This is a genomic window from Microcoleus sp. N9_A2 (assembly GCF_036701775.1).
GTDB lineage: Bacteria > Cyanobacteriota > Cyanobacteriia > Cyanobacteriales > Microcoleaceae > Microcoleus.
Genome location: NZ_JAUBRH010000046.1, coordinates 1 through 55,678 on the forward strand (window position 1 = coordinate 1; position 55,678 = coordinate 55,678).

48 protein-coding genes and 1 other RNA gene are annotated in these 55,678 nt (G+C 44.9%); 34 read left to right on the top strand and 15 right to left on the bottom strand.

All coding sequences use genetic code 11. The features are described 5' to 3' along the window. Positions 1–140 precede the first annotated feature (140 nt). Together QUA44_RS22005 and QUA44_RS22010 are read right to left on the bottom strand one after the other, a co-directional pair. Entirely contained in the window at positions 141–2,228 is a 2,088-nt protein-coding gene (locus QUA44_RS22005) for a hypothetical protein (protein ID WP_333254345.1), read from the bottom strand. A gap of 126 nt (positions 2,229–2,354) precedes the next feature. Then, on the bottom strand, positions 2,355–3,962 hold the full coding sequence (locus QUA44_RS22010) for a CHAT domain-containing protein (RefSeq protein ID WP_333254347.1): 1,608 nt from the start codon (positions 3,960–3,962) through the stop codon (positions 2,355–2,357). An 804-nt stretch (positions 3,963–4,766) separates the two neighbouring features. Here QUA44_RS22010 and QUA44_RS22015 point away from each other — a divergent pair. From QUA44_RS22015 to QUA44_RS22030, 4 genes are all read left to right on the top strand, one after another. Further along, complete coding sequence (locus tag QUA44_RS22015; protein ID WP_445243735.1) at positions 4,767–6,767, top strand: FAD-dependent oxidoreductase; 2,001 nt, start codon at positions 4,767–4,769, stop codon at positions 6,765–6,767. Between the two features lie 434 nt (positions 6,768–7,201). Further along, positions 7,202–7,888: a class I SAM-dependent methyltransferase gene (locus tag QUA44_RS22020; RefSeq protein ID WP_333254351.1), complete on the top strand. Its 687-nt coding sequence runs from the start codon at positions 7,202–7,204 to the stop codon at positions 7,886–7,888. After that, the gene (locus QUA44_RS22025) at positions 7,888–8,958 is read left to right on the top strand and encodes an aromatic ring-hydroxylating dioxygenase subunit alpha (protein WP_333254353.1); all 1,071 of its coding nucleotides are present in this window, start codon (positions 7,888–7,890) and stop codon (positions 8,956–8,958) included. The genes QUA44_RS22020 and QUA44_RS22025 overlap by 1 nt, the downstream gene beginning before the upstream one ends. Before the next feature lie 159 nt (positions 8,959–9,117). Further along, entirely contained in the window at positions 9,118–10,800 is a 1,683-nt protein-coding gene (locus QUA44_RS22030; RefSeq protein WP_333254355.1) for a DUF262 domain-containing HNH endonuclease family protein, read from the top strand. Positions 10,801–10,902: 102 nt separating this feature from the next. Here QUA44_RS22030 and QUA44_RS22035 read toward each other — a convergent pair whose 3' ends face one another. Next, the gene (locus QUA44_RS22035; RefSeq protein WP_333254357.1) at positions 10,903–11,376 is read right to left on the bottom strand and encodes a hypothetical protein; all 474 of its coding nucleotides are present in this window, start codon (positions 11,374–11,376) and stop codon (positions 10,903–10,905) included. A 150-nt stretch (positions 11,377–11,526) separates the two neighbouring features. Between QUA44_RS22035 and QUA44_RS22040 the strand changes: the two genes are divergently transcribed. From QUA44_RS22040 to QUA44_RS22055, 4 genes are read left to right on the top strand one after another with little or no spacing between them, the layout of a single operon-like run. After that, positions 11,527–11,871 carry a type II toxin-antitoxin system RelE/ParE family toxin gene (locus tag QUA44_RS22040; protein ID WP_333254360.1) on the top strand — a complete coding sequence of 115 codons (345 nt, stop codon included), beginning with the start codon at positions 11,527–11,529 and terminating at the stop codon, positions 11,869–11,871. Next, on the top strand, positions 11,843–12,220 hold the full coding sequence (locus QUA44_RS22045; RefSeq protein WP_333254362.1) for a transcriptional regulator: 378 nt from the start codon (positions 11,843–11,845) through the stop codon (positions 12,218–12,220). The genes QUA44_RS22040 and QUA44_RS22045 overlap by 29 nt, the downstream gene beginning before the upstream one ends. Positions 12,221–12,224: 4 nt before the next feature. Further along, positions 12,225–12,572, top strand: coding sequence for a type II toxin-antitoxin system RelE/ParE family toxin (locus tag QUA44_RS22050; RefSeq protein ID WP_333254364.1), 348 nt, complete (start codon positions 12,225–12,227; stop codon positions 12,570–12,572). Then, a complete protein-coding gene (locus QUA44_RS22055; RefSeq protein ID WP_333309928.1) occupies positions 12,556–12,927 on the top strand; it encodes a transcriptional regulator in 372 nt (123 codons plus the stop codon). The genes QUA44_RS22050 and QUA44_RS22055 overlap by 17 nt, the downstream gene beginning before the upstream one ends. Positions 12,928–13,164: 237 nt before the next feature. Here QUA44_RS22055 and coaBC read toward each other — a convergent pair whose 3' ends face one another. The 4 genes from coaBC to QUA44_RS22075 all read right to left on the bottom strand — a co-directional run bounded on the left by coaBC (position 13,165) and on the right by QUA44_RS22075 (position 17,861). After that, on the bottom strand, positions 13,165–14,364 hold the full coding sequence (gene coaBC, locus QUA44_RS22060; RefSeq protein WP_333254368.1) for a bifunctional phosphopantothenoylcysteine decarboxylase/phosphopantothenate--cysteine ligase CoaBC: 1,200 nt from the start codon (positions 14,362–14,364) through the stop codon (positions 13,165–13,167). 408 nt (positions 14,365–14,772) lie between these two features. Then, entirely contained in the window at positions 14,773–14,985 is a 213-nt protein-coding gene (gene isiD, locus QUA44_RS22065; RefSeq protein ID WP_106150386.1) for a protein IsiD, read from the bottom strand. A gap of 47 nt (positions 14,986–15,032) precedes the next feature. Further along, a complete protein-coding gene (locus QUA44_RS22070) occupies positions 15,033–15,659 on the bottom strand; it encodes an alpha/beta hydrolase (RefSeq protein WP_333254371.1) in 627 nt (208 codons plus the stop codon). A gap of 291 nt (positions 15,660–15,950) precedes the next feature. After that, positions 15,951–17,861 (bottom strand): ATP-binding protein, encoded by a 1,911-nt coding sequence (locus tag QUA44_RS22075; RefSeq protein WP_333254373.1) that lies wholly within the window; start codon positions 17,859–17,861, stop codon positions 15,951–15,953. Positions 17,862–18,242: 381 nt separating this feature from the next. Between QUA44_RS22075 and QUA44_RS22080 the strand changes: the two genes are divergently transcribed. After that, a complete protein-coding gene (locus QUA44_RS22080; protein WP_006632734.1) occupies positions 18,243–18,440 on the top strand; it encodes a hypothetical protein in 198 nt (65 codons plus the stop codon). 492 nt (positions 18,441–18,932) lie between these two features. Further along, positions 18,933–19,778 (top strand): cyanophycinase, encoded by an 846-nt coding sequence (locus QUA44_RS22085; protein WP_333254375.1) that lies wholly within the window; start codon positions 18,933–18,935, stop codon positions 19,776–19,778. A 161-nt stretch (positions 19,779–19,939) separates the two neighbouring features. Here the strand turns inward: QUA44_RS22085 and QUA44_RS22090 are convergent, their stop codons facing one another. Further along, positions 19,940–20,188 carry a hypothetical protein gene (locus tag QUA44_RS22090; protein WP_333254377.1) on the bottom strand — a complete coding sequence of 83 codons (249 nt, stop codon included), beginning with the start codon at positions 20,186–20,188 and terminating at the stop codon, positions 19,940–19,942. A gap of 769 nt (positions 20,189–20,957) precedes the next feature. On the opposite strand from QUA44_RS22090, the gene QUA44_RS22095 reads away from it, so the two are divergent. From QUA44_RS22095 to QUA44_RS22115, 5 genes are all read left to right on the top strand, one after another. Further along, on the top strand, positions 20,958–21,128 hold the full coding sequence (locus QUA44_RS22095; protein ID WP_333254432.1) for a glycogen-binding domain-containing protein: 171 nt from the start codon (positions 20,958–20,960) through the stop codon (positions 21,126–21,128). 104 nt (positions 21,129–21,232) lie between these two features. Beyond that, positions 21,233–21,556, top strand: coding sequence for a hypothetical protein (locus tag QUA44_RS22100; protein ID WP_333254379.1), 324 nt, complete (start codon positions 21,233–21,235; stop codon positions 21,554–21,556). 39 nt (positions 21,557–21,595) lie between these two features. Then, positions 21,596–22,024, top strand: a complete 429-nt coding sequence (locus QUA44_RS22105; RefSeq protein ID WP_333254434.1) for an alpha amylase C-terminal domain-containing protein — start codon at positions 21,596–21,598, stop codon at positions 22,022–22,024. Between the two features lie 274 nt (positions 22,025–22,298). Then, positions 22,299–22,676, top strand: coding sequence for a BON domain-containing protein (locus QUA44_RS22110; RefSeq protein WP_333254381.1), 378 nt, complete (start codon positions 22,299–22,301; stop codon positions 22,674–22,676). 108 nt (positions 22,677–22,784) lie between these two features. Then, on the top strand, positions 22,785–23,201 hold the full coding sequence (locus tag QUA44_RS22115; RefSeq protein ID WP_333309931.1) for a DUF2294 domain-containing protein: 417 nt from the start codon (positions 22,785–22,787) through the stop codon (positions 23,199–23,201). Here the strand turns inward: QUA44_RS22115 and QUA44_RS22120 are convergent. Beyond that, on the bottom strand, positions 23,170–23,628 hold the full coding sequence (locus QUA44_RS22120) for a response regulator (protein WP_333254386.1): 459 nt from the start codon (positions 23,626–23,628) through the stop codon (positions 23,170–23,172). The two genes, QUA44_RS22115 and QUA44_RS22120, sit on opposite strands and share 32 nt — an antisense overlap. A gap of 544 nt (positions 23,629–24,172) precedes the next feature. Between QUA44_RS22120 and QUA44_RS22125 the strand changes: the two genes are divergently transcribed. Next, positions 24,173–24,973, top strand: a complete 801-nt coding sequence (locus tag QUA44_RS22125; protein WP_333254388.1) for a DUF2267 domain-containing protein — start codon at positions 24,173–24,175, stop codon at positions 24,971–24,973. 541 nt (positions 24,974–25,514) lie between these two features. Further along, complete coding sequence (locus tag QUA44_RS22130; RefSeq protein WP_445243690.1) at positions 25,515–28,148, top strand: bifunctional diguanylate cyclase/phosphodiesterase; 2,634 nt, start codon at positions 25,515–25,517, stop codon at positions 28,146–28,148. Between the two features lie 103 nt (positions 28,149–28,251). On the opposite strand, the gene QUA44_RS22135 is transcribed toward QUA44_RS22130, so the two are convergent. After that, a complete protein-coding gene (locus QUA44_RS22135; protein ID WP_333254392.1) occupies positions 28,252–29,904 on the bottom strand; it encodes an alpha-amylase family glycosyl hydrolase in 1,653 nt (550 codons plus the stop codon). A 638-nt stretch (positions 29,905–30,542) separates the two neighbouring features. Further along, positions 30,543–31,262, bottom strand: a complete 720-nt coding sequence (locus QUA44_RS22140; RefSeq protein WP_333254395.1) for a response regulator transcription factor — start codon at positions 31,260–31,262, stop codon at positions 30,543–30,545. A gap of 397 nt (positions 31,263–31,659) precedes the next feature. On the opposite strand from QUA44_RS22140, the gene QUA44_RS22145 reads away from it, so the two are divergent. After that, complete coding sequence (locus tag QUA44_RS22145; RefSeq protein ID WP_333254396.1) at positions 31,660–33,528, top strand: PAS domain-containing sensor histidine kinase; 1,869 nt, start codon at positions 31,660–31,662, stop codon at positions 33,526–33,528. Between the two features lie 481 nt (positions 33,529–34,009). Here QUA44_RS22145 and QUA44_RS22150 read toward each other — a convergent pair whose 3' ends face one another. Continuing rightward, on the bottom strand, positions 34,010–34,537 hold the full coding sequence (locus tag QUA44_RS22150; protein WP_333254398.1) for an orange carotenoid protein N-terminal domain-containing protein: 528 nt from the start codon (positions 34,535–34,537) through the stop codon (positions 34,010–34,012). Between the two features lie 297 nt (positions 34,538–34,834). On the opposite strand from QUA44_RS22150, the gene QUA44_RS22155 reads away from it, so the two are divergent. Then, positions 34,835–35,230, top strand: a complete 396-nt coding sequence (locus QUA44_RS22155; RefSeq protein WP_333309934.1) for a hypothetical protein — start codon at positions 34,835–34,837, stop codon at positions 35,228–35,230. A gap of 231 nt (positions 35,231–35,461) precedes the next feature. Here QUA44_RS22155 and QUA44_RS22160 read toward each other — a convergent pair whose 3' ends face one another. Both QUA44_RS22160 and QUA44_RS22165 read right to left on the bottom strand, forming a co-directional pair. Beyond that, entirely contained in the window at positions 35,462–36,601 is a 1,140-nt protein-coding gene (locus QUA44_RS22160; protein ID WP_333254402.1) for a glycerate kinase, read from the bottom strand. A 57-nt stretch (positions 36,602–36,658) separates the two neighbouring features. Further along, positions 36,659–36,991, bottom strand: a complete 333-nt coding sequence (locus tag QUA44_RS22165; RefSeq protein ID WP_333254403.1) for a DUF565 domain-containing protein — start codon at positions 36,989–36,991, stop codon at positions 36,659–36,661. A gap of 362 nt (positions 36,992–37,353) precedes the next feature. Between QUA44_RS22165 and QUA44_RS22170 the strand changes: the two genes are divergently transcribed. The 15 genes from QUA44_RS22170 to nuoK all read left to right on the top strand — a co-directional run bounded on the left by QUA44_RS22170 (position 37,354) and on the right by nuoK (position 55,003). Then, a complete protein-coding gene (locus QUA44_RS22170) occupies positions 37,354–37,932 on the top strand; it encodes a hypothetical protein (RefSeq protein ID WP_333254405.1) in 579 nt (192 codons plus the stop codon). A gap of 224 nt (positions 37,933–38,156) precedes the next feature. After that, complete coding sequence (locus QUA44_RS22175; protein ID WP_333254408.1) at positions 38,157–40,199, top strand: glycosyltransferase family 39 protein; 2,043 nt, start codon at positions 38,157–38,159, stop codon at positions 40,197–40,199. A 42-nt stretch (positions 40,200–40,241) separates the two neighbouring features. Further along, a complete protein-coding gene (locus QUA44_RS22180; protein ID WP_333254410.1) occupies positions 40,242–40,769 on the top strand; it encodes a GNAT family N-acetyltransferase in 528 nt (175 codons plus the stop codon). A 137-nt stretch (positions 40,770–40,906) separates the two neighbouring features. After that, entirely contained in the window at positions 40,907–41,176 is a 270-nt protein-coding gene (locus QUA44_RS22185) for a hypothetical protein (RefSeq protein ID WP_333254412.1), read from the top strand. Between the two features lie 388 nt (positions 41,177–41,564). Continuing rightward, positions 41,565–41,783: a hypothetical protein gene (locus tag QUA44_RS22190; protein ID WP_333254414.1), complete on the top strand. Its 219-nt coding sequence runs from the start codon at positions 41,565–41,567 to the stop codon at positions 41,781–41,783. Then, positions 41,780–42,049 (top strand): ParE family toxin-like protein, encoded by a 270-nt coding sequence (locus QUA44_RS22195; protein WP_333254415.1) that lies wholly within the window; start codon positions 41,780–41,782, stop codon positions 42,047–42,049. Before QUA44_RS22190 ends, QUA44_RS22195 begins: the two co-directional genes overlap by 4 nt. Before the next feature lie 58 nt (positions 42,050–42,107). Continuing rightward, positions 42,108–42,344 carry a type II toxin-antitoxin system Phd/YefM family antitoxin gene (locus QUA44_RS22200; protein ID WP_333254417.1) on the top strand — a complete coding sequence of 79 codons (237 nt, stop codon included), beginning with the start codon at positions 42,108–42,110 and terminating at the stop codon, positions 42,342–42,344. 164 nt (positions 42,345–42,508) lie between these two features. Then, positions 42,509–46,462, top strand: coding sequence for a hypothetical protein (locus QUA44_RS22205; protein WP_333254419.1), 3,954 nt, complete (start codon positions 42,509–42,511; stop codon positions 46,460–46,462). A 1-nt stretch (position 46,463) separates the two neighbouring features. Continuing rightward, positions 46,464–48,797: a hypothetical protein gene (locus QUA44_RS22210; protein WP_333254421.1), complete on the top strand. Its 2,334-nt coding sequence runs from the start codon at positions 46,464–46,466 to the stop codon at positions 48,795–48,797. A gap of 258 nt (positions 48,798–49,055) precedes the next feature. Beyond that, positions 49,056–50,813: a serine/threonine-protein kinase gene (locus QUA44_RS22215; RefSeq protein ID WP_333254423.1), complete on the top strand. Its 1,758-nt coding sequence runs from the start codon at positions 49,056–49,058 to the stop codon at positions 50,811–50,813. Positions 50,814–51,011: 198 nt separating this feature from the next. Further along, positions 51,012–51,402, top strand: a transfer-messenger RNA (tmRNA) gene (gene ssrA, locus QUA44_RS22220). A gap of 489 nt (positions 51,403–51,891) precedes the next feature. Beyond that, complete coding sequence (gene nuoH, locus QUA44_RS22225; RefSeq protein ID WP_333254425.1) at positions 51,892–53,010, top strand: NADH-quinone oxidoreductase subunit NuoH; 1,119 nt, start codon at positions 51,892–51,894, stop codon at positions 53,008–53,010. A 103-nt stretch (positions 53,011–53,113) separates the two neighbouring features. Continuing rightward, positions 53,114–53,689, top strand: a complete 576-nt coding sequence (gene ndhI, locus QUA44_RS22230; protein WP_333254427.1) for an NAD(P)H-quinone oxidoreductase subunit I — start codon at positions 53,114–53,116, stop codon at positions 53,687–53,689. 113 nt (positions 53,690–53,802) lie between these two features. Next, positions 53,803–54,426, top strand: coding sequence for an NADH-quinone oxidoreductase subunit J (locus QUA44_RS22235; protein WP_333254429.1), 624 nt, complete (start codon positions 53,803–53,805; stop codon positions 54,424–54,426). A gap of 271 nt (positions 54,427–54,697) precedes the next feature. Then, entirely contained in the window at positions 54,698–55,003 is a 306-nt protein-coding gene (gene nuoK, locus QUA44_RS22240; protein ID WP_228050326.1) for an NADH-quinone oxidoreductase subunit NuoK, read from the top strand. 91 nt (positions 55,004–55,094) lie between these two features. Here nuoK and folB read toward each other — a convergent pair whose 3' ends face one another. Continuing rightward, positions 55,095–55,451: a dihydroneopterin aldolase gene (gene folB / locus QUA44_RS22245; protein WP_333254431.1), complete on the bottom strand. Its 357-nt coding sequence runs from the start codon at positions 55,449–55,451 to the stop codon at positions 55,095–55,097. Positions 55,452–55,678 lie beyond the last annotated feature (227 nt).

Sequence of the window (55,678 nt, forward strand, 5' to 3'; positions counted from 1 at the left end):
GAGAGTAAAACTTTGGGTGTTACCTAAAGCTGCTTTGTCCGCAGAATCTCAGTGGCTTCAGCCCTGAGAGTGTCAATCCTAAGTACAAATTTTTAACCGCAGATGTCAGCGGATTAACGCGGATGCACGCGGATTTTGGCTTACCCATCTAGGGGTAAAGTTGGCCCGGCTGGGGGTAAAACTTGGCGGTGAACACTTACTTTGTGACTTTCCCGCTGAGTTTGCATTTCGACGGCGATCGCCTCAAATTCGACTTCCATGCAGCCGTAGGGAATCTCTAACTCGATACTTGCTCGGACGTTTCCTAGCCCGTTAGGTTTAAATTCGGTAATCCAGCGCGGCCCGTCGAGAATCAGGTAGGTTTGTCGATCGTACACCCAAACTTTCACATAAATCCGGGGCATTAATTCCGGCAGTTGCACTTGCACTTTTACAGCCTGGCCCGCGATGATTTCGGCGCGCGGCAATTCCAAAATTGGCATCGGTACTAACTCGTCTTCTGGCAAAACGTAGGGAGTCGGGGGAGTGTCTTCTGCGGCGACAGTTGTGGTTTTTTGACCAACTTGTTTCGGTTGCGGGGGTTCGTCAAAAACCACAAATTCTCTGGCTTCCGGGCTAGTGGATTTGGGGTCGGAATTTGTTTCCGTGGTTTCGGGTTGCTGTTGGGTTGGGCTGCTTTCTTCCACAACGGCAATTTCGTCGCTGCTATTTGCGGCGGCTGTTGGAGTTGGGGACAGGGTGGTTGCTTTGAGCCAGTCGGGGGATTCGTCGTTGCTGGCTAAGGAACTCAGTCGCGACCAAAATCGACTTTCGACGTTTAAGGTTTGAAATGCCTGTTTTGTGGGTGCTGGCTGGGTTTCGGGGGCGGTTGTTTCTAGTTCTGGGCTGTTTTCGGGTTTTTGGTCGATCGCTCCGATTTCCGCTGTTTTAGGGGAAGTTGGGATGTCTGAGGGTTTGGTTTGTGGGTCGATCGACTCTGCGGCAGTTTGAGGCGAATTGGAGATTTCCGACAGCAATTGCGATCGGCTGCTGTCGGGCAGTTTGTTGCCGAATGCGGGCAGTTCTAAGCCACCTGCACTTGGGGTGTGACGCGAAGCCAGTAGAGGGGGTAGCGCTTCCTTGCTTGGGGGTTCGGCGGGGGAGGGAGGGTCTAAGGATTTTTCTACTAGCTTGAGGAAGGATATATTTTTGGCGCTTCCAGACGGTTTTGAGGCTGTTGGGGAGGGTTCAGCTTGATGCTTTTCTTCGATGAAATTGTCTTTAATTTCCTGTAGAAGGTGCTCTAAACGGGCTGTAATTGTGAATAGTTTGGTGGCTAGGGTGACGCCGCCGCTGCTGAGAATTGCTTCTCCTAAAATGAGGCGGCTTTTGCACTCGGTTGGGATGTAGGTGACGCAGGCAAAGATGCAGGGGGGAACTTGTTCTGGCATCGGCTGCTGGATTTCTGCGAGAATTTTTGAGGTTTGGGGGTCGCGCAGGTAAATTTGCAGTTGTGCTGAACCGATGAGTTGTTTGAGTTCTATCGCTTCGGATTCGGGGATGATAGTTGCTGTTTTTCTGCTTTGTTGGGGGGGTTGGGGAATGTCGATTTTGCCGGAAATGATTAAGGGGCGACCGAGTTGGGTGACGAAGGTTTCTTGATCGAGGACGAGTTCGAGTTTGACGCCCGGTTTGGGTTCGGGGGTTTGGGGAATTGGGAATTGGTAGATTTTGGTCTGCGGCGGTGCCTCAGCGGCTGCTGGGATTTGGGTTGGTGCGGGGCGATCAACCGGTGCTGCAATTTGTGGGGCTGCGCGATCGACCGGTGCTGCAATTTGTGGGGCTGCGGGGGAAGTTGCGGGTTCGGTTTGGTCGATCGGCGGTAAGGGTTCGGAGGTTTCTGATTCTGCGGGCAATACTTCCAACTGAACGCCGTACTGCCAAGGTTTTAGCGGTGTTGATTGGGGATCTGGCAAGCAGGAGAGTTCCCACAGTCCGGGTTTGAGCCTGGTGTAGGGAATGATCACGACTAATCCTTCGGGGTTGGTGCGGGCCGATCGGCTTTGGACTTTCCGCTGCGCCCCTTCGTCGAAGGAAGTATGGGTAACACGAATTTCGATGTCGGTGTTGGGGTGCTGAATGCGAGCAACAACACGGTATTTACCTTCTAGAATTTCCACGTCGGAGGTTTCTAGGGGCAACCAGGCGCGATCGCCTTCTTTCTGTAGCAAAAATTCTAATTTTTTCATCTTTCTTTCCCCTTGAAGGCTCCCGCTTGATTCGTCACAGGTTGGTGGTGGTTTGTTGAGCGACAGCTACAGATATAAATTACTTATGTTTTATAGCCTATCACCACTGTCGGTCAAGAGGCCCACTTACCAAGGACTGCCGATTATGCTGAAAGCTGCCCAATAATACGGATGGGATAAATCTTTGCTGTCGAGTTTGGGGATGGACGGGGGCAAGGGAATGTCGCCTCGGGCACTTCGCAGTTGACCGTCTTGGATCGTCACCTTGCCTTTGATCGCGGCAATTTGTGCTTGCCTGAGAGCTTCAGCTTTAATGATGGGAGGGTCGTTTGGCCTGCGGATTTTTAACTGCTGGTAAAACTCTGTCATCAGGGCGAGAGTCCCCGCATCGCTGACGTACCACAGGCTGGCGAGGGCTGATTTTGCTCCTGATTGCAGTGCTAATCCGGCAAATCCGAGTTCTGCTTCTTTGTCTCCCAAGGCGGTTCTACAGGCGCTTAATACTAACAGTTCGAGGGGCGGATTGTTCCATTTTAAATCTCTCATTTGATCGAGACCTAATTGGGTGTCCCAAAATTGAATGTAGGAGTTATTTGGGGTTCCGGGGCGGAATTCGGCGTGGGTGGCAAGGTGGATGATTCCGTATTTTTGTTGCAGTCGCTGGGATTGCAAGTTTACTATGGTGAAATCTTCGTTGAGAAAGGATTGACCGGGCCACTGTCGGGCGATCGCGCTCAATTCTAATGGCACTGCTGGCAGCGGTTCTTTGTTCGCCGTTTCTGCGAAATCTGATGCTCCCATTGCTAGGACTTGCACGTTTCTGAGGTCGGTGTAATTGCTGTCTGTGAGTTTGAATGCGGGGATGCGGGTGAGGCTGTATTTTTGGATCAGAAATTGCTTTCCGTCGTGCATTGCTGCTAGGGGTACGGTTCGCAAACCTGCGCCGACGCAGAACAGCAAGGTTTCAATTTTTGCTGTTTGCAAATCTGTTTCTAGGGGTGCAACTATCCATTTGTATAGTTGTTGCGCTGGTTCTAGATAGGTGGTGGTGTTGAGTTTTACGGGGTTGGTGATTTCGCTGCCTAATTCTTGGACTACTGACAGGAGTTTCTCTTGTTTGGCTGACGGGACGCTGCGGAGAATGGGCGGCCGATCGGGCAATATTAAGATTAATTCTAGTTGGTCGGTGCGCGGGATAGCGTAAATTAAAGCTGGTTTTTTCTTTGTTTGAACTGCTAGGCGGGAGAGAGTTTTTGATATTGCTTCGGCGGTTTTCGCACGGGTTTCAAAGTCTTGTTCAAAGTATGTTTGATAGTCTTCTTCCCAGCTTTCTTCGATTCTGGTTACGGCTTCGGTGAGGTTTCCCCGATCGAGCAAATTTCTCATTTCTTGCCCGCCCGGCCCGCCCTGGTCTGTGTTTTGGGCAATTGTAGCGAGGTTTGCGGTGCTCCAGCAGAAAAATATTGCTATCAAACAGTAAAAAATAGCGTTTTTAATTTTTTTCTGAGTCGTGTGTTTTTGGCGTTGCTGCTGGGATTGGTAGTGCATGATTTTGGGGCGGTTAATGGCGCCGTTGGCGGCAGCAGTTGGCAAAAGTTTGGATGTGGGTGGGAATTTTGACTGTGCTGGCGATCGCGGCACGATTCTAGCATTCAAGACCAACCCCAAATATCTACCCCAGGGTGTGGATACCAGCACCAACAAAGTCCCCACACCAAGAAATTCGCGATTCATGTAAAAGTTTGTAATTTATGCAGGGGTTTTGCATAAACAGGGCTTACGCAAAAACCGCGTTTCTTCACCTAAGTCCTGTTTTCTACATAGCAGCCAGGTACATTTAACTGAGATGTTGCACCATTCTCAATAATCCTTTTATGAACAGGCTTTCCGGCCTGTTCCACAAAAAATTCATCTTTTGTGGAACGGGCATCTTGCCCGTTCTTAAGAATGGTGAAAGATGTGAGTTTAACCGGCATTACCTATACGGGCGTATTTGATTTTTTGCGACACATCCCATTTCTCAGTTTTAATATGGTTTTGTGTTGGTATTAAGCGAGGAATACCCTGCATAGATCGCCGATATATTGAGTTACCTCAGTAGATATATTCTCTGTATTTACTGATTTTAAAATAGTTAAGTTTTTTCGCCCCAAATTACTTAAAGCTCCACTGGTTAATTGTTTTGCCTCGGATATCTGCCAGGTTATTTCGTACACTTCGCCGAGACTGCCTTTTGCCTAAGATTTTGCCTGAAAATCTCCTAGTTTTTTAACATCATTGGCGGCGGTTGCCAAGAGTTGAGCAACATAAATAAAAACACTTAATTATTGAGAGGATTTTACGCTATGCGGTCGATCGCTTTTTCCTTCTTTGTTCTTGCTTTTCTCCTAGATAACTAAAGCCGGCTTCCTTCCACGATACATTGTGTGCGATCGAACTTGGCACGGTGCGTTAGCGAAGCCCTCGAAGAGGATCGCGATCCGATCGGGGGATGCGTCTTAGTATTTCTTCACATATCCTGCTTTGAGTCTATGATATATGCCTTATGGCGTCCTTGTGTTTAAAGCCCGTTATCGCGTACCGCTGATGAGTCAATTAACCAATCCACCACAATCCCAACCAATTTCTCGAAGAACCGCCCTCAAATTCCTCGGAGTCGGTGCCGCCGGCGGGCTGCTGGGCTACTCTCGATTTTCCAAGCCAGAGCCCACCATTTTTGTGCAAGATTCTCTTGACTTGCCGCGAATGCTGAATAACCGCAAAACCGTTGCAGTTGTCGGGGGCGGCTTAGCCGGGCTCGCCTGTGCTTACGAACTCTCCCAGCGAGGTTTCGCCGTAACATTGCTCGACAAATCGCCCCAACTCGGTGGCAAAATTGCTAGTTGGCCGATACAAGTCGGGAACGAAACTTTTATGATGGAACACGGTTTCCACGGTTTTTTTCCGCAATACTACAACCTTAAAAGTGTGGTTGAAGAACTAGAAATTACTGATAACTTTGTATCTTTAGAATCCTACGCCGTTCTGTTTAGAGACGGCAAATACAAACCCGAAGTTTTCCGTCCCAACCATTCAGCTTTTCCCTGGAATATAGTTGATTTGGGGATATCTTCCCCAAATCGGCTCAAGTGGGGAATCAATCTGACAAAACCAGCTCACTGGCAAGTGTTTCGAGAAATCGGCGGTTTTCAAACGCAAAAAACTTTCGATCGCCTCGACAATATATCAGTTGCAGACTGGGTAAAAGGTGAATTTCCGCGCGGACTTTATGACTTGTATTTTCTGCCTTTTGCCAAATCCAGCCTCAACGCTCCCGACGAATTGAGCGCGGGAGAATTAATGCAATTTTTCCACTTTTATTTTTTCGGAAATCCAGAGGGTTTGGCCTTCAACGGCACGCGGCAAGATATGGGCACGAGTTTGGTGCAGCCGATTGCCAAAGCCATTGAAAGTAAAGGTGGCAAAGTATTAACAGATGTCGCAGTTAGTAACATACACTGGGAAAACGGTCAGATTGATTCTTTGACTTACCAGTCGGGAGGCGTGCAAAGTAAAGTTCCTTTTTGGGTGAAACGAAACACGCTATTAACTGACATCAACTTTACCGAATATTTCGGCGCTGGAGACAGCGTATTTGCCAGCGCACCCGGAGGAAAAGAAGCAATTTCTCTGAGCTGCACTCACCAAGGCTGCACAGTTCAGAAACAGAACGACGGTCAATTTCACTGTCCTTGTCACGGGGCAGTTTTTGATGCCGAAGGGCGAGTTGTGAGCGGGCCTGCTCAACGGGATTTGCCTCGATTTAAGGTAGTCGATAAAAAAGCAGATGAGGTACAGTTGGCCGCCGCCGCGAACAAGTCGCAGCCGCAGAATTTGGGAGAAACATTGAATGCTGATTACTATGTTTTTGCGGCAGATGTTCCGGGGATGCAGCATTTGTTTAGTTTAGCCAGCGGTGAGGTAAATCCGCAGGTACACAGCCGGATTGAGAGCTTGAAAATAGCCGATCCGTTTGCGGTTGGGCGTTTTTGGTTCGATCGCGAATTTCCCTGGGAACACAGCAATTTCAGTTCGCTTTCCGGGTACAAACTGACTGACAGCATCACGCTTTACCACAAAATTCAGGATCAGTTCATCGAGTGGAATCAAAAAACTGGTGGTAGTGTTGTGGAACTGCACGCTTATTGTTACAAGGAGAAGGAATTTCCGAATCAGGAAGTTTTGCTGGCGACTTTTGAGCAAGAATTGTACGAAATTGTGCCGGAATTAAAAGAGGCAAATATGCTGCACCGGGAATTGGTAAATCAAAAGAATTTCTCTGGATATCCGCCCGGTAGTTATGCCGAAAGACCGGAGACTTGCTGCGCTGTACCCAATCTTTTGTTTGCGGGAGATTGGGTAAAAATGCCGTTTCCTTGCGGTTTAATGGAAAGGGCAGTGAGCAGCGGTTTGTTGGCCGCTAATGCTATTTTATATCAGGAGGGTTTGCAGAGGCGATCGCTCTTGACGGTAAATCCCGAAGGCGTATTAAAAATCTAAGGTTTGCAGCGGGGCGGGTTTTATAAATCGTCAATTATCGGCTGCTATTCTCGGTGAAACCAGCCCCCAGCCATACCATTTTAGATTTTAGGATCGTGAATTAAATAATTTGCATAAGCCTGTGGGATGGGCCAGAAAGCCCGTCCCTTATAGACGGGCTTTCTGGCCCATCCCACAAGAAAATCACGCATAGCAGGTTATTTAATTCTGATTCCTTAGATTTTAGATTTTAGATGTGAAGAAATGGGAATGACTGATTCAAGTAGGGTTTGGAGCTTTCCTGCAGTTGCATTCTTTTTTTAAGATGAGTTACAGTTTGTGGGTGTGGTTTCCATGAGGGGAAAAGGCAGAGCTTGGAAACAAAAAAAATATCTGCGTTGAGCTGGGTGCATCTGCGGTTAAAATATTATTTAATCAGTATAAAGCAATAATAGATGCTGAAGAGTAACTGCAAAATTCGCAATAAATCTGTAATGTTTGATGCTTTTGCAACAGAATACGATTTCGCCGCCACCTTGCAAAGCCAGAAGGATTTCTTTATTAAAAACCTATCGGCTAGCAAAGGTGCAGCATTAGATATTGGCTGCGGTTCGGGAATTCTTGCTTTTGAATTAGCCCAGTATTACGATCATGTAGTCGCCGTGGATTTCTCTGCAAAAATGCTGGCAATCGCCCGTCAAAAACGGTCAGCACCCAATATCGAATACATCCAAATGGATGCCAGTCAATTAGCCCTCGATCGCCAATTTGATTTAATAGTTAGTGCTGCCACTTTCCACCACCTGCCCAACCTCCCCGCCGCCCTAGATGCAATTAAAAAATTGTTAAATCCCCAGGGAAAAATCGTCTTTTTAGATAATATTTCGGAAGTCGAAACACCTGCTACAATAAGCTACATATTAGGTGCAGCAAGAGATTTTATTCCCGACTGTTCCACCTACGGATTTCGCAATGCTTCAAGATTATTAAAATTTCGATTGTCGCCTGGGTGGTTGAAGCATTTAGCTAGCGATAGGTATTTGTCAGAACGGAGATTTAGAAAAATTTACGGTCATTGCTTTCCGGGCTGTTATTTTGTAAAATTGGGTTGTTTTATGGGCGTAATCTGGGAACATTTGTAATGCAAAACAACGCGATAAAATTGGTATCTGGAAGAGAACAAAAAACTCACATCCGCGAGTTGGGCATTAATCTCGATCGGTGGTATGCGATCGCCCGCAGTACAGAGGTGCAAACTCAGCCACTACCTGTGATATTGTGGCATCGGGCGATCGTGCTTTTCCGCGACAGTGCAGGAAAAATCAACGCTTTAGAAGACAGGTGCCCGCACCGACAAGTCAAACTCAGCCACGGCAAAATTAAAGGCGATTTAATCGAATGCGCTTACCACGGATGGCGGTTAAATGCAAGGGGAGAATGCGCCGAAGTCGATTATTTAGCAGAAAATCAAAAGCTACCTAACTGCAAAATTCGCTCCTATCCAGTCAAGGAACAAAACGGTTTTATCTGGCTGTTTCCCGGCGACGCAACCCAAGCCACAAAAATAGATTTATTAGACTTACCAGAGTGGGAACATCTCAATTATATTGCCACAGTTTCAGTCATCGACTGTCAGGCACACTATTCATTTTTAATTGAAAACTTGATGGATATGTACCACGGACACTTGCACGATGATTGGCAAGCTTGGGCAAATCCAGTATTAGATACTTTAACAGAAGACGAGCATCAAGTAACAGCTTGCTATCAGGCACAAAGTTATTACAAAATAGATAAAATATGGTCAATTTCCCAGTTGTTTTTTAAATCTCTGCGGAAGCTGCACCCGGAACCGCTAGAGGTGAGTTACGTTTACCCGCACTGGGTTTCAAGTTTGGGAAGCGATTTTAAGATTTACTGCTTAGTTTGTCCGGTAAGCGAGACAGCAACTCGCGCTTATTTAATTCATTTTACCTCATTAAATGCGTTTTGGCGGCTGCACAAATTGCCTGTTTGGTTTCGCAGGTTTATTAAAGATAGTTTGTTCGGTGCCGCTCAAAAGTTATTAGATGGTTTGGTGCGGCAGGATGTGTTAATGATTGAAGAAGAACAGCAGGCTTTTTTGCATAATTCGGAAAGAAAGAGTTATGAATTAAATCGGGCGTTGGGGAGTGTGCAAAAGTTGATGAGAAACCAGGCGGAAAATGGGTAATTCAGTCGCAGATTGAAACCTACGGCGGGACGAATGAAACCCGTCTGCACAGGCTAAGTTGAGAGTTAGCTCTTCCAAGCTTGAGCATGGTATTCTTGTAACAGAGAAAATTGACTTTCGAGAAGCAATTACCAACCACACCTAACACAGGACTCCAGCATGAACCGTGTCAGCATCAAGGGTGAGGAACACCCCATTAGAAAAATCTTTAGCGATGACTTTATGTTCACCATTCCCCTCTACCAGCGTCCCTATGCTTGGACAAAGGAGGAAGCTGGGGAACTGCTGGAAGACCTGCTAGCATTCTTGGGAGATGGTAACGAGACGATTGATGAACTCAACCCGTACTTTCTCGGCAGCATTGTTTTGATTAAATCGGAGCAGCCAGCCGCTGAAATTGTAGATGGTCAGCAACGTCTAACGACTCTCACCATACTACTAGCTGCTCTCAGGGCATCATTGCCAACAGAACACGCCAATGACTTGACCACTTATCTATACCAAAAAGGCAGCTTAATCGCGAATATCTCTAATCGTTACCGTCTGACTTTGCGCGAGCGAGACGCAGAATTTTTTAAGGAATATATTCAAAATGAAGGTGGTATTTACAAGCTCAAAGAATTCAACAGTGCTGAGCTGATGGATAGTCAGAAGCTTATTAAAGAAAATGCACATTTATTCTTGCAACGTTTGCAGACTATCGCGGAATCCCACCGTATACGTCTTGCCCAGTTCATCATTACCCAGTGCTTCTTGGTAGTGGTTTCTACGCCTGACTTTGACTCTGCATATCGGATATTTTCTGTGTTGAACAACAGGGGATTGGATCTCTCCATAACTGATATCTTGAAAGCGGACATTATCGGAAAAATACCCGAAAGCCAACAAGAAAAATATACTAAAAAGTGGGAAGATACCGAGGAGAATCTGGGACGCGAGTTATTCAAAGATTTGTTTTCTCATATTCGCATGATTAAGGAAAAGAAAAAACTTAGCAAGAGTATCCTTAAAGAGTTTCAAGAAAACATCAATCCTGCGGCTGGGCCTCAGCAATTCATTGATGAAATTTTAGCTCCTTATGCTAAGGCTTTTTCGGAAATTCAAAACTTAACCTATGAAAGCGAGCGGCGTGCAGAGGAAATTAATCAATTATTTAAATGGTTAAACAAAATTGATAATTTTGACTGGCTACCACCTGCTATTCTCTACCTATCTCGCAACCGTAATAACCCCGATAATTTGGTGCGTTTCTTTATAGATTTAGACCGCCTAGCCGCAGGTTTAATGATTGTCCGCGCCAATATCAATGAGCGCATTGAACGTTACAGCAAATTGCTTACTGCTATTGAGCAAGAGGAAGATTTATTCAATTCCAATTCACCGCTCCAGTTTACTCCTGAAGAGTCAAACAATATCCTTAGAGTCCTCGATAGTGACCTTTACCTAATTCAAAAAATTCGTCGTTATGTTTTGCTGCGCTTAGATGCTGCTCTGTCAGAAGGTGAAGCATCTTACAACTTCTCCAACATTACTGTCGAGCACGTACTTCCCCAAAATCCAGGGCCTAATAGTGAGTGGATGAAGTCGTTTCCTAGTCAGCAAGAGCGCGATCAATATGTGCATCGTCTTGGCAACTTAGTTTTGCTATCTTGTGCGAAAAACAGTCTGGCCCAAAATTATGATTTTGAGGTAAAAAAGCAGAAGTATTTCACTACTAAAACGGGCGTTTCACCCTTTGTGCTTACTACCCAAGTGCTGCGGGAACAGGAATGGACGCCAGAAGTAATCGCTCGACGACAGAAAGAGCTGATTAATGTTCTCAAGAATCTTTGGCGCTTATAGGATAATTGAATTTGATATCCAATTCCTATTATCTGTCCATCAGCACAAAACCATCTGCGTCCATCTGCGGTCAAAAACATCTAAATTCCGCCAGCACAAACTTTACTTTTTAGGCCGCTGCTGCTGGTAAACTTTGACAACTTTCTCCGCAAAAGTAGCAGTTGCGCCACTTTTGCAAGCTGCGGATTCCCCAGTCATCCACCAGCAAGCGGCACGGCGTATGGCGGTTAATTCATTGTTGCTGCTAGCTTTGTATTCGTCGCGTAGCAAATCGCCTACGATACAGGTAACAATTGATTTGGCTTTTGTCGCGTCGGCCTCAAATTGTTGCGGTGTTAAATCTTGTTTGGTACAAAATTTGGCCCAGCGGGAAATATTGTTGGGTAAAACTTGCCACTGACTGTACATTCCGTCATTTGCGGTTTGTGGCGGGGCGGCTTGTCGCAGCGCTTCTACAAGGGCGGAAACTTGCGCGTCGGTGACTGCTTGCGCTGCGGCTGGAAGTGCTTGCAGTCCGAGGCTAATTATCAGGCTGCCGAATAGTAGATTGGTTTTTGCGATCGATTTAAAGTTCATTCACAATCCCCTGTTTGATTTAAACTTTGTTTCCTCAAACAAGGTTTACTATTTTGTCGGTAGAATGCCTCTGTCTTAAGTATGATTTGCCCACTTAATGCACTGTCATCGCACTTACGATAGGAATTGTCAATCAATTACGATAAAATTATGGAGATACAACCCAGGGAAATTCGCAACTACCTGAGAGCAGATGGGACAAATCCTTTTGAAGATTGGTATAACTCGCTCCGGGATACCACAGGCAAAAATAGGATTCGGTTAAGGCTTAAGCGAGTCATGACTGGTAATCTAGGAGATTGTAAGTCCGTCGGAGAAGGAGTTTTTGAACTCAAAATTGACTTTGGCCCTGGATATCGCCTTTACTTTGGACAAGTCGGGCTAACAATTGTACTTCTGCTAATAGGTGGAGATAAGAGCACTCAAGAGCGAGATATTGGCAAAGCTATTCAATATTGGAGAGACTATGAAAGACGTGAAAGCACCAACGAGTAGGAGTTACCAAGAATTTCTGATCGAATCTCTGAGAAATGCCCAAGAAGCAGCAGGTTATATCGAGGTGACATTGACAGAAGCCAGCGATGAACCTAAATTGCTCCAAATGGTACTCAAAGACGTTGTAGATTCTCGGCTAAAGTTCAACAATTTATCAGAGTCAGCTCAACTTCAATGGGAAAAGCTTGACAAGATGTTGACCGAAAGTGCAGGTTCGGAAATCTATAGTTTGGTAGCACTGCTCGAAGCGTTAGGATTTAAACTAGAAATTAATATGGCTGATATTGAGTTGTCTGCTGAATGTACTACGGATCGCCCTACGATAGAAATTGCCGAGCAAGTGCGATAAAATTATGGAAGTACAACCCAGGGAAATTCGACGTTACATCCGACCCGATGGCAGGATTCCTTTCTTAGAGTGGTACTATTCCCTACGAGATGGCAAAGCCCAAGTTAAGATTGATGCAAGGCTTGAGCGAGTTATCCTCGGCAATTTTGGGGATTATAAGTTAGTAGGACAAGGAGTTTTTGAACTCAGGATCAACTACGGCCCGGGCTACCGGATTTATTTTAGACAAGTAGGAGAGACAATTGTACTTCTCCTCTGTAGTGGGGATAAAAGTACCCAAGAACAAGATATTCTCAAAGCGAAGGAGTATTCAGCCGACTATGAAAGAAATGAAAATGCCTACCAGCGATAGCTATTATGAGTCCCTAATTGAATCTCTCAAAGATGCCGAACACGCTGGTGATTTTATCGGGGCTATTTTAGAAGAAAAAGACCCAGAACCAGCACTCCTGAGAAATGCCATCAGAAAGGTGATTGAGGCCCGCGTCAGGATGAATGTTCTTTCGGAGTCAGCAAAAGAGCATCATGAAAAACTTGATCAGATGCTGACTGAAAGTGGAGGTTCGGAAATTTACACTTTGGTAGAATTGCTCGAAGCGTTAGGATTTAAACTAGAAATTACTGTCGCAGATATTGAGTTGTCGGCTGAGTCGGAATCAACGGAAATTGGGGAATTAGAGTTATCCCCAGAACCTGCTAATTTATAAGAAGTTGCAGGTCGATCGCATTCTGTGCATCGGTAGTAGGGGCGGGTTTATAGATATTCTGAATGTGAATCAAAGATTTTTGGTTAACCCGCCCCTACAAATATTGTCGTTAATTCACCGCACCGATCGCATTCTGTGCATCAGTCAGGGCGGGTTTATAGATATTTTGAATGTGAATCAAAGATTTTTGGTTAACCCGCCCCTACAAATATTGTCGTTAATTCACCGAGCATCATATCACCCCTCCATCACAAAATCTAACAATCGGTGAGCCATTTCTAGCTTGCTGCAAGGTGCTATTTCTACTTGCTTTCCGGCGGCATTAATTAATATTGCTTGATTGGTATTGCTGCCGAAACCTGCACCTATTTGATCGATCGGGTTTGCGGCAATTACATCCAGCTTCTTCGCCCGCAATTTCTCCAGTGCAGGCTTGACAATATCCCCAGTTTGTGCAGCAAACCCAATGAGTTTTTGGTGCGGCTGTTTTAGGTTCCCCAACTCTGCCACAATATCCGCTACTGGTGCTAACGGTAAAGCATTCGGGAGCGATCGCTTCGGCAATTTCTCACTACTATAATCAGCCGGTTTCACATCCGCCACCGCAGCCGCCATCACCGTCAAATCCGCATCGTGAAAGCATTCCAGCATCGCCTGCCGCATTTCTTGGGCACTCGTAACGGCGATCGCCCGCACGCCTGACAGAGGTAATTCGCCAGTGATACTATGTACCAGCGTCACAGTCGCCCCTCGATGCTGTGCAGCTTGCGCCAAAGCTACGCCCATTTTGCCCGTCGAAGGATTGCCGATAAACCTCACCGGATCTAAGTGTTCCCGCGTTCCTCCCGCGCTGATTAACACCCGTTTGGCCGCTAAATCTCGATCGCCCTTCGTATACAAAAGCGACTCAATATGAGGCAAAATCTCACCAGGTTCTGCCATCCGGCCAACACCCGCGCGATCGCACGCCAGCATTCCCGCCCCCGGATTCGCCGCGTGATAGCGCCGATAAGTCAACACTTCCCGCCAATTCCGCTGCACCGCAGGCTGTTCCCACATATCCGTATTCATCGCCGGTGCCAGCAAAATAGGGCAAGTAGAAGCCAAAACAGTATTAGTCAGCAAATTATCAGCAAAACCCCCCGCCAACTTCGCCAAAGTATTAGCAGTCAAAGGAGCGATCGCAAAAACTTCCGCCCATTCTCCCAGTTGAATGTGCAGCGGGCGACCGTGATTTGCTTGCCAAAAATCTTTGTCCGTAAAAGCAGGATGGCGGGAAAGAGTAGCAAAAGTCAAAGGCGTTACAAACTCAAGGGCCGCATCAGTAACAATCACTTTAACATCAGCTCCAGCCTTCGCCAAAGTTGAAATTACTTCACAAACTTTATAAGCAGCAATCCCGCCACTAACACCGATTAAAATCCGCCTACCTTTCATGTCATTAGACCAATACAATTCAGTTAAGTCCGATCTCCCTGGCACACCCCTTAAGAAGGGGGGAACAAGAAGCTCTCAAAGTCCCCCTTCTTAAGGGGGATTTAGGGGGATCTCCGCGCAATAAACAGTGCTAACTAAACCGTATTGGTCATTAGACAAGATTGCACTCATTCGCTCTCAATTCTTGAAATTATCTGCGTTTATCTGTGTTTATCCGCCTTGCATCTGCGGTTTCCGTATCAATCAAATATTTATCCAAGAGGTGTATTTTATCATAAAAAAAAAATCAAGAAAGAAGTTGAGATTAAAACAGACAACAATCTATAATTCATCTGTTCAATCCGCAACAAAAAATGCTGCTAACTTCTTCCTCAATTCCGTCGAAATTTTTAAGCTAGATTTTCAAGCCTATGCTTCGTCGTAGGCTTCCATATCCAGAAGGTGGAGATAAGGTTCAACCATCTCCGGCCGCTGAAAGGCAAGCGATCGCAACAAATGCCAATCATTCAACCCCTCAAAAGGATCAGTATAATCGTCAACCTCCAAACGGACAGCCAATTCTGCCACGTCCTGAGAAGTAAGTACAGCAATATCGCGCGATGCTTTGGTTAAAGTTTTCATGTTTTTTACCCCTGCCCTAGACTTCCGCCATACTATATACTAAGCCTTTAATCACATTTCGACACAGTTTCTACAACAAAACTTCGCATTACATCTACAACTTCCGGCAGAATCTCGTGTCCCATGTTAAATTCTCGATACTGCACCTGAGATCCCCAAGCAGTCAAACTGTCGCGCGATCGCACCGCAGCACTAACGGGAACAATGGTATCTTGAGTACCGTGCACGATTAAAACAGGCGGCAAAGCACTCCCAGCAACCGGCGAAATCGACGAGTGCAAATAACCGCTCAGACAAATTAAACCCGCTACGGGCAAAGTCAAGCCCACATCCAGAGTCATCGCTCCGCCTTGAGAAAAGCCCCCTAAAATCGTCCGAGACAAAGGCACCCCCGTGCTGCTTTCCAAAGACAGCAACAATTCCTTCAGCAATTGCCTGCTTTCTATCAATCCCTGAGCATCTTTGTTGGCCAGGTCATACCACGCTTTGCCGCCCATTACCTGCGGATGGGGAAACGGAGCATCGGGAAACACAAACTGATAATCCGGCAAATTGAAAGCCGGTGCTAAAGAAGTCAAATCCCGAGCATTAGCACCCCATCCGTGCAAAGCGACAATTAAAGCGACAGGTTTGCGATCGGTTGTGGGCGGAATGCTAATAGATTGTAAAGACATCGTAGTTAATAATTGGTAATCTGGCCTTGCTACAATTATAAATTGTCACGGCGAGTAAAACCCAACTGTTAACCGAAGCACAGGGGATTTAAGCCCCCACCTTTAGGTGGATTGTTTTTAGGCAGGGGCTTAAATCCCCTGCCTAAAAAAATCGCACTCCGAAGTCAACTGTCAACTGTCAACTGTTAAGCTCCGGGTGCGCCACAGCCCACCTTACCTAAGTCAATCCGCACCTGACTAACTGTTAAATTTAGGGTGCGCTGCGACCTTACCCAAGTAGCAATCCGCCGCTTACAAAACAGTCCCTATTTCCTTCAAATAAACCCGTGTAAACGGTTCCTCATCTCCCAGAGTATACTGTTCGATCAACCCCTGGCGACGAATAGAAACACTACTTCCTTCCCTCAGCACAACAGTATCCTGATCGGTGCTTTCTCTGACCAACATCATCTCAGTTTCTCCCGGATTGTCCAGCACCACCATATTGCTGCCCCGATAAAACATTCCCTCAGCTTCCAAAATATCTTCGGGATATTCAGCAATTAACAAATCGAGCTTGGGATTCCGCAGCAAACTTTGCAAGTTCAGATGGTAATTCTTATTCAAAACTTTTTCAGAACGGTTAACAAAAAGTCCACCGCGACAAACAGCACCGATTGTCCAATCGGGATGCTGCAACAGAATGTGGTCGATTGTTTCTTGCAGTTCGTGCACCGAAATTCGGTTGAAAGTAATAATCGGAATTCTGGCGGATTTTCCAGAGTCAAAGAAAGTTTCGATAATATGCGAAGGCACATCAACACCTTCTCCGACAGCGGGGTTGAGGTGCATAAAAATTCCCGGCGCGGCATTGATCTCGATAATCCCAAAATTGCCGGTTTTCCAAGATTTGGCGAGAGTTTCTGTTACCACATCAACCCCCAAACAAGTTAATCGAAAATGTAGGGCGATATCTTGAGCCAAAACAATGTTATCTGGGTGAATATTGCGGGTAGCGTCGATGCTGACGCCGCCTGCGGAAAGATTAGCGACTTTGCGTAGAGACACAGTGCGATCGCGCTCTAGGACACTATCCAATGACAGCCCTTGTTCTTCCAGATACATTTCCATCGCTTCGTCGGACTGAATTTTGCTCATCGCCGAAGTTGGCGTATCCAAACGTTCTGGTTTGCGGTTTTCACGGCGGATCAATTCGCGAATTGTTGAGTCGCCATCACCTGCTACCGACGCGGGCCGGCGTTCAGTTGCAGAAACAAATTTGCCGTCAACGCATAGCAGCCTAAAATCCGATCCTTTGATGCTGTTTTCCACAATTACTCGCACCGGGTCTGTTTCGGGAATAGCCTTAACTGCTCTTTTAAAAGCTGCCTGCAATTCCTCACCATCTCGGACATCTGCTGTTACGCCAATTCCTTTATGACCGACTACTGGTTTGATAGCAACTGGGTAGCCAATTTCTCTAGCAACTGCCAGAGTTCCGTTTTCTGTAGAGACGATATCGCCTTTGGGAACAGGAAATCCTAATGTAGCGAGAAAAGCTTTACAATCGTCTTTGCGCGTGGTAAAATCTGAGTCTAAGTGGCTGTCAGAATCAAAGGTAGTTGCAGAGCCGCGAACGAGTTTTTTGCCGTACCCATATTGCATTAGTCCTTCATCCCACAAATAAAATGCGGGAATGCCTTTTTGGGATGCCGATCGCATTAACGAATAAACTGTCGGGCCTCCGTAAACTGACTGCCGGAACATATTTTGCAGCGCGCCCATTTGTGCTTCCAAGGGAAAGTCTTGATTTTGATTGATGGCTTCAAACCAATCCCAAACTGCGTAAACTACGGCTCTGGCGCTGCGGGCGTGAAGTGCTTCTATGCTAATTCTGTGAAACTGAGAAAATGGCTTGATGTTCCAGTGTTGGAAGTGTAAGCCCATGTCGAGTTTTGCTACTTCTGAGGCGGTACGACCGAACAGTTGAGCGTGGTTCGAGAAAGTTTCGTGCAGCAGTTGCGGGTAGCGATCGCCAATAATTTTATGGTAATGTGCGATCGGCAAAGGTTCGCTCGCGTCCGTTACCGCTAAATCAAAAACTAAAGCCGCGGTGTCTAAATAAGGGTTGGGCCCGATATAGTGTTTGAAGTTGAAAACATCAAAAACATCGGTTTTTCTAGCATTGACCCGGGCTGTTTCGGTGCTTTTTTCTTGCAGCATTTTCTAACCTCCTTTTCGTTAATTTTTCACGTTAACTCTCTTGCCGGTGCATTAGATACTACCCGCAGGCATAGATATGGCAGCAGTTGATACAAACACTCTGACCAATTCTGCCTTCAGCATCGCGGCAGACGGGGAGTGGGATAGTAGGGGAGATGGGGAGAGGGGGAGAGGGTGAGAGTGGGAAAATATTCCTTCTTCCTTAAAGATCCGACTAAGCATTCATGACTAAGCATTCATGACTAAGCATTCATAACTAAGCACTTATGACTAATGACTACTTCTTTCCCCCTCCCCAAAAAAAACTATAACTTTGGAGAGGTACACTGTGTACTTATAATTGTTTATGACAGTGAAAGAAAATTTAAGAGGCAGCAAATTATGAAGATCGCACAAACTGCTCTCAGGGACAAAGTTCACCACTTAGCTGAGGAAGCATTTCACCGGAAACTAATTTCTGGCTACGGCGATGGTCAAAACAGCAACGAATATCAGATTGTCTGGAACGGCAAACCCAGACACCTACCTTTAGAACGGGCTAGTACCATATTGAGCAATTTGATCGAGCGATCGCACTAACGGGCGATCGGACTAATTAAGGACTGACGCTCATCAATCTGATTTCTACGAGCAATTAGAGGAGGATTAGCAAAGAATCGGATCAGAAACCGGATTGATCACCGCGCGCGCGTCAGCCCTGTAATTTAAGCTCATTTCTTGACCCCTCCTATCTCCTGTTAGGGGGGGTAAGTTTTTTTGGTCGATCATCGAGGATGATTCAGTTGACAGTTGACAGTTGACAGTTGACAGTTGACAGTTGACAGATGAGTGCGACCTCTACCTGGAAGTCCGAGGATTGGAGTAATGAATAGTCTTCTTTTAATTTCTCCCTACAAGGGTTGGGGCTTTAAACCAATTCTTTCTGGTAAATACCCACATCACCCTTGCTGTGTGCGTGCTGGAGGGGTAGAAGTCTGAGATTTTTTTGTATCTATATATACCTTTTGGCAGTTTTCGGAAAAAGGAATTTTATGTTTTATTGAAATTTAATAAATTAAAAGTGGAGATAATATGGCGAGCAACGAAAGTCAGGGGAAGTTGCTAATTATTGGTGGGGCGGAAGACAAAGACGGGGACTGCAAAATTCTGCGGGAATTCTTGCGGTGCGCCGGAGGCACTAAAGCCCGCATTGTTGTCATGACTGCTGCGACAAGCCTGCCGGGAGAAGTAGGAGATAATTACATCCGAGTGTTTGAGCGACTCGGCGCTGAAGATGTGCGAGTTGTTGACACCCAGAGACCAGAAGATGCCAACAATCCAGATTATTTAGAAGCGATCGAACAAGCCACTGGCATATTCTTTACCGGCGGAGAGCAAGCGCGGATTATTAACTGCTTGAAAGACACCAAACTCGACGCAGCTATGCACAAACGCTACTCTGAAGGGATTATCATTAGTGGCACCAGTGCCGGCGCGGCGATGATGCCAGACATGATGATTATTGAAGGAGACTCCGAGACAAATCCCCGCGTTGAGGTGGTAGCAATGGGCCCGGGAATGGGTTTCCTTCCCGGTGTGGTCATCGACCAGCATTTCGCCCAGCGAGGTCGTCTGGGACGTTTAGTTTCCGCACTCTTGCTGCAACCTGCCGTGTTGGGATTTGGTATTGACGAAAATACAGCTATTTTAGTCAGCGGTGACGAGTTTGAAGTCATTGGCGAAAACGCTGTAACTGTCATCGACGAGTCGGAAAAACTCCACGACAATTTAGATGGACTTTTGAAGGATGAGGCTTTGGCGATTTGCGGTGCCAAGCTGCACATCCTCCCCCACGGATACCGGTTTAACTTAAAAACTCGCCAGCCGGTGCTCCATAACGTAGCAACTACAGCAGAGAAAGAAAGGGCGATCGCCTAATTTACTTGCAACTGGCAAACATCTTAAAATTATGTAAGGTGAGCACTGCACACCTTACCCCTTCTACCAAGTAGGATGGTTAAAAGCCCAGTTTCTGTCTCCAAAACTAATAAAAAGAAGAGGATTTTACCTCTTCTTTTATTGCTGTGGTTTCAGATTTTTTAAGCACTTTTCTGTTCGCCAAAACTCGACTGCTGCCCTTCTTCAGTCGATATTAAATTCCACCCTTGAACTCTCAGCTTCTGAAAGGTTGCCCATCCGTTAGAACCGCCCGGTTCCCGGTAGTCGGGTGCAGCGTATTGCGGAAAAGCTGTATAAGGCCGCCACGCCTGACGGGCATCGGTACGCAAGTGCAATATCTTTTCTCCATTGCCTCCGAGTCTGGGCAACCAACACATTTGTTTTAGCATTTTTAACACTCCAGAGTTTTACAGTAACGGTAATTCGCCAACATCCCACATTAAACTTTTAGAGCCTTAGAGCCACTGCTCGGAATATCTAACGGGTAACAGGGACGAATGAGATTTTCACCAATTACCAATTACTGAGGTAGCAGCAGTCGTTAAAGCTGATTTTGGTTCTACAAAGTTTGCCGATCAAAAACTATAAAACAAGTGCTGCCAAGACATAAGCAAAAATAATAATTGCTATTCTCGGCTCAAACTTGGCTTAAAGTCCCAGGAAAACCCAGTTGAATAAAGGATTCATGTTTCTGGTTTCCCTTGCCTTATAATTACAAGCTGATCGTCGCTGTTTCCGCATAAAATGACATCTTTCTACGGTATTATTCCTGGAGTGTAAAAAATGTTTCTTTAGTTACAAATTTTAAATATTCACCACGATTTATCTAGTTATCAAAAGTTAAATTACTTTTCATAAACAGCCCTTAATATTTTTTAGTTACTTTAACTACATTTTTGATTGATTTAAATCTGGCCTCCGGGTGCTTAGCGGCGCACCTTACTCAATCGCTAGGGTGTCTACTACTAAATCCTCCGGCTGCGCGCCCAAGTACCTGACAACATAAGAGTTACAGGTTTAACTCTTAAGAACGATGGCGACAGATTTGCAAAATGGTAAAAATCAATACTAATCACACTTATAAGTTCTGCAAACAAGGTATTAATAGCCGCTGGAATTGAATTCAAACTCTTCGCTTCCAACAACAAAGCAGCTAAACTGCTCGGCTCCTTTTCCAAATGGGCAGAAATTCCCTTAGAAAAAGATGACCAAGGTTATTTCCGGACTAACATTAAGTTAGAAAACGGTATTTATCATTACAAATTCCGAGTTCAGTCGCAAAGTCCCTGTTTTGAACCGGACGAATGGGTAGAAGTCAATGACCCCTAAGCGACTGAAATTAACCGCACTAAGCTGTCGCGCATTTAAATTGCTTATTCGAGGCGGGCGGGACACCCCACAAAACTTTGATTGTTTTTTGATATACAATTTAAATGCTGAATAGCTTACACTGGATAACTCGTGAAGCGAAAAAAACCGCCGATAATAAGCCATTTTACAACATAGCAGAACACATTCCTGAACTTTCCGAACTCGTCGCAGCAGACGGGCAGATGGACGGGTGCTGGCACGAAAGTTTTCGCATTTTTGCCATAGAAAATCTGGGGGTGAAGACTTTCGATATCGAAAAGCTTAAGCAAGTTTTGGATGCCAAACGACAAGGCTATCAAAACACAACTAATGTGCTCAATTATTTAGCCAGTCACAACCGTGATCACTTGCTGGCCGAAGCCAGATTTCGGGATATCGATCAATAAGCGGCTTTTAAACGCGCTAAATTAGGAGCAGTTTTGTTAGTGACAGCAGTAGGAATACCGATGCTGTGGATGAGCGAAGAGTTTGGACAATCCACTCGGAAAAGTTCAAACCAGCCGAATAAACTGCAATTGTCTTTGTTGAAAAATCAGCCAAATCATGAGTTGTTGGAATACTACACACACGTGATTCGGCTGCGGCAACATTTGCCGGCACTTTATACCGAAAATATTGAATTTATCCACGAAAATCCCGAAGCCAAAGTGCTGGCTTTCTACCGCTGGAGCGATGAGGGAACGCGAGCAGTAGTTGTCGCTAATTTTTCGGATACTTATCTATCTGGTAACTGCATTCCTAAGTTTCCGGCTGCGGGAACTTGGCACGAGTGGATGTACAACAAAATCGTAGAAGTTGGGGAAGAAGGGTTTAAGTTTGATTTGCCGGAATGGCCAGCGCAAGTATTTGTTTGAGAGCGGGAGAATTATGTCTCCAGGCAGATGAGCTGCGTAGTTGTACAACAGTAAATTGTATTTACGACGGGCGCACGAAAGTCAACAAACCGGGTTTTTATTAGGTGGATGGCTGTAACGATACTTTTTTGTAAAAAAACTCGGTTTCTGCATCCAAGAGTGCGATCGTAATTCCTGGTATTGAGAATAACAATTACAGGGCGACTTGCCAACCGTCAATTAACACGTCAATTAACACGTCAATTAACACAAACTTTGTCGGAGGACAAACTCTATGGGCTGGCTAAAAAGATTGTTTGGTTTAGAAAAACTTGAAAATCAAGAAACTGTTGACGCTCCTGCTTACCAAGCACCTGTAGCTCAATCTCAAGCTCAAGCTCAACCTGCTGCGAGCGCTCAGACAATCCCGCCGGAACGCATGGGCTTGAATGGAGAATACGATCAAAGCGGTTTAGCTAAACGGGTGGCTCAGGCTTTCGATGCAAATCCAGATGTTGCGGATATTGAGACTGTTTATGTGGCTCAACTTGGCACTACTGTGGTTCTCAAAGGTACAGCTCCCAGTCAGGAAATTGTCAACAAGTTGGTGACAATTGCTAAAGGTGTTAAGGGTGCAACTGGGGTGGAAACTAATGAAGTTACTGTCGGCTAACGCGACGGTTATTTCTAACAGTTAGTAGTGAGGAGTTAACCGTTAACTTAACTGCTAACTGTTAACTGCTAACAGTCTTTTTTATCTATCATGGTTTCAATAAAAAATATGACAGGGGAAACTTTAGAGCCTACTCGCGGGAAATTAGAACGGACTCTTTCCCAGGGAATTCAAGCTTTGTACCGCTCTCAACTCGGACACCCCACGAGTCAGGCGCTCTGCAATCTTTTGGATAACAAATTGATAATTGTTGTCGAAAATGGGCTTACTCAACCCGAAAAACTGCTGGCTCAGAACGGTCAGCAAGATTTGGCGTTGCAGGTGCGGACACAATTAGAATCAGTTCTGGAATTGCCACTGAAAGAATTAATCCAAAAGGTTTTGGGCGTGGGAGTCACTGATTTGCTCCGCGATGCGACCTTGGAGACTGGCCGCACTGGAACGATCGCAATTTTGGACTCTGCACCTCAAGTTCGTGATTCTAATTATAAATCTAAAACTCAACCAAAACCATTGGAGAGTTGAGGTGCTGGCGGACAACTCTTTCTAAATCTTTGATGTTAAAAGGTTTGGAAAGGTATTCCACGCAGCCTGCTTGGAGAATTCGAGCGCGGTCTTCTGGTTTTGCTAGTGCTGTGACAGCAACAATCGGAATATGTCTGATCTCGGGGTTTTGTAGGACGCGCTTTACTACTTCCATACCGTCTATATCCGGCAAGCAAATGTCGAGTACGATTAGGTCGGGATGTCGATCGACTGCTACTGAAAGAGCTGCGTACCCGTCCACTGCTCCCACGCACTCGCAGCCGAATAAATCGAGTATTTGTGTCAGCAGTTCTAAGTTGTCCTGATTGTCGTCTACAGCCAACACTAAAGGACGCTTGTCAACCGGCGGTTGACCGCTAATGAAAGACGAGGATTCCAATTTATTGTTCCAACGAGGGTAGTTCATAAATGCCGATCGAAACGATCTAAAAAGTTGTCCCCGAGGCATTCTTCAAGTGGCGCTGCGGCACTTGAAACAGATTGGCTCGTATTTGTAGCTCTCCGATGACCAGTTGTTGGTCTAACCCGATACAATATCGCTACAAGCTGCGGGCAAAACGACCGCAGTTGATTAACCCCATAGCATCTGCTTAATTCTACCTCTCCTAGCGCCAATTACCAACTGAGGGGCTCTTCGTGCGTCAGCCTTGGTAAAAATACGCAATAAATACGGAAAATATTACCAATAAAGCATCCTCGCTTAATAGCATTGAAGAGTGGCGACAGCTTTTTAGGATGTTAACTACATTAGACATCGGTTCCCATACAGGGATCTACCTAAAGGAAGATTCTAACCGATACTTACTTTTAATAACTTCCACCTGCTGAGAGATACTTGATTACTCTACTTTAGACTTCAATGTTTTTAAGTAGTAATCATCACAATTTAAGCCAGTAAAACAAATCTGTTTTTACATGAGCTTTACCGGATATTAACCTAGGAGGTTTTGATGACAATTCCAATCAGAGACGACCTGACTTACATTTTGCTCAAAAAGATTGGCAGCGGCAACGGCAGGGGAGAGTCGGAAATTAGGAACGCAGCCGAAGAATATGTCGGTCGAGAGGTGGCGGAAGCGGAATTGCTCGGTCATCTGGACTACCTAAACCAAAGGGAATTTATCAAAGCGGAGTTTAGTGGAGAACCTTACGGAGGAACTGAGTTATTGCCACCTTTAGTGGCATTTCAAGAAGCTGATTTAACAGAAAAAGGCCGCAAACTGTTACAGAAAATGGAGACGAATCCTCCGAAGTCGCTCCACCAGGAAGGATCGGCAGTTCCTATCGCTTCAAAGGATATGCCGTTTTTGGAAAAAGTGATGGTAAACGGTCACTTGGAGGATATTTTTGATGCCCGCGACATTACCGAATTGGTGTACCGGACAATGCGCGATTTGATGACAACAGAAGCAAGTGATCGCGTAAAAGCTGAACTGCACACAGAAGTTTTGCCGACGGACGACAAAACTTTGCAAAAAGAAATAGCAGACCTCTGGAAAGATACGAATCCGCTGGTGGGATTGCTGAGCCGGGTGCGTCCGCCTTGGCAAGGGCCTGCACCTTTTGTGATCGATTCCAACTTGTTTATTTTTCGGGTGGAACAAGAAGGCCCACTTCCTTCTGGGGTAAAACCGGAAACTGCGATCGCCGCTGTATTTTCGGCAACGAAGGATGAGTTGTCTGAGGAACGAATTCAGGAAATAGCTGGCTTTTTGCCGGACAGAATTCTGAAAATTTGGGAGTCGGCTTAACAGGATATTTCCGGGTATAAATACTTACAAGCCGGGTTGACGAACCAGCATTCTGCGCTCTTGAGCCAGAAGCTTGTCTCATCAACCCGGTTTCTCTATACCTCTGGCGTTGTAACTCTCCAATTGGTTCGATCGTTCGGACTTGAGTCCCGATCAAACTTGATCGGACTTTCGGAGTCACTACTTGCCCGATCGCTCGTTGCCAGAAAGAATTGGTTTAAAGCCTCCACCCTTGTAGGGATCAATTAAAATCAGACTATTCATTACTCCAATCCTCGGAATTCCAGGTAGAGGTCGCCCTCATCTGTCAACTGTCAACTGTCAACTGTCAACTGAATGAATTGCCTTGTAACTGCTGTGAGAAACCCGGTTTCTAAGCAAAATGAGTCGGGAAACCAGAAATATCCCCAGAAACCGAGTTACTAGCTCCCGGGTTGGCTAAATCCAATACACATGGCGAAAGTGTTGTATTCTATAATACAGGGCGAGTTAAGACTGTGGCTCGCAAAAATGCTGTCTACAGCTCTGGATCTCTAAAGGGATGGCCCGCACAAAAGTTAGACAAATGTCACGATCGACTCTAAAACAAGAGATTTTACTGAATCGAATTACCAATCGCATCCGCAACTCTTTAGAACTGCAAGAGATTTTGACGACAACGGCGCGAGAAATCCGCAGTTTTTTAGCTAGCGATCGGGTAAAAGTTTATCGCTTTGAGGCCGACGGTAGCGGTGAGGTGATTGCTGAGTCCATCAACGGCGACAACTTGCCATCTCTGCTGGGTTTGCGCTTTCCAGCAGGCGACATTCCCAATAGTGCCCGGGAAATGTTTCTCAAAGCGCGACAGCGAGTGATTGTAGATGTGGAATTGAAGCATCAAACACTTAATCGCTTAGATTGTGTCGAAACCGGCAAAACGTTAGCAGTTGAAGATATTACCTATCGTCCTGTAGACCCCTGTCACGCTGAATATCTGAAGGCTATGGGGACACGTTCTTCTCTGACGGTGCCGATTTTGCATCAAAATCAGCTTTGGGGGCTGTTGGTCTCTCACCACAGCCAACCGAAACGGTTTAGTGATCGAGAATTGAAAATGGTGCAGTTGCTTGTGGATCAACTTTCAATTGCGATCGCCCAATCTTTTCTCCTCAGTCAAGCCCGACAGCAAGCGCGCGACGAAGCCGTTGTCAACCAAATTAGCAGTTTGCTGCACTCTCCTCTAGAACTAAACGAAATTCGGCAAGCAGTTCTCGAACAAACTGTCAAGCATTTGCGTGGTTCGGGAGGGAGACTGTACATTGCAGCCGAGTTTGGCGATCGGCCGGCTAAACTTTATACCTGCGGCCAGCAGCCTGCGGACGCCGACATTGAACTCAGCCCGTTTTGGCAGCAGATCATGGGGTTTGCCAACCAAGACGATCGAGCAAAAACTGCTGATAATACCAGCCAATTAGGTATTTTTCAAAATCTATATTCCCAGCATTACAGTTCAATTGATACAAATATTTCCAGTTTGATCGTACCGCACTTGTACGCGATTTCCGATATTTCTAAAGAACCTGAACTCAAATCTTTATCTGCAAATTTTCTAGAAGCTTCCATTCGGTCATTTTTGGCAGTACCGCTGCAATACCGCCAACAGTGCATCGGCTGTCTCACCGTTTTTCGCAGCGCCATAGAAACCGAAATTTTGTGGGCGGGCCGTTCCAGTTCCGACGCTCGGAGCGATCGTCCCCGAGAGTCTTTTGCAGCTTGGAAAGAAATCAAAACCGCCGAAGCTCAAAAGTGGAGCAGCGAGGAACAAAAGCTAGCAAAATCTTTAGGCACTCACCTGTACATGGCTGCAATGCAGAGGCGGGTCGAGGCAATGATCCGACATCAAGCTTCTCACGACCAATTAACCGGTTTACCTAATAGATTGCTGTTTAATGAAAGGCTATCTTTGGCTTTAGCTAGCGCTCACCAAAACGCAGAAATGCTGGCAGTGATATTTCTAGATTTGGACAGATTTAAAAATGTTAATGATACTCTCGGACACCCTGTGGGCGATTTGTTGCTGCAAGGTGTATCTCGGCGTTTGACTAAGTGTTTGCGCGTGGGGGATTCGATTGCCCGTTGGGGCGGCGATGAATTTACTTTGCTGCTGCACAATATCAACAGCCCTGATGAGGCAACTAAGATTTGCCAGCGGATTATCCAGAGTTTAAGCACTCCGTTTGATTTTGACGGTGTAGAACTTTATACTAAGGCGAGCTTGGGAATTGCTTTGTCTCCTTACGACGGAGAAGATGCAGAAACTTTGCTGAAAAATGCTGATGCTGCGATGTATAAAGCTAAACAGAAAGGTCGGAATAATTATAAATTTTATACGCGGGCGATCGGCAGTAAAGTCTCCGAGGAACTTAACTTAGAAAATCAGCTTTACAAAGCTCTAAAAAACTCAGAGTTTGTGCTGCACTATCAACCGCAAATAAACTTAAATACCGGCAAAATAGTCGGCATGGAAGCTCTGATTCGCTGGCAGCATCCCGAACGCGGTTTGATTTCTCCCGATCGCTTTATTCCCTTAGCTGAGGAAACAGGATTTATCTGCCAAATTGACGAATGGGTGATGCGGACTGCTTGCTTGCAAAACCGAGCGTGGCAGTTACTGGGATTGCCCCCAGTGCGGATAGCTGTGAATTTATCAGGCCGCCAGTTTCTGCAAACTAACACGGTACAAACCATCGCTGCAATTTTGTCAGAAACCGAGTTAAATCCCGAGTATTTAGAAATAGAAATTACCGAGACTATTGCGATGACAGATGTGAATTTTACGGTGTCGGTATTGCAGCAGTTGCAGGAAATGGGAATTAAAATTTCTCTGGACGATTTTGGCACCGGTTATTCTTCGCTGTGGTCTCTGAAAAGCTTTCCGCTCAATAATTTAAAAATAGACAAATCTTTCGTGGCTGATTTGGTGAACGGCACCAGCGGTGCTACTATTGTGAAACTGGCGATCGCCTTGGGACAGGGCCTGAATTTACAGGTGATTGCTGAGGGAGTGGAAACAGTGGAACAGTTGGACTTTTTGCGATCGCATCAGTGCGATATGGGTCAGGGTTACTTTTTTAGCAAACCAATACCGGCGGCGGCTATAACCCAATTGTGCTTAGAAAATCAATCTGGCAAATAATATCGACTCTCTAACTGCACCGCCCGTGATTGTTGACTGTTGACTCACAGTGAACAGTCAACAGTCAACAGTCAACATCATTCAGGTGTAACCGGAAATGATATTACTGCCAAACAAACACTTTTGCTTCGTATTCTGGCAAGTCAATCATAATATTGTCATCGCCAGATTCAATATCATAATTCCCCGTCCATTCGTGCCAAGTTCCGTTGGCCGGGAAGTGGGGAACGCTGTAACCTGCAAGATAATTTTCTGACATATTCGCCACTACTACAACTCTCGAACCTTCATCGTTCCAGCGAGTGTAAGCAAACACTTTCGACTCTGGATCTTCGTGGAAAAAATCGATGTTTTCTGTGTAAAGTGCTTGGTTATTTTTGCGTAGGTGAATCAAGCCTTTGTAGTATTCCCACAAACCTTTATTCATGTCATTTCCTAGCAGCGTCCAGTCAATTTTAGATTGCTCGATTGTTTTGGCTTTGTATTCACCAAATTCTTCGCCCATCCAAATCAGCGGCACGCCAACTGCTGTCATTAACAGCACGGTTCCCAACTTCGCCCGTTTGAATGCGGCTTCATCCAAAATTCCGCGATCGCCCAATTCGGCAAAAACGCGATCGTGGTCGTGATTGCTCAAATAATTGACTACATTCGTAGCACCCAAGAAACCTTGCCGCTTGCAGTCGATTACCTCTTTGAGCCGTTCTAAATCAAAATTGTCGCCGCAGAGTTGTGGAATCAAGGAGTGATAGAAACTGTCGTGCCAGCAGCCGTCCATCGGCCCGTCTAAATTCGTGATGCTGGGATTTTCGGGAATGTATTCGGCAATGGTGTAAAACGGTTTGGGGCCGGCGACACTTTTGGCTTCTTGAACTATCCAGTGCATGAAATCGTAGTTAGCAATTTGTCGCGCCGCGTCGAAACGAATGCCGTCGAGATGATATTCTTGAATCCAGAAGCGGACTGTATCGCCAGAAAATTTGCGCGCCGGGAAAGTTCCTAAGTTTTCGTCGTAGAATTCGTAGTTAAATTCCGGGCCCCAATTGTTGTCTGGATCGCGGGGTTCGTGGTGATACCAATAATCGTGATCGATTTGGGTGAGGGGGCTGGATGATTCGGAGTGGTTGTAAATCCCGTCCATGATGACGCGAATACCCCGCCCGTGACACTCGTCTATCAGGTTTTTGAGTTCTTCTGTGGTTCCGTAGCTGGACTCGGCAGCGAAGAAGTAGCGGGGGTTGTAGCCCCAACTGTAGTCGCCTGGGTATTCTTTGAGGGGCATGAGTTCGATCGCGTTGATGCCGAGTTCGACTAGGTAATCGAGTTTTTCGACGACGTGCTTGTACTGGCCGCGGGCCAGGGGATCGGCTTCGCCGCCGGAAAAGTCGGCAACGTGCATTTCATAAATCACTAATTCCCGATCGGCCGGTAGCGGTTTATCGTCGTGTTTCCAGACGTAGGTATCGATAATGCGATCGCCCTCTTTGATCCGAACAATGGCGTTTTGAGTAGGATCGTCAATGTCAGTCGCGTAGGGATCGACCACATCTACCCACTGATCTGCTTCCACAAACCAGCTTTTCGACTGAACGCGAAATTTGTATTGATAAACGCCATCCTCCAACTCAACTCGCGTGCGGAAATAACCTTCTTCGTCCTTTTCCATCGGGATATCTTCCCAATTAGAAAAAGAGCCAATCAAGGCAGCTCCTTTGTTGTAGGGAGCAAATAACTTGAATTCAATTGGGGCGGCCATAATACCTCTTTCTAAAATATTTCAGTAGCAGTTAATACTTTTAATTTCGCAAATTTAAGCGAACTCAACATCACTCTGCGGATATAATTTCTTTAAGGCTTAACTATTCCTAAAAGTATGGTGTTTTGCCCGGACCGCTGCATTTTGTGAAGTGAAATCGCGTCAGTATTGGTAGTTCGATCGCCATTTATCTAATTTTCGATTCCTTTATCCTAACTATTAGTAATTATATCATTGTTTGACATCTATCTTAAGGTGTATTTACTGATAAATAATGATTTAAAATATCTGCACTGGGATAGATGCGGACTTAAATATAGCTTTTTAATACTTAAAATTATCGGGCTGGCGATGGTGAGACTGCAGCCTATATTTTTGGCAGTAAGGTGCGCGTTGCACACCCGACAGGAGCTACGTAAGGCGCGCACTACGCGCCCTACTTTTAACTACTTTTTGCCTGATAATAACCAGAAAGAATTGGTTGAAAGCCTCTTCATTTTAGGGAGAAATTAAAAGAAGACTATTCATTACTCCAATCCTATTCCTTCTACGTAGAGGTCGCCCTCCGAGGTCGCTGTCAACTGTCAACCCTTCGACTTCGCTCAGGGCAAGCTGTCAACTGTCAACTGAATGACGCTTCATCCAACCAAGCCAGAACGCAGGGCGAGAACGGCAGCCTGAGTGCGGTCATCAGCACACAACTTGTTCAAAATATTGCGGACGTGAGTTTTGACTGTACCGACAGTAATGTAAAGCTTTTCGGCGATTGCAGCATTGCTGTAACCCTGCACGATCAGTTCCAAAACCTCTAATTCCCGTTCGGTTAAAGGGTAAGTCTCAATGATGTGACTAAACTCGGGTTCGGCAGCCTTAATTGTGACTCTTTTACCCTCTGCTTTCGGTTCTTCCGGCGTGGGTTCCTTAGTGCGAGCTTGTTTTAGGACGATACGGGCGATCGCCGGATCAATCCAAGAGTTACCTTCGTGAGTTACTTTTACTACGTCTAACAACTGATCGAAGCTGATATCTTTCATGCAGAACGAGTCAGCTCCGGCGGCAAAAGCAGCCAGAACTTCTTCTTCATTGTCCTGAAAAGTCAGAATCAAAACTTTTGTATCCGGATCGGACTCCGATATCGATTTTTTGAACTTTTGTGTCAGTTCAATACCGTCAAAATCCGGCAAGCCAATATCTACAATTGCCACGTCAGGTTTTGAAGACTGAAGCAGTTTCAATCCGTCTGTAGCGTTAGCTGCATCGCCAACAACTTCTATAGTGTCACGCTGTTGTAAAGCTGTGCGGATGCCGACTCTTGTCAGGTCATGGTCTTCTATCAAAGCAACGCGAATTTTACTCATCTTTTTTCCAATAGTCCAGTAAACCTTAAAAATATCGTCAATTGACTCAGCCTAACTGAGCAAATTTGAGAATGTGTCCTGATTTAGGGTTTTACAGGTCGCACATCATTTTTAAGCATACTCATGTAGCCGCCAAGAATGCAAGTTAATTTTTAAGTTATTTTGCGGCGATGCTTGCACGAACCCGATCGGGACAGGTAAGCTCTCCATGCTTTAACAGTTTAACTGAATTATGCTATTGTCCGCCCCTTGATAGAGGTAAAGATACCACTACCTCGATACATTTAAAGTATAAAAAGTTTTGATGCACTTTGACCGTCAAAATCACTAAAGCTAGCCGCACGAGTCTTTAGCCAGTGTTAGGGCTCAAGTCTAATGATTATTTATACAACCTGTTATGACTCACTATCACGGCAATAAGTCTTTTCACTCGGAGTTTTCCGACTCGGAAATCTTACACAAAGAATCTGAAGTAACATCCCCCCAACCGCAAGTTTGCGACTGCGAAACTCAGGACGATCGCCTGTGGGAGGCAAATCCTCACATAGTTTGGAAAACAAAGGCCGACGGTTGGGTGACTTATTTAGATCAGCGCTGGGAGGATTACACGGGCGTACCAGCAGCAGCAGCTTTGGGTTTCGGCTATCTGGCGCAGGTCCACCCAGAAGACCGCGCTCGTCTATTGGCGAGATCGCACAGTTCTAAGTTCCCGCCGCCAAGTTACGAAATTATATTTCGTCTGCGGACGCGAGAGGGCATTTACCGCTGGAATCTGGCGAGAGCAACGCCCGCTAATCTAGACAGTCATGAAGTTTTGGAGTGGGTGGGAACCTACATAGATATGGACGCGATCAAACAAACTCCAGCCGAACCCCAAGCAGAACCAGAATTTTGGCCCCATCAAGTGCCCTCGGAAGACAATTTTACACCAAAAAATTTGTGTGAAGCCCAGACGGTAAGGGACGCGGAACACGAGTTGCACGCGATCGATCAATTTACAAATCTGTTGAGCCAGCGCGTGGGTAGCTTGTGCCAGTTGTTGCAAGGCATTGCGGATGCGACTGTAGAGGCGATCGCAGGAGCGGAATTTTGCCTAGTTGCTCTGCTGGAGTACGATTGCAGCGGCCTCAAACTCACCGCTGTCGGGGGCACGGAAAACTTTGGTGAGGGCAAAACCCCGCACGTGCAAAACAAGCTGCTGTGGAAAGCATTTGCGACTGGAGAATCTGTACTGTGTCGGTCTGAGTGTGGCGACGGCTTGCTGCCGGCGGCGGCTTGTGCAGTGGCGATCGAGTCGGGGCCAAGCGGGCGTTTGGGTGTGTTGGCCATCGGCAACGGGAAGGACAGCAGGGCGATTGACGGGCATACTCAGCAACTGCTGGCGGTGATGGGAAAACAAGCTGCGATCGCAATTAACAACGCGCTGGCGATGGAAAAATTAAAAAAGCAGGAACAGCTTTTAGACTTGCAAAACGAGCTGCTAATTCGCCAGCAGGAAGAGCTGGAACATCAGGGTCGGCGCATTCAACAGCAAAAATTGCAACTGCTAGAAGCAGCCAAGTTAAAATCGCAATTTTTGGGCATCATGTCCCACGAATTGCGAACTCCCATGAATTCGATTATCGGCTTTTCCCAATTGCTGCTGCGCCAGCACAAACAACTGCTGAGTGCCCAGCAAACAGAAATGGTGGGGCGCATTTTACATAACGGCAAAAACCTGCTACTGCTAATTAACGATATCCTCGACCTCTCCAAAATCGAGAGTGGCCGCACAGAATTAAAAATTGAAAAATTTCATTTAGGGCATTTAGTAATGGATGTCGCCCGCGAATTCGGAAATCAAGCCACCGATAAGAACGTGGCAATGTCCGTCAGCGTCTGCTTGCGGGATCAGTTGATAGTTAATGACAAGTTGCGCCTGCGGCAAATTTTGGTCAATCTCGTTTCCAACGCGGTTAAATTCACACATGAGGGCAGCATTTGCATTGAGGTGCTGGAATTAAATTGCGATCGGCTAACTATCACCGTTCGGGATACAGGAATCGGCATCTGTGAAAAGGATATTCCCCACATTTTCGACAAGTTTCACCAAGGCGACCAAAGCACAACTCGCCAATATCCAGGCACCGGTTTAGGACTAGCTATTTGTGCTTCTTTAGCCAAGATGATCGACGGTACAATTACTGCCGAAAGTCAACCCAAAAAAGGTTCGATATTTCGGATGGAATTCCAGCGAAAACTTTACCCTAAAAAACTCACTGGATGACTGAAAACCTTTTTTCTAGCACTTTTGAAAAATAGGGGTATATATAGCAATCCTAAATCATTTGTGTAATTCTTGTAGGGGGAAACCCCCCGTGGTTGCCCCCAGGAACCCGGGGTATGCACTCTTAGCACTACCCCTACATCTTTTGAAATGTACTGTAGCAAGACTTTGTTAAACTGGTATTATATTTACAGCAAATTGCTGATCTCAAGAGTGATTTAATAGTCATGGCGAGCGATTGTTTCGCGATCGCTCGCCATGACATACTATACTAATTGCAACTAAAAAAAAGCAAGTATTAAAACCGGATTTAGTATACAAGCCGACGGACATAATGAGGTTTATTTATGTCCGCTAATTATATAAAATCTGGTTTTAATCCCTCCTTTATTCTTCAGTCTGCGGATGACGTTGGGCGAAGCTCAGTCGATCCGCAGGCTGGGTTTGACTCTCAGCAGCGGTTTGAACCGCCGAGTCTGATCTAAAGACTAGAAGTTTTCCCTACTTGGGCCTGAGTATCAATTGGTTTAACATCGGTGTAGCCCATATTATTAGCTACGTCGCGCAGCACCGAAATTTGCTGTTCAAAATCAAGACCTTCAATTTGACCCAACACGCCATTGACAGCCTCAGTTGCCTCATATCCTTCGGGGATATCGACAATTGTTTCTCCCATACCAATAGCCCAAGCATACCAAACAACCAACTGATTGTTAGCAGTTAAAGCTCCGTAAGCGTGAGAATACGGCGTGTCGGATCGGTTGACAATACCTCGCATTATATTCAGTTGTTCGTCAGCCGAAAGCTTGTAAAAATCATCAAGCAGCATGGGAGCTAATTCTGGTTCGGCGGCGGTGGGAGCGGCTGGTGTAATTGAATCTCCCATTTTTTCATAAACAAAGTAGAGCAGCGCCAGTTTTTCATCTGTACCCAACCCGTTGATTGTCTGAACGATGTTTTGAGTGTCGTTGGAGAGAGAGTGAGGATTGGTCGCGGCGGGTGAGTTCATAAACAAAATTCCTTAAAAATGCTTCCAGAATATACAAATATCAAGATTTGTAAGTACAAGTCACCATCCCCGAGAGGTAATACGATTTGAGATTTGAGATTTGAGATTTGAGATTAAACAATGGGGAATGGCTTAGTATGTATGGGTTGGGAGCTTGCCTAAAGCTACATTCTTTTCGGAAACAGGTGTAATATTGAGCCGCCATCCTATAATAAATCATCCTTAAGATAGAAGCAAAAGATACATCTGCGGGTAGATGAAAAAACCTGGAATTTAAGTAAGGATTGAGAAAGTGAATTGTTAAATAAAACTAGCAAGGAGTCGGCTATGTCGGAAATAAATACAGAACCAAATAACACTGAAAGCTTTGACGCTCAGCAGATCACCGAAAGCGCGGAAGCTGGAGAACAAAAGTTGCCGACCGTTGATGTATCAGCAGACTACGAAGCTTCAAAAGAATTCAGCGTGAGTGACATCGATCGCACGGGTGCCGGCGCTCAAGCTGCCGCCGCTGCAACTGCACCTAAATTTCCTATTCCCGCTCCTAAAGATATCGCAAAGCCAGCAGATACAAGCGGTAATCCCGCTGATTTTCGTTCGATGGCTAAGGACATTACGCCTGCTGGTACACCGGGCAATGTTACCGACGATTTGATCCAGAAAGCGATCGATCTTGGTACTTCCGGCAGTTAATTTAGAAATTCTTCATCCTCGATGCAAAACCTCTGTATTGTAGGGTGCTTATGGCGCGCCTTACCCTATAATTCGCGCGTAAAACCAATTTTTGCATAAGTCTTGAATTCTCAAGTGAGTGCAGGATAAGCTGCAATACAGTAGGATCACAACAAAGTTGTGTCCTTAAACGCTGGAATACAGTAGGGACACAACTTTGTTGTGTCCTTAAAGTGTTAATTTTAACTATGCCTAATCGCTTAATTTTAAGTCGATCGCCCGACAAATTTTGCCGACAGTGCGATCGCCCAAAATTTCAATTACTAAATCCACGCGATCGCCCTCCTCAACCATCGACTTAATAAATAACTCGGGATGCAGCGCTTTCCAGAAATATTCGACAAACCGATTAATTTCGGCTTCTGACATTCCCGACTTCCCCGCCGCCATCATTTCCTGTTCCGCCTGATTGCGCCACACTTGAGAAATGCGATAATCTTGGGGATACAAAACCATCAACCGATCTAATCGGTTCCACAGCGGCAGATAGTCGTGCAGCTTCACATTCATATCGCGCGCAAACTGACAGTCAGCCTCTGTGGAAATCGGAAATGGCGCAGCCGCCAAAAATTCGTTTAATCTGGCATCAGCTACTGGATTCACGCCGACAAACCAACCTTCAAACAGTACAATATCCGCACCGCAAATAATTTCTGGTTGACTTCGATCTCCCGCACCTCCGTAGGCAGATTTGTCAAACCGGGGAATTTCTATTTTTGGATGGTCAACTGCGGCTAATTCGGAAGTTGGAGAAGCGCGCAAGTTGTCTAAAACGGAGATTCCCAAGTCAATATCGTGAGTGCCGGGAGGGCCGCGCCAAATCAAACGCGGGTCGGCTTTTTGGAGTTGTTGGCGATCGGCATACGTCTTGTAAAGATCGTCTAAAGAAAGGCTGACTGTAGAATATCCCATTTTTCCCAAAATCACCTTTAAAACTTGGCATAAAGTCGTTTTTCCGGTTCCTTGTCCTCCTAAAATTCCTTGAATTAGAGGACGCTTTAAACTTTGTTTTTCAGTCGATAATTGCATCGCCAGTGGCAGCCACAGATTCCACAAAGTTTCGAGAAAAACACTTGATTTGAGCGGGAAAGTATGCAATTCGTCAAGCAGAGACAAGAATAAATCTGTTTTGTGGCGGACAACATCGGCTACATTGTCAGGGGTAATGCCAAAAGCGCGCGTTAGCGAAGCCGTCGAAGAGGATCGCACATCATCGGCAAGTTCCCAAATTGCCAGCAATTCTAACTCGCCGGCGCTGATCTTCCTGAGCGGGCGATCGCCAGCTATCCATGCTTCTAAAATTTCTACAGGATTTAAGTTCGATCGATCCATCTGTTTAAAAATATCGGGCGCACACTCGAAAGCAAAGCCCCTATAAGTCAACACTTGTTAAGAGCCAAGCTTAAAAGCCTCCACAAATAAATTATAAGTAACACCAATTTTCAGAGCTTGGAGCATTTCCAGCCACAAATAACTGGTTCCTGGCCGCTGCCAACGATAAAGCAGCAGGCTCACCAATTCCGTCCACAATACCAACAGCGCTGCGGCGATAATATCCCAATCCGCAGATTGTCCGGCGATCGTCGAAAGAGCAGTTCCCAAAAAAGTGCCGAACAGCAGGCTAATTATCAGGAGCGAAATCCGCCGCCAAGGATTGCTCAGCCAGCCTCCGAAGCGATCGCCCAGAACGTCAAGCAATCTGTTAATTCGGGTATTCTGCATAAAAGTTATACGATTTGAGATTTAAGATTTGAGCTTTGAGATGCGGAATGACTGATGAATATTGGGGTTGGGAGTACGGGCCTATAGTGGCACTCTTTTTTTCAACTGGTATTAAAAGTTATACCGATGAGTAAACAAATGACCCTCACGACCAACTCCAAATCCTTATCGGTGTCAGTATGTCGCCATCTAAAATCTCAAATTTAACATCTAAAATGGTATTGAGCGATCGCGGACTTATAGCCGAGAACGCTCAAGTAATTAAGTATAACTGTATCTTGTGGCACAGCAGACCCTGGTTTTACATTAAAAATAGTTAAGACTAATTGCCGGTGCCGTCTATCCTTATAAGCCTAAAATTTATGAAACTTAAAATTTACCAGATCGTAATTGGAGTGTCGATCGTCCTAATTACAGGAATGTTTCTACGACGTTTTGAAATCACTATCTCCAACGGTTCAAATCAGTCGAGCGATTGGCCCTCACAAGCCACCGCACTCCCCCCAATACCCCCCGTTTCCCCGGTCGCGACAGCTTCTGCAGACACCGCCAGCGAGCCCAAACCCGACTCAACACCAACCCCCCCAGATCCAGAGGAGGAATTGCTTTCCTCAATCCCTGCAAATACTAAAGCCGCCGGCATTCTGCGCGTCAGCAACCGCAGCGAACACCCAGTGCGAGTGGCCCTGCTGTCGAAACGGCAAGCTGAGAAACCCTACGGCAAACCGGCGCACTGGGATTTTGCACCGGGGGAAGGAGGCGACAAGGGACTAATGCTATCCCTGCCGGAGGGCAAGTTACAAGTCAAACGGGGAGACATTCTGGTGGTTTTTGCTCAGGATGGTTCTCGCCGCTACTGGGGGCCTTACGTCGCTGGGGAGACACCTTCGCCCGCTTGGAACAGCACAGCCGGAGAATGGCAATTAGTTTTGCAGCCGTGAAGGTTTAAGTAGAAGGAAGAAGTAAAAAGGAATAAGGCATACACAGCAAGCTTTTTAGCGATCCGTATTTTGCATTTGATTAGGTGGATTTGGTGAGTTGCGGGTGGAGATTTTGGTGGAGAAACCCGGTTTCTGAGGTCTTGTTGAGAATGGTGGCAGATTTGAGTTGAACCGGGTGCGATCGAATTCTAAGTTTCGATCAGGCAATTTTTCGGTAGACTTCTATGCGAGTTAAAATTTTAAATCTAAAATCGCAGGAAGTTTGGGTGAAGGAAGTTATTAAAAATTTGTCAGAATATCGCAGGCACCGCCCGTTAGCACCTTTGTTACTGTCGCTGTTGTGGCTGGGCGCGATCGGCTTCGTAGCTTTTTTGTGGAATCTCGGCAACATCGGCTTAGTTGACGAAACCGAACCGCTGTTTGCCGAAGCCGCCCGTCAAATGACTGTGACAGGGGATTGGATCACTCCTTATTTTAACGGCGAAACCAGGTTTGACAAGCCGCCGTTGATTTATTGGCTGATGGCGGTGGCTTACCGCACTCTGGGAGTTAACGAGTGGGCTGTACGTCTGCCGTCGGCTTTGTGCGCGATCGCCCTGACTTGCCTCGGATTCTATACCTTATGGAAGACAGAAGAAAGTTCGGCAACGGATTCTGTAGCGGATGTAACGGATGTAATGGATGTAACGGAGAAGTCCGAGGGAATATTTTCCCCCTCTCCCACTCCCCCCCTCTCCTCCTCTCTCCCCCTCTCCCCCACTCTCCCCCTCTCCCCCTCTCCCACTCCCCCCCTCTCCCCCTCTCCCACTCCCCCCCTCTCCCCCTCTCCCACTCCCCCCCTCTTTCTTTCTACTCCTTGGATTGGTGCTGCCCTAATAGCTTTAAATCCCCAAACTATTGCCTGGGGGAGGACTGGCGTTTCAGATATGCTATTAGTCGCCTGTATGTGTTCGGCACTTCTGGCATTTTTCCTCGGTTACACCTTAGAAGAACAGAGAGAAAAAGCAGAATTTTCCACAGTTTCTGCATCGCGATTTCCCAATAAGTGGTATCTGACTTTTTACGTACTAATTGCCCTAGCAATTCTGGCTAAGGGGCCTGTAGGAATTGTCATACCAGCGCTGATTATTGGCAGCTTCGGGCTGTATTTAGGAAATTTTCGGCAACTTTGGCGCGAAATGCGTCCGGTGTCGGGAATCTTGATTATTCTGGCGATCGCCCTGCCTTGGTTCGTTCTGGTTATTTTAGACAACGGTCAAACTTATATTGACAGTTTTTTCGGCTATCACAATTTTCAGCGTTTTACTGAAGTAGTCAACAAGCACTCAGCGCCTTGGTATTTTTACTTTTTTGTAGTGCTGCTTGGTTTTGCACCTTGGTCGATTTATTTGCCGGTGGCGATCGCCCGTACCCGTTTTTGGCAGCGCAGTTACTGGCGCCGTCAACCGCGATCGGCTCAGTTGAGTTTATTTGCCCTATTTTGGTTCGGCTGCATCTTTGGCTTTTTTACGATCGCAGTCACCAAATTACCCAGTTACGTATTGCCATTATTGCCCGCTGCTGCCATTTTGGTAACGCTGCTGTGGAGCGATATTATTGCAGGTAACGAACCCAAAACCAGGCCGGGAAAGTTAGAAAAAAAACCGAATTCTTTACCGCGAGGGCTGTTAGTCACATACATTTTCAATGTTGTATTTTTACTAATTGTAGCCGGAGCAACTTTCTACTCCTACAACTGGCTGGGAGACGACCCGGCAATGCCCAATTTTCCCCAAGCACTTCAGCAGTCAGGATTGCTGATTGTGGGCGGTGCGATTTGGATAACTGCTGCATTGGCGATCGGGCTTTTGCTCTGGAAGCGAAAACAGCGCTGGATTTTGGTTGCCAACTTCATCGGCTTAGTAGCATTTATCATCTTTGGTCTGACTCCCGCCTACAATTTGGTCGATCTCAACCGCCAGTTACCACTGAGACAGTTAGCCCAGGTTATTGTTCAACAAAAACTGCCGGGGGAAGAGTTGCTCATGGTTGGTTTTTGGAAACCAAGTCTGGTTTTTTACACCGAAGGGCCGGTGACTTACTACCGAGCTGTCAATAAGGCGATCGACTACATTCAGGAAGCTAAAAATCCAATTTTTCCCTCTATTTTGGTGCTGGGATATCCAGAAAAATTTGTGCAATTAGGATTGCAGCCAAATCAATATCAATTGTTGGACAGTCGCGGCGCGTACCAACTCGCTAGGGTTCCGAGAACAGCATTTCGATAGCGTCTATAGTGTGATCTCATACTTGTTAAACAAGGTAGAAAAATGATTAAAACTAAGAATCTTCAACTACTTGCCGTCGAAAGGATTCACATAGAAGCTTTCTTACGAAGTAAAAGCGAGCTTGCAGCAATTTTAAATGTCGTAGTGCCTAATAGCTGGCCTCATTTCCCGGAAGCATTTTCCCTCCCTGCTGACGAATCTTGCGAATCCAATCTGCCTCCAACTGACTGGCGCAACTACTTCTTTATTCATCCAAAAAATGAAGTGCTTGTCGGCAACGGAGGTTTCAAAGGCTCACCTGATGAGTCTGGGACTATAGAGATAGGTTATGAAATTGCTTCCGAATATTGGAATCGCGGATTTGCAACTGAGGTGGCACAGGGAATGATCGATTATGCTTTCGCTCACGAGGAGGTGAAAGCAGTCATCGCTCACACTTTAGCTGAAAAAAATGCCTCGAATAGCGTGTTGCAAAAAGTGGGAATGAAGTTCATTGCAGAGGTGGACGATCCTGAAGAAGGCAAGATATGGCGATGGCAAATAAGCAGGGATGAATATCATCCGACTTGAACTATAACGCCGTTTGGCTGTTTAAGTCACTGGTTTTGGCGGTAATTTGAAGGCTCTCGGTTGGAGCATTAAATATGGCAGATTGAATAAAAGCTATAATCTAGTCACTACCTAAAACCCGAAGCTGGGAGCCTACAATGGTTTCAATTCTCAACAAACCCTCCTCGTTAATCCATGAAATTTGCATTGAAAAAGTCGATCGGTGGAAGTTGTTCAAATTTAGTGAATCGCTCCAACAGCGTATGGAAAATTTGTTAGAGAAGAAGAAGGCAGACCAACTAATGGCAGAAGAGGCAGCGGAACTAGACGCCATTGGGGAATTAGATCGCATCTTTACCCATATCAATGCAATGATGGCGGCTCAAGATGTCAATCAGCGAGCCCACGATATAGAACGTTTTGGTTAGCCACGCCCTTCAATGTATCCCTTGACAAGTTGGGTTACAGCTAATATTTCAAGCATTAAGTAAGTGAATAAATTAGCGATTGCAAATGATTTATTCACTTTGCCTTTTTCATTTTTTTTAGTCCAGCTAGTAGAAAATAGAATTGGCTCTCCCGTAGTTATTAATGATGATATAGTTTATTCTAGGTTTATAAAGTACACTCCAGAAACCGGGTTTCTTTACAGTTCTCGCCTCTAAACTGATTCTGTTCAAGAAACCCGGTTTCTCTGCACTACATTTACATGGAATATACTGTAATTAGCCGGCCATTTGTTCGACCTACCCTCAACTTGCCTGAAACAATGGATAATGAATAGGATGCCATTTTAATTGTAAAAGTGTGGTAGCCATGACTGAGTTACTGGAACGTGCGATCGCGAAGTTGAAAACATTGTCTGCCAGCGAGCAAGATGCCCTCGCTTCAATGATTCTGGAAGAACTTGAAGACGAGAGGCGCTGGGATCGAGCATTCTCCCGTTCCCCAGATGCTCTTGCTAAACTCGCAGCGACCGCAATGGCTGAGTATCGTGCAGGCCAAACCCAAGAACTAGATCCAGAAACATTGTGAAGTCAAGCACTACAACCGAGTTCCGTAGATTATTTGCTGATTTACCCGAACAAGTTCAACAGCAGACACGCGGGGCGTATCGCCAGTTCAAGGAAGACCCAAGTCATCCAAGCCTGCGTTTCAAGAAGGTGCATCCAGACTTACCAATCTACTCAGCCCGAATTACCAAAAACTATCGAGCAGTTGGTCAGTTGCATGGAGACACTGTAATCTGGTTTTGGGTTGGTTCACACGCAGAGTACGACAAGTTTCTGGGGCAGTTGTAGCAGTGTCTACAGCCAGCCAATATCAATTAGAAAAGTGTATTTAGACAAGTGGAAAATTATGATCCCAATTAATGAAGCTCAACATCAGTTGCAGCAGTTGATAGATGCGGTGAGTCAGTCGCACCAACCTATTGTGATTGCAGGACAGACTAGCAATGCAGTGTTATTATCTGAATCTGACTGGGCATCGGTACAGGAGACACTGTATCTTCTATCAGTGCCAGGGATGCGGGAATCGATTCGGGAAGGAATGGCAACGCCGATCGAGGATTGCGATCGCCAGTTGCAGTGGTGAATTGGGATCTGGTATACGCCAAACAGGCACAGAAAGATGCTAAAAAACTCGTCTATAGCAATTTACGAGACAACGCACAAGAGTTCAGGTGCTACTATGGGTATCAGTCAAGGAGAAGACTATCCCACGATATGTATTTACTCTAGATAAGGTGATAACACATAATGCAAAAGCAAACAGACGATCTTAATCAGCAGTTAGAATCAGTTCGTTGCCAAATTATTAATTCCTACCTTACAACTATTGAAGATAGTTTCCGAGAAAACCGTCCCCAACTAAAACTTATCAATTATGGTACGGGATCGGGAAAAACTCACCAATTGTTTCAAGCAATTTATAAAACCATACAAGAACATCCAAAAAATCAAATAATCGGTATATATGTTGCCCCATTGAGAGAACACTTATGTGTTCCCACTTCAGTTGAGAGCCAATACCCAGATATTCCCGTCTATAAAATAAATTCGTTAGAAATGAAAACGACGGATAAGTGTATCAAATTATACAAAAAATTGATATCTTCTATTCTCAAAAACACAAAACTTTGGAAAATAGATAAAAAAGTATGTTCTGAGGAAAAGGTTCATGAAAATAAACGCAACCTTGAGAAAGTAAAAGAGGTGATTAAACGCCTTGAATATGTAAAAAACACAGGTTTGGGAGATGAGGATTTTAATGATTCTGAAATTACGAGAGCTAGACGGGAACTGAATCATTTAATTGAAAGCTTTTTAGAATTTTTTATTAAATGTGAATTAGATAAAAGAAATTGTCCTGCTGAATGCTCAAAGTTAATTGAAATATTTTTCCCACTCCACCTTCTGCAAAAAAAATCTGGAATTTTGATGCTCACTTATAAAAAATTTGAAACGGCTATTCCGTACTTTATCCACAACGGTACAAAATGGGTAAAGAAAAGCAGTCATCTTGATAAATACGTTATTGAGCATACAGACAACTCCCGAAAGTTTATCCTTGCCTTGGATGAGCAGGAAGATGGCTACCAAATTATGCTAGAGGAGAAGATTGATATCATCTCTCCTGAAAAACTGGCAATCAATAATGCGCTGTCATCTATCAATAGAGAATTTTCGATGCTGTTTTCAACTCAAAATCATGAAAACCGAGAGTTTTTAAATTTTGTAGATAAGAATAAGGGAGCTTTTTACGAATTTCAAGAACACTTGGAAAAAGACAAAGCTCTAGAAGAAAATTTGCAAAAATTCGCCCGCACATATCAAAGACTGATTGTTGAGGAGGGAAACTCTATTAATTTTTTACAACAAATAGTAAAAATTCAAAATGGGCTTGACGAATCAATGGAAGAAATTGTTAGAATTTTTGATAATGATGATGAACAAAATCCCATTATGGTGGATTTTGAAATGTTATCCAGAGTTATTTCAAAATTTGAGAATAATAGAAGTTTGTTGATTCCTCAAAAGCTTTACAATAAAATCTGTGATGATTTAATGAACATTTTTGCATACAACAACCTATACATCTACAACCTCGAACCCCTGCAAAAATTGTTTTTAACCAAACCTTCTGGCGGGCACGTCCAAATCGCCGAGGAAAAAGTTGCAGATAATACCTCTGTAGCAGAGTTAATTTATGCCATTCTCGCTGTGCGATCGCAAATCAAAACCATCAAAGATTTTCTAGCTAACGTCTTAGATGCTGAAGATTCTCAATCTCGTTCTTTAGAAATTTGGTCAAAACAAATAGCTAAAGTCCAAAAGGCAAGTGAAGAAAGCCCCTCGCAAAATCAACTGCTAAAATACTTAAACACTGCTTATGTCTATGAAAGTTATAAGTCGATCGTAAATATCAAAGAAATTTCTCGTTATCAAAATCCTAAAAATAATCTGATCGATCACGCTCTTAGAGAAGTTTCTATTGGTAGTACGGCTATATTGACTTCGCCTGAATTCAAGATAAATTCCATGTTATGCAATAATAGTAATGTGATTTTTCTGATTTCAGCAACAGGAGGAATTTTAGGAGATTTAAGCACGAGTTATGATATGCAGTATTTCAAAGATAAATTGCGGAATGCTAGTGTATCCGGTGAAAGTTCCTTTAAGGAAATGACCGATGAAGAAGTATCACTTTGCGAAGACATCAGAGATAGTCGTGAGGGCCAGCGACAGATGACAGTAAAGTTTTTCAGTGAGAATTTATTGTCTTTCCCAAATAACGAAACTCAAAAAGTTGTGGAACGATTTGAAGAAACTATTTTAAAAAGTTTTATCGACGATCTCAAACAGGGTGGGAATTGGCTGGGAATTTACAAAATCCAAGAACTTCAAAAGTTTATTCGTTTCTTGTTTTACCTGTTTGAAGATGAGTCAATTAAAGAAACAATTGCTTTTACTCAAACTCTACGCTTGATTAAAAAGTTAATTCAACATTGCAATATACTCAATCATGCTAACTTTATATTTGAGGTTGCATCAGAGCATCCTAACATATATTATATGCAAATCAAACATCAAAAATATCAGAGTAATATTAAAATTAAAATAATTTTGTATGAGGCATCATTCAACAGTCTTTACTGCGAGAAAAAAGCTGATAACACGTATTTGAATGAGCTGGTTGAAAAAGAAGGGGAGAAAATCTTCTTTATATCGGCTTATCAATCCGCTTCTAAAGGATTGAATACTATTATCAAAAACCCTAACGGCTATGAAAAAGATTTCGACTCTTTAGTGTTGTTAATGGACAGTTACTATACAGTAATGGGCCCATCGCTTAACAAATCAAAAGATTCTGGATTATCTATGACGCTTTACCATTTTGCCTTGATGAAAAGTATTGTAAACTTGGGAGAGTCTAATATTGAAATCAAAGATTTCAACCAGTATCTCAGCCGACCAGAAGCTGGAGATTTTCGACAGCAGCAACACCAGATTTTATTAGGGAAACAAGTTTTGCAAGCGATCGGCAGATCTGAGAGACGCGATTTTCCCAACCAAGTGGCAAAAATATTTGTTAATGAAGAAACCAGAAAAAATTTAGTGAATTTTTACAGATACCTGGAAGGGAAAGAAAAGGAGGAAATTCGTAAGTTTTCCGTTAACAACCACAAAGTTTACTTAAGCGTTCGAGAAGAAGAGAAAAAACGATCGATTAAGGATTATGACGGTCATGTTATTGATGAGATTGATGCCACTCTGGCTTTTCAAGCGTTTAGAACACAAATGTTGGAGGAAATCGATCGCTTTCATCTCGATCGACATAGTTTTGACATCACAAAACCGTGGGATGCGTTGCGCGACCCAATTGTTTTCAAAGACCCAGCTAAGTATCTGGAAAAGTTGCGAGATTCAGGGCTATTTACTGAGGATTTTATTGAGTCATTATTCTATCACAACCCCGAACAAGTTGAATTTACGCCCTATTTAGCTTCCGAGGAAGAAAGCGGTAAAAAATTCCAGATTATCAGTGATAGCATCAATGGGGAAAAAATCTATCCTTACCAGAAGCGGTTATATCCTGAATATCTAAAAATCAGCGATCGATCCTACGACTCAGAAAATCAGGAAATTGGCTCCCTAGATCCTTCGACTGATTCAATCTACAAACTGTACAACAAGTTGATGCCACAACCGGAAGTTTTTAATACTTATATTCCGCGTCCGCTTTTTTTTTACGATGTGTTGTATCCCTCACTGGCTGAAAATTTTGTGGAACGCTGGATTGAAGATGTAGTTTTCCAAGGTAAAAACTGGAAAGACATAAAATCCAGCTATCGTTTTAAGCCATTGCAAGATTTCAAAAAGTATCCTAAGCTATACGAGCGGTTTGATTTGTACTATGTCAGGGAGAATACGCTATTTTGTATTGATGTTAAAGCTTGGAGCCTGGCTTCGGGAAATCGCCTGTCAAAAAAGACGCTGGATAAAACCGAAAACAAGCTGAAGGAAATTGTTTCAGACTATCCAGAATTTAGCACCGCAAGGGGGTTACTTCTTAATTTGCACGCCGCCCAAGAAAAAAATCAACAATACTCACCCACGCTATTTTCAGGAAATTTGATTTTCTTTGACGATCGCAATTGTCCAGTACAATCCAATATTCTCGCAGAGTTTCTGTTTCCAAAGGAGAAGTAAAATGAACAATAAAACAGCAGCATTGTCAGACATATCGCGAACCAACCAAATAGAAATATTACAAACTCCAAAACAAGTTGCCGAAAAACTGTTTCAGTATCTATTTAAAATGGGAAAAGGGATAGAATCTTTTCCACTTCCATATCCGCTTCCTGAAGATAAAGATTCTGAAAATAATGAGGAATCACGGGCTACATATTATAAAAAGCAGCATAAATACATTAAAGAAGAAGTCCAAAAACGGCTTGCTGCACAGGGGGAAAAATGGGAAAAATCAGACATTCAATACTTCCTATCATATACGGAGGGCAAAAAATATGTATTCTTTTTATCCCCTAATAAAACTCATTCTGGATGGCAAAAGTTATTTACAGACAATTCTAGCAATCGAGAAAGAATTTTCAACCTCATTTTCAAGTTTTATATTCTGTCTCAAGGCTTATCCGTTGAAACAATAAATGGTTTTGAAGAATTACTGTTACTTCATTCCACGACTCTGGGCAAATCGAAAGACGCTCTTTTTGTATGGGGACAGAATTTGTTAATCAAATACAATCCATATAATGTACTAACATTAACATTGTCTAGAAAAAGACGAAAATTCTTATTGCCCAAAGATAAAAAAGATTACAAGACTGTAGATGCTGATAATTTTGGAGAGTTGTTGGTATTCAAAAATAAGAACTACTACTTCGATCGCGATCTAGATTCTCGCGCAAAAAATGATATTTGTTTTATGCAATTTGATACAGATCCTAAAAATTATAATAAGTTCAAAAAGACTCAGCTTTATCATTACCAAAACCTCATGACAAAACTTGAGGGTTTTTTAAGTGAGTGCCAGATTAAATTTAAATCTCTTGATTTTCAGGCTGACCACTACTTAGAAAACCCTTTCATAAAAAACATAGAAGCTGTAGAATCATTAGAGATTATTAACAATACTGGAGTCGATCTGACTGAATCTGACCAACAATTTTTGCAACATTTTCTGAAACATCAAGGGGTATCTACGATCGCATTTTACAATCAGGGAAAAACTGTTAGTACCTACGAACAAGTACCTGACGGTGAGGAAGAGGTTGGCTGGAGAATTACCGAATCTATTAAATGGTCAGAAATTCAACTCGAAGCAGGAAAAAACTATTTGGTTTTCAATAAACTTTTGGAGGAAGAAGCGGGTTGGATGGCTTATCAAGCAAAAGACGATCTGTGGTATCCATCAACAACAATAGATGATAAATCGTCAGTAGATTTCTATTCACAGTTAAAGAAAAGATTTAACTATTTGGAGACGGGACAGTTTTTTAGCACGCAGGGGATAAATATACCAGAATTTCGTGCTGTGGGAGATGAGAAAACTAATTTTGCGGTTTTTAATTATACAAATTGGAAAATTGATCGAGATCGAGATAGTCTAAAGAAGGAGACGCAAGCTTTTACAGAAGGGAAAATATTGGATGTAGAGGACTCGATTTTTTGTTATCTAAAAGAACAAGCAGATAGCAAACAATGGGAAAGTTTCTGCGAACGATACAAGATAAAGATTTCCCCTGAATTTCAGAAAGTCTTGATTGAGTTGGGAATTAAGAACTGGATCGCGCAGAGTATTTTAAACGATAACTTGGGCTTGCATATTACTCCTCAATCATTTCCTGAAAAACAATTTTTTAGTATTTATGTACGCAGCCCTAAAAACAAGGAAGCTAAAGCAGTTGCGGTAGAATTTCTGTATCAAGATGGTTGCATATACATAAAAAATGTGATGCGCGATTTGAAACAAATAGAAGCTAAATTCCGATTTTTAAAAAGGCGAAAAAATAAGTCAGAAAAATTAATTAACGATCAAAAATATTTGGTAGATGAATCAGAGAAGCTGTATATTAGTTGTTATACAGATGACTTTTATACGCCAACATTAATTGGACGTGTTGGTATTCTTAAAGATATGGAAAGCGGAGAATTAAGAATAGACCGCAAAAACAAAGGTGAAAACAGTAGTAGATTATTACCTTTGGTATCCCATTACAACAGCGAGATTCAACCTATCAATAGAATCCAAAATATGATAAGTTTGGATTTAAAGAACGAAACATTTATTCAGTATTATGTTCCTCCCGCACAAAGTGTCGGAGGCTCTATCCAGAAAGGGTTTAGAGTCTATCATTTGATTGGAAAAAAAGATTACAAAGAGTCAATTGCCACATCTGACCTGAGCGATCATCCCATTACAGCTTTACATTTTAGTACGCTCACTCAAAATATTTTAAAAGTCGGTGAAAACAGTCAGTCATCTCTGTTAGAAAAAGTTGCAAAAGTATTAATTGAAAATTGAAACCAGGATGGATTTGAATGATGATGGCAGAAAACATCCAGATATTTCAGCGCCCCCAGAAGAGCATCGGATACACTCACATCTGGTGTGATTCCAGAGAAAAGTATCAACGTCAGCCAGAAGCAAACCTGCTATTTAGAGCCGATCGCACTCCTCGATCCTCTTCGAGGGCTTCGCGATCGCCCTTGAGACTGGTAACTAGGCCGACCATACGTGCCATAATCAGCCATATTATTTGATGTGCGATCGCCCGAAACTATGGATGCGCTAATCGGCAAAAGTTTACAAGGTGGAAAATACACCCTCGAACAAGAACTGGGACGGGGTGGCTTTGGGATTACCTTCCGCGCCAATCACCGCTACTTAGGACAGCCTGTAGTCATTAAAACCCTCAACGAATCTCTGCGGCGCGATCCAAATTTTGCTGAGTTCGATCGCAAGTTTCAAGACGAAGCGAGGCGGTTGGCTTCCTGCATCCATCCGAATATTGTCCGCGTCAGCGACTTCTTTGTCGAAGACGGGCAGCCCTACATGGTAATGGACTACATAGCCGGTCAGAATTTGGCCGAGGTAGTCGGTGGAAACAATCCCCTCCCAGAAAATCTAGCAATTCTCTACATCACTCAAATTGGCGCTGCTTTGAAAGCAGTTCATCAAAAAGGCTTGCTGCATCGAGATGTCAAGCCACAAAACATTCTCCTGCGCCAAGGTACCCAAGAAGTCGTGCTGATCGATTTCGGCATTGCCCGCGAGTTTACAGCAGGTGCAACCCAAAATCACACTAATATGGTGTCCGACGGCTACGCGCCGCCAGAACAGTATTTCGCCCAAGGAAAATATACCCCCGCCACAGATGTTTACGGTCTGGCCGCGACGCTTTATACTCTGCTGACAGCACAGGTGCCAGTGGCTGCAATTCTCCGTACCAGCCAGCCGATGCCTTCACCCCGCGACTTGCGGCCTGAGTTAAGTACGACTGTCAGTCAAGCAGTGATGCGGGGGATGACTGTAGAAGCTCAAAATCGCCCTGGTAGCGTAGATGAGTGGCTGGGTCTGCTGCGCGGGCCGTCGCCGGACACCGGGCCGACGGTGGCGGTGATGCCGGGACATGGCGCTCAGTCGCCTGCAAATGTGAGAACAGCGCCTGCTGTGGTGTCTTCTGGGGGCAGCAACCGCAAGATTTGGTGGATTTTGGGGTTCGTGGCGATCGCCCTGTTAGTTGCAGGTTTGGTCGGTGTTGCTAGGGTTTTCCTCAACCGGCAACCTTCCGAACCCGCACCTGTAGCGAAGGACGATCGCACTTCGGCCCCTGCAGATCCAGACGCGCGATCGAGTCCCGCACCAATTCCCGCACCCACACCAACTCCAACTCCAACTCCCAGAGAAACTCCGCCGCTTGCTGCGGAAACTCCCGCCCCAGCAGAAACTCCTGCTCCCGCCCCAGCAGAAACTCCTTTCTCGCCAACACCAGCCCCAGCTCCAACAACGGCAGGGGAAGGCGCGGGGACACAACCCCTAGAAGAACCAACGGAAAAACTTGTTGATAAAGAGTTGCCGCCCGATCGATCGCCCGCACCCAGCGACCAACCCACAACCAGCAATCGGAGGAATCCCGCAATCCCCGGATATGCCGTTGGTACGCCGGAAAGTCAGATTTTAGCGGAATTGGGACAACCCACGGACTCTCAAGGCCGGGGCTATTGGCCCAATACTCGCACCGCACTTTACGAAATATTGCCGAACCGAATTACTCTCGGCTACATTTACGATCGCGATTCCGACAAATTAGTCCAAACAGAGGGTTCTTTTGCCCCGTCGGTGGACGATTTGGTAGTCAAAACCGCCTTAAACGGGATGGTGGGCGGCGCAAGCCGGGAGATTTTGCAGGGGTTCCGAGATGTGCAGCAGCGCCGGACAAATCGGTTTGCGTTTAGGAAGGGTTCGCTCGAAGGGACGATCGAACGCAACGAGCGCGATCGGATTTACATCGGCGTTTGGGACGAAAATTTGCATTAATCCAGGACGATCGACCTAAGTTCGGTGCGTCAGACTGAAATTATCTGCGTCAATCAGTGTTTATCCGCCTGAAATCTGCGGTGAATGTATCGATCGACCACTTGTGCAAAATCCCCAATCCAAAATCCCCAATCCAAAATCTTCAATCCAAAATCGATTGACGTTAAACAAAATATTCGCTATGATAAGAGGACACGAGGGGCTGTAATGGTTTCGACAGGGTGGCGAAAGCTGCTCCGTGATGCAGGTCGAGAGGGAGTCCACTCTCGTTAATATCGGCTCAAACAAAAAAGTAAATGCGAACAACATCGTTCCTTTCGCTCGCAAAGCCGTAGCTGTAGCCTAAAAACTTCTCTAGCTTGGTTCAGAGTGTATGCAGCTTAACTCCGTTAAAGGCAGCATAACAACCCCCAACGGATGCCCTAGCTAAACGTTTCTAGTCGTCTAGCCGGGAAAGCAATCACTAGAAAATCCCCCCATTTGGGATAAAGATGGTTCCCGCCCCAAGGATTAGAGGGGATAAACCTGTGAACGATCGGAAGGTAAATACCCATTTTGGACGGCAGTTCGATTCTGCCCAGTTCCATAAAAAAGGTGACGTAAAATCAATGGTTTAAGCCATTTGAAAGCCACTTTACAAAATTAAAAGGGCTCGCGAGTTAACTCGCGAGCCCTTTTGTTTGGGCTATATGTCCCTGGACGCATGGGTAGTCAGAAACCGGGTTTTTGCGAGAAAACTTCGTTACAGCACGCAGAAACGCATAAAAACCAGGTTTATTTGGTATTTATTCGTCTAGAACTAAACAACCACGGGTAGTCAACAGTCAACCGTCAACCGTCAACCGTCAACCATCAACAGTCAACAGTCAACAGTCAACCATAAGTTACCCACCCATTAGCCAAACTGGGATCTCAGATAATTAGAACTTTACCCCGTCCGTGCGTTCTGCGAGGCTGTCGGGCGATATACTATTAGGCGGTAAAGCATTAAAAATCTTTACAAAAACCCCGCTCTCTAAGCCTACTCCTACGAAGGACAGGTGAAAAATTATATGGCGATCGCTCAAAAGCTGGAAACATGAACCCAGGAATTGACTTACAAGGAAGTTTCGTAGAAGCCCTGATCGATTTGGGCTTACCGGCGGACATCGCCCAAGTGCTTTGGCTACCTTTGCCGATGGTACTGATGATTGTCGGTGCTGTATTCGGGGTACTGACTAGCGTCTGGCTGGAACGGAAAATTTCCGCCGCCGCTCAACAGCGGATTGGCCCCGAATTTATCGGCCCTCTGGGAGTGCTCGCACCCGTTGCCGACGGTCTGAAGTTGGTATTCAAAGAAGACATTGTACCGGCAAAAGCTGACGCGCTGCTGTTCACCCTCGGGCCGGTCATTGTCGTGATTCCAGTGTTTCTGTCGTACTTGATCGTGCCCTTCGGAGAGCATATGCTCATCGCCGATATGGGGACAGCAATATTTCTGTGGATTGCTCTTTCTAGCATTCAGCCGATCGGCTTGCTGATGTCGGGCTATGCTTCTAATAACAAATACGCCCTCCTCGGCGGACTCAGAGCAGCCGCTCAATCCCTCAGCTACGAAATTCCCCTAGCTTTGGCAGTATTGGCAGTTGTGATGATGTCCAACAGCTTAAGTACGATCGACATCGTACAGCAACAAGCCAGCTACGGCATCCTCGGCTGGAACGTCTGGCGACAACCCGCCGGTTTCCTCATTTTTTGGATTGCAGCCCTCGCAGAATGCGAACGGTTGCCCTTCGACCTTCCCGAAGCAGAAGAAGAATTGGTAGCAGGATATCAGACTGAGTACACGGGCATGAAATTTGCTCTGTACTACATCGCTTCCTACGTTAACCTCGTCCTTTCTTGCCTGCTAGTAGCAGTTTTGTACCTCGGCGGCTGGGAATGCCCGATTCCCGTCGGAGTTATCAGTAATGCCCTCGGATTGAGCGAGACAACTCCTTGGTTGCAGGTAATTACCGGCTTGCTGGGCATTACCATGACCATGCTGAAAGCCTACTTTTTCCTGTTTCTGGCAATTCTGCTGCGCTGGACTCTGCCGCGAGTTCGGATCGACCAATTGCTAAATTTGGGATGGAAGTTTTTGCTTCCCGTTGCTTTAGTTAATTTGCTATTAACCGCAGCTTTGAAGCTTGCCTTTCCCTTTGCTTTTGGCGGTTAATTGATAATAGGTAAAAGGCAATAGCTAACACAAATAAGCTGTTAACCAATTACCTATTATTAATTAGTAATTACCAAAAACTTAAGTACAGAGAGAGAACACAATGCTAAAATTCCTCAATCAAGTAGGCGAATACGCCAAAGAAACTCTTCAAGCTGCCAAGTATATCGGTCAAGGGCTTTCTGTGACTTTTGACCACATGAGACGCCGGCCGATTACGGTGCAGTATCCTTACGAAAAACTAATTCCTTCGGAACGTTTCCGGGGCAGAATTCACTTTGAATTTGACAAGTGCATCTCCTGCGAAGTCTGCGTTAGGGTGTGTCCGATCAATTTACCTGTGGTGGATTGGGAATTTAACAAAGAAACTAAGAAGAAACAACTCAAGCACTACAGTATCGATTTCGGTGTGTGTATCTTCTGCGGCAACTGCGTAGAATATTGTCCGACTAATTGTTTGTCGATGACAGAAGAATACGAGTTAGCAGCTTACGAGCGTCACGAGTTGAATTATGATAGCGTGGCTCTCGGACGTTTGCCCTACAAGGTTACAGATGATCCGATGGTGACACCGCTGCGGGAATTCGCTTATTTGCCGAAAGGTGTGATCGACCCTCATGAAGTTTCCTACACCGATCGCCGTGCTGGTCTCCGCCCAGAGGAAATTGTCGAAAAGTAAGTAATTAGTCATTAGTCAGCAGTCATCAGTCATTGAAATAACCAATAATTAATGACTGCTAACTAATGAGTAAAAACCAACAATAGAAAACTAATGATTGAGGATTTAAAATTGTGAATCTAGCCGAAGGGGTTCAACTTGTTTCATTTGGCATCCTGTCAGTAATGATGATTGGAGGAGCATTAGGAGTAGTCCTGTTCTCCAACATCGTTTACTCAGCATTTTTGCTGTGCGGCGTATTTACCAGCATTGCCGGTTTGTACCTGTTGCTGAATGCGGATTTTGTAGCAGCAGCGCAAGTATTGATTTATGTTGGCGCAGTTAACGTCTTAATTTTGTTCGCCATCATGTTGGTAAACAAACGAGAAGAGTTCCGCACAATTCCCAACGCTTGGGTACGTCAAGTAGCAACCGCAGTGGTTTGTGCTGGTTTGTTTGCGCTGTTGGGTACGATGGTAGTGTCTACTCCTTGGGCGATTGTGACAACGACGGGAGCACCCGCCGAAAGTTCAATTGTCACCATCGCCAAACACTTCTTTACAGACTACTTGCTACCTTTCGAGTTAGCATCAGTGTTTTTGTTAATGGCAATGGTGGGAGCAATTGTCTTGGCGCGCCGCGATTTCTTCCCGGATGAATTGTCCATGAAGCAATCGGAAACACCAGCTTTTAGTTTGCCAGAACGCCCGCGCGAATTAGTTTCTGCCGGCGATGTTTCTTCAGCAGAAACAAAGTAAGTGTAATGTGTACTTTGCACCTAAGTAGGTGGGTACAAATAAACATTAAATGAGTCGGGCGGGTTTTGCCTTCATCTTCTGGCTTGTATCATAGATTTTTAGCTAAACCCGCCCCTACCAGATACTATGGTTTTTTGCGCTTACCTACTTACTTCTTCGTAGGGTGCGCACTGCGCACCGTCTGGCGATCAACCCGGTTTCTGTTCGCAATTCCCCTATCTGCCTGTTTTGTAGTAATTTAGATCGAGAAAAACTAGAAAAACTTATGCAACTGCAACTCCAGTATTTCCTGTTATTAGCTGCTGCACTTTTCTGTATTGGCATTTACGGTTTAATTACCAGCCGAAATGCAGTGCGGGTGTTGATGTCGATCGAGTTGATGCTAAATGCAGTCAATCTCAACCTGATGGGTTTTTCTAACTATCTTGACCCCGTACAGATTAAAGGTCAAGTATTTACGGTGTTTGTACTCACGGTAGCGGCTGCTGAGGCTGCAGTCGGTTTGGCAATTGTTTTGGCGATTTACCGCAACCGCAATACCGTAGACATGGAAGAATTTAATTTGCTGAAGTGGTAATTCATCAATAGTCATCAGTCATCAGTCATCAGTCATTAGCGACAAACTAATGCAGATTAAAGACTGATGACTAAGGACTAAGAACTAAGAACTAATGACTTCTAGTAATTTCTAGAGTAATTCTACCCCCGAAATCAGGGATGGGGGCAGCAGGTTTCGAGAGTTGTAGTTTAACTTTTTCGACTAACGGTAGTTCTAAAAGCGCTTGAGCAATAGTATCTGCTAGGCGTTCGATTAATAAAAACTTCGAGTCTTTGACTAGCTTTTGAATCAGAGTAATTGCGCTGCGGTAATCAAGAGTATGTTGAATATCATCACTTTTTCCCGCTTGCGATAAATCCACCCAGAGTGTGACATCCACTTCAAACCACTGCCCCAAAACTTGCTCTTCCGGCAGATAGCCCGTATATCCGTAACAGCGAATTCCTGTAAGTTGAATAGAATCCATTTTGCAATAAACTAAAAGTGCGTTGTCTATACCACTTTGTATTAAACCAGATAAAGTTCTCTTTCTATTCCCTCTCTTTCTTTGCCCTTTTCCTTCTCCCTCTGCGCCCTCTGCGCCCTCTGCGGTTCAATCAATCTTATTCTATCTTAAATTTCACCAAAAAGCGGGGTCTGAAGCCCCGTCGTTCTACGACGGCTTTTTCTTCTCTTTCAATGTCGTAATTAATT

Bases quoted from the DNA above. Each gene is read 5' to 3' on its own strand.
- QUA44_RS22005 (WP_333254345.1), bottom strand. From the start codon at position 2,228: ATGAAAAAATTAGAATTTTTGCTACAGAAAGAAGGCGATCGCGCCTGG.
- QUA44_RS22010 (WP_333254347.1), bottom strand. From the start codon at position 3,962: ATGAATCGCGAATTTCTTGGTGTGGGGACTTTGTTGGTGCTGGTATCC.
- QUA44_RS22015 (WP_445243735.1), top strand. From the start codon at position 4,767: ATGCCTTATGGCGTCCTTGTGTTTAAAGCCCGTTATCGCGTACCGCTG.
- QUA44_RS22020 (WP_333254351.1), top strand. From the start codon at position 7,202: ATGCTGAAGAGTAACTGCAAAATTCGCAATAAATCTGTAATGTTTGAT.
- QUA44_RS22025 (WP_333254353.1), top strand. From the start codon at position 7,888: ATGCAAAACAACGCGATAAAATTGGTATCTGGAAGAGAACAAAAAACT.
- QUA44_RS22030 (WP_333254355.1), top strand. From the start codon at position 9,118: ATGAACCGTGTCAGCATCAAGGGTGAGGAACACCCCATTAGAAAAATC.
- QUA44_RS22035 (WP_333254357.1), bottom strand. From the start codon at position 11,376: ATGAACTTTAAATCGATCGCAAAAACCAATCTACTATTCGGCAGCCTG.
- QUA44_RS22040 (WP_333254360.1), top strand. From the start codon at position 11,527: ATGGAGATACAACCCAGGGAAATTCGCAACTACCTGAGAGCAGATGGG.
- QUA44_RS22045 (WP_333254362.1), top strand. From the start codon at position 11,843: ATGAAAGACGTGAAAGCACCAACGAGTAGGAGTTACCAAGAATTTCTG.
- QUA44_RS22050 (WP_333254364.1), top strand. From the start codon at position 12,225: ATGGAAGTACAACCCAGGGAAATTCGACGTTACATCCGACCCGATGGC.
- QUA44_RS22055 (WP_333309928.1), top strand. From the start codon at position 12,556: ATGCCTACCAGCGATAGCTATTATGAGTCCCTAATTGAATCTCTCAAA.
- coaBC (WP_333254368.1), bottom strand. From the start codon at position 14,364: ATGAAAGGTAGGCGGATTTTAATCGGTGTTAGTGGCGGGATTGCTGCT.
- isiD (WP_106150386.1), bottom strand. From the start codon at position 14,985: ATGAAAACTTTAACCAAAGCATCGCGCGATATTGCTGTACTTACTTCT.
- QUA44_RS22070 (WP_333254371.1), bottom strand. From the start codon at position 15,659: ATGTCTTTACAATCTATTAGCATTCCGCCCACAACCGATCGCAAACCT.
- QUA44_RS22075 (WP_333254373.1), bottom strand. From the start codon at position 17,861: ATGCTGCAAGAAAAAAGCACCGAAACAGCCCGGGTCAATGCTAGAAAA.
- QUA44_RS22080 (WP_006632734.1), top strand. From the start codon at position 18,243: ATGAAGATCGCACAAACTGCTCTCAGGGACAAAGTTCACCACTTAGCT.
- QUA44_RS22085 (WP_333254375.1), top strand. From the start codon at position 18,933: ATGGCGAGCAACGAAAGTCAGGGGAAGTTGCTAATTATTGGTGGGGCG.
- QUA44_RS22090 (WP_333254377.1), bottom strand. From the start codon at position 20,188: ATGCTAAAACAAATGTGTTGGTTGCCCAGACTCGGAGGCAATGGAGAA.
- QUA44_RS22100 (WP_333254379.1), top strand. From the start codon at position 21,233: ATGCTGAATAGCTTACACTGGATAACTCGTGAAGCGAAAAAAACCGCC.
- QUA44_RS22110 (WP_333254381.1), top strand. From the start codon at position 22,299: ATGGGCTGGCTAAAAAGATTGTTTGGTTTAGAAAAACTTGAAAATCAA.
- QUA44_RS22115 (WP_333309931.1), top strand. From the start codon at position 22,785: ATGACAGGGGAAACTTTAGAGCCTACTCGCGGGAAATTAGAACGGACT.
- QUA44_RS22120 (WP_333254386.1), bottom strand. From the start codon at position 23,628: ATGAACTACCCTCGTTGGAACAATAAATTGGAATCCTCGTCTTTCATT.
- QUA44_RS22125 (WP_333254388.1), top strand. From the start codon at position 24,173: ATGACAATTCCAATCAGAGACGACCTGACTTACATTTTGCTCAAAAAG.
- QUA44_RS22130 (WP_445243690.1), top strand. From the start codon at position 25,515: ATGGCCCGCACAAAAGTTAGACAAATGTCACGATCGACTCTAAAACAA.
- QUA44_RS22135 (WP_333254392.1), bottom strand. From the start codon at position 29,904: ATGGCCGCCCCAATTGAATTCAAGTTATTTGCTCCCTACAACAAAGGA.
- QUA44_RS22140 (WP_333254395.1), bottom strand. From the start codon at position 31,262: ATGAGTAAAATTCGCGTTGCTTTGATAGAAGACCATGACCTGACAAGA.
- QUA44_RS22145 (WP_333254396.1), top strand. From the start codon at position 31,660: ATGACTCACTATCACGGCAATAAGTCTTTTCACTCGGAGTTTTCCGAC.
- QUA44_RS22150 (WP_333254398.1), bottom strand. From the start codon at position 34,537: ATGAACTCACCCGCCGCGACCAATCCTCACTCTCTCTCCAACGACACT.
- QUA44_RS22160 (WP_333254402.1), bottom strand. From the start codon at position 36,601: ATGGATCGATCGAACTTAAATCCTGTAGAAATTTTAGAAGCATGGATA.
- QUA44_RS22165 (WP_333254403.1), bottom strand. From the start codon at position 36,991: ATGCAGAATACCCGAATTAACAGATTGCTTGACGTTCTGGGCGATCGC.
- QUA44_RS22170 (WP_333254405.1), top strand. From the start codon at position 37,354: ATGAAACTTAAAATTTACCAGATCGTAATTGGAGTGTCGATCGTCCTA.
- QUA44_RS22175 (WP_333254408.1), top strand. From the start codon at position 38,157: ATGCGAGTTAAAATTTTAAATCTAAAATCGCAGGAAGTTTGGGTGAAG.
- QUA44_RS22180 (WP_333254410.1), top strand. From the start codon at position 40,242: ATGATTAAAACTAAGAATCTTCAACTACTTGCCGTCGAAAGGATTCAC.
- QUA44_RS22185 (WP_333254412.1), top strand. From the start codon at position 40,907: ATGGTTTCAATTCTCAACAAACCCTCCTCGTTAATCCATGAAATTTGC.
- QUA44_RS22190 (WP_333254414.1), top strand. From the start codon at position 41,565: ATGACTGAGTTACTGGAACGTGCGATCGCGAAGTTGAAAACATTGTCT.
- QUA44_RS22200 (WP_333254417.1), top strand. From the start codon at position 42,108: ATGATCCCAATTAATGAAGCTCAACATCAGTTGCAGCAGTTGATAGAT.
- QUA44_RS22205 (WP_333254419.1), top strand. From the start codon at position 42,509: ATGCAAAAGCAAACAGACGATCTTAATCAGCAGTTAGAATCAGTTCGT.
- QUA44_RS22210 (WP_333254421.1), top strand. From the start codon at position 46,464: ATGAACAATAAAACAGCAGCATTGTCAGACATATCGCGAACCAACCAA.
- QUA44_RS22215 (WP_333254423.1), top strand. From the start codon at position 49,056: ATGGATGCGCTAATCGGCAAAAGTTTACAAGGTGGAAAATACACCCTC.
- nuoH (WP_333254425.1), top strand. From the start codon at position 51,892: ATGAACCCAGGAATTGACTTACAAGGAAGTTTCGTAGAAGCCCTGATC.
- ndhI (WP_333254427.1), top strand. From the start codon at position 53,114: ATGCTAAAATTCCTCAATCAAGTAGGCGAATACGCCAAAGAAACTCTT.
- folB (WP_333254431.1), bottom strand. From the start codon at position 55,451: ATGGATTCTATTCAACTTACAGGAATTCGCTGTTACGGATATACGGGC.